The sequence below is a fragment of the Cobetia sp. 5-11-6-3 genome (assembly GCF_013374055.1).
GTDB classification, from domain to species: domain Bacteria; phylum Pseudomonadota; class Gammaproteobacteria; order Pseudomonadales; family Halomonadaceae; genus Cobetia; species Cobetia marina.
This window is the reverse complement of record NZ_BLWJ01000002.1, coordinates 403,182-460,852: the sequence shown is the minus strand read 5'-3', so window position 1 is coordinate 460,852 and position 57,671 is coordinate 403,182. Positions and strand designations below refer to the sequence as shown.

The 57,671-nt window shown below is 64.1% G+C and carries 40 protein-coding genes (2 of these 40 cut by a window edge); 16 read left to right on the top strand and 24 right to left on the bottom strand.

Going from position 1 to position 57,671, the window contains the following annotated elements; genetic code table 11:
• From HXS66_RS05795 to HXS66_RS05775, 5 genes are all read right to left on the bottom strand, one after another.
• Window positions 1-1,033: the 5' portion of an AI-2E family transporter gene (locus HXS66_RS05795; RefSeq protein WP_254696415.1), read on the bottom strand. 200 nt of this gene lie to the left of the window's left edge; only the first 1,033 of its 1,233 coding nucleotides appear in the window; it begins with the start codon at window positions 1,031-1,033; its stop codon lies beyond the left edge, outside the window.
• A gap of 376 nt (window positions 1,034-1,409) precedes the next feature.
• Complete coding sequence (locus HXS66_RS05790) at window positions 1,410-3,221, bottom strand: acyl-CoA dehydrogenase C-terminal domain-containing protein (RefSeq protein ID WP_176503056.1); 1,812 nt, start codon at window positions 3,219-3,221, stop codon at window positions 1,410-1,412.
• 323 nt (window positions 3,222-3,544) lie between these two features.
• The gene (locus HXS66_RS05785; protein WP_176503055.1) at window positions 3,545-4,309 is read right to left on the bottom strand and encodes an SDR family NAD(P)-dependent oxidoreductase; all 765 of its coding nucleotides are present in this window, start codon (window positions 4,307-4,309) and stop codon (window positions 3,545-3,547) included.
• Window positions 4,310-4,409: 100 nt separating this feature from the next.
• The gene (locus tag HXS66_RS05780) at window positions 4,410-6,068 is read right to left on the bottom strand and encodes an AMP-binding protein (RefSeq protein ID WP_176503054.1); all 1,659 of its coding nucleotides are present in this window, start codon (window positions 6,066-6,068) and stop codon (window positions 4,410-4,412) included.
• Between the two features lie 339 nt (window positions 6,069-6,407).
• Window positions 6,408-7,010: a TetR/AcrR family transcriptional regulator gene (locus tag HXS66_RS05775; RefSeq protein WP_176503053.1), complete on the bottom strand. Its 603-nt coding sequence runs from the start codon at window positions 7,008-7,010 to the stop codon at window positions 6,408-6,410.
• Between the two features lie 117 nt (window positions 7,011-7,127).
• On the opposite strand from HXS66_RS05775, the gene HXS66_RS05770 reads away from it, so the two are divergent.
• The gene (locus HXS66_RS05770) at window positions 7,128-8,348 is read left to right on the top strand and encodes an acetyl-CoA C-acyltransferase (RefSeq protein ID WP_176503052.1); all 1,221 of its coding nucleotides are present in this window, start codon (window positions 7,128-7,130) and stop codon (window positions 8,346-8,348) included.
• A 123-nt stretch (window positions 8,349-8,471) separates the two neighbouring features.
• Here the strand turns inward: HXS66_RS05770 and pstB are convergent, their stop codons facing one another.
• The 5 genes from pstB to HXS66_RS05745 all read right to left on the bottom strand — a co-directional run bounded on the left by pstB (window position 8,472) and on the right by HXS66_RS05745 (window position 14,314).
• On the bottom strand, window positions 8,472-9,275 hold the full coding sequence (pstB, locus tag HXS66_RS05765; RefSeq protein ID WP_077379425.1) for a phosphate ABC transporter ATP-binding protein PstB: 804 nt from the start codon (window positions 9,273-9,275) through the stop codon (window positions 8,472-8,474).
• A 113-nt stretch (window positions 9,276-9,388) separates the two neighbouring features.
• Complete coding sequence (gene pstA / locus HXS66_RS05760; RefSeq protein WP_077379289.1) at window positions 9,389-10,555, bottom strand: phosphate ABC transporter permease PstA; 1,167 nt, start codon at window positions 10,553-10,555, stop codon at window positions 9,389-9,391.
• Window positions 10,556-10,569: 14 nt separating this feature from the next.
• Window positions 10,570-11,826: a phosphate ABC transporter permease subunit PstC gene (pstC, locus tag HXS66_RS05755; RefSeq protein WP_077379287.1), complete on the bottom strand. Its 1,257-nt coding sequence runs from the start codon at window positions 11,824-11,826 to the stop codon at window positions 10,570-10,572.
• Window positions 11,827-11,955: 129 nt separating this feature from the next.
• Window positions 11,956-12,972: a substrate-binding domain-containing protein gene (locus tag HXS66_RS05750; RefSeq protein ID WP_176493611.1), complete on the bottom strand. Its 1,017-nt coding sequence runs from the start codon at window positions 12,970-12,972 to the stop codon at window positions 11,956-11,958.
• Window positions 12,973-13,096: 124 nt separating this feature from the next.
• Entirely contained in the window at window positions 13,097-14,314 is a 1,218-nt protein-coding gene (locus HXS66_RS05745) for a Bcr/CflA family multidrug efflux MFS transporter (RefSeq protein WP_077379283.1), read from the bottom strand.
• Between the two features lie 428 nt (window positions 14,315-14,742).
• Between HXS66_RS05745 and tal the strand changes: the two genes are divergently transcribed.
• Window positions 14,743-15,681 (top strand): transaldolase, encoded by a 939-nt coding sequence (gene tal, locus HXS66_RS05740; RefSeq protein ID WP_077379279.1) that lies wholly within the window; start codon window positions 14,743-14,745, stop codon window positions 15,679-15,681.
• 116 nt (window positions 15,682-15,797) lie between these two features.
• Here tal and HXS66_RS05735 read toward each other — a convergent pair whose 3' ends face one another.
• The 6 genes from HXS66_RS05735 to HXS66_RS05710 form a co-directional block, all read right to left on the bottom strand.
• The gene (locus tag HXS66_RS05735; protein WP_084209290.1) at window positions 15,798-16,352 is read right to left on the bottom strand and encodes an STAS domain-containing protein; all 555 of its coding nucleotides are present in this window, start codon (window positions 16,350-16,352) and stop codon (window positions 15,798-15,800) included.
• Window positions 16,345-17,496, bottom strand: coding sequence for a PP2C family protein-serine/threonine phosphatase (locus HXS66_RS05730; protein ID WP_084209291.1), 1,152 nt, complete (start codon window positions 17,494-17,496; stop codon window positions 16,345-16,347). The genes HXS66_RS05735 and HXS66_RS05730 overlap by 8 nt, the downstream gene beginning before the upstream one ends.
• Before the next feature lie 107 nt (window positions 17,497-17,603).
• Entirely contained in the window at window positions 17,604-18,359 is a 756-nt protein-coding gene (locus HXS66_RS05725) for a VacJ family lipoprotein (RefSeq protein ID WP_240499592.1), read from the bottom strand.
• Between the two features lie 142 nt (window positions 18,360-18,501).
• Entirely contained in the window at window positions 18,502-19,746 is a 1,245-nt protein-coding gene (locus tag HXS66_RS05720; RefSeq protein WP_176503051.1) for a beta-ketoacyl-ACP synthase III, read from the bottom strand.
• Between the two features lie 289 nt (window positions 19,747-20,035).
• Window positions 20,036-24,202 carry an ATP-dependent RNA helicase HrpA gene (gene hrpA / locus HXS66_RS05715; protein ID WP_176503050.1) on the bottom strand — a complete coding sequence of 1,389 codons (4,167 nt, stop codon included), beginning with the start codon at window positions 24,200-24,202 and terminating at the stop codon, window positions 20,036-20,038.
• 221 nt (window positions 24,203-24,423) lie between these two features.
• Entirely contained in the window at window positions 24,424-26,172 is a 1,749-nt protein-coding gene (locus tag HXS66_RS05710; RefSeq protein WP_176503049.1) for an AMP-binding protein, read from the bottom strand.
• Between the two features lie 470 nt (window positions 26,173-26,642).
• Between HXS66_RS05710 and cysK the strand changes: the two genes are divergently transcribed.
• The gene (gene cysK, locus HXS66_RS05705) at window positions 26,643-27,608 is read left to right on the top strand and encodes a cysteine synthase A (RefSeq protein ID WP_077379423.1); all 966 of its coding nucleotides are present in this window, start codon (window positions 26,643-26,645) and stop codon (window positions 27,606-27,608) included.
• A 120-nt stretch (window positions 27,609-27,728) separates the two neighbouring features.
• On the opposite strand, the gene HXS66_RS05700 is transcribed toward cysK, so the two are convergent.
• The 3 genes from HXS66_RS05700 to HXS66_RS05690 form a co-directional block, all read right to left on the bottom strand.
• Window positions 27,729-28,622 carry a class II glutamine amidotransferase gene (locus HXS66_RS05700; protein WP_176503048.1) on the bottom strand — a complete coding sequence of 298 codons (894 nt, stop codon included), beginning with the start codon at window positions 28,620-28,622 and terminating at the stop codon, window positions 27,729-27,731.
• On the bottom strand, window positions 28,615-30,489 hold the full coding sequence (locus tag HXS66_RS05695; protein ID WP_176503047.1) for a vWA domain-containing protein: 1,875 nt from the start codon (window positions 30,487-30,489) through the stop codon (window positions 28,615-28,617). Before HXS66_RS05695 ends, HXS66_RS05700 begins: the two co-directional genes overlap by 8 nt.
• Window positions 30,490-30,758: 269 nt before the next feature.
• On the bottom strand, window positions 30,759-31,277 hold the full coding sequence (locus HXS66_RS05690; RefSeq protein ID WP_084209296.1) for a hypothetical protein: 519 nt from the start codon (window positions 31,275-31,277) through the stop codon (window positions 30,759-30,761).
• Window positions 31,278-31,518: 241 nt separating this feature from the next.
• On the opposite strand from HXS66_RS05690, the gene HXS66_RS05685 reads away from it, so the two are divergent.
• Entirely contained in the window at window positions 31,519-33,693 is a 2,175-nt protein-coding gene (locus HXS66_RS05685) for a S9 family peptidase (RefSeq protein WP_176503046.1), read from the top strand.
• A gap of 125 nt (window positions 33,694-33,818) precedes the next feature.
• Here the strand turns inward: HXS66_RS05685 and HXS66_RS05680 are convergent, their stop codons facing one another.
• From HXS66_RS05680 to HXS66_RS05665, 4 genes are all read right to left on the bottom strand, one after another.
• Window positions 33,819-35,345 carry a catalase gene (locus tag HXS66_RS05680; RefSeq protein ID WP_176503045.1) on the bottom strand — a complete coding sequence of 509 codons (1,527 nt, stop codon included), beginning with the start codon at window positions 35,343-35,345 and terminating at the stop codon, window positions 33,819-33,821.
• A 450-nt stretch (window positions 35,346-35,795) separates the two neighbouring features.
• On the bottom strand, window positions 35,796-38,039 hold the full coding sequence (gene katE / locus HXS66_RS05675) for a catalase HPII (protein WP_176503044.1): 2,244 nt from the start codon (window positions 38,037-38,039) through the stop codon (window positions 35,796-35,798).
• Between the two features lie 259 nt (window positions 38,040-38,298).
• A complete protein-coding gene (locus HXS66_RS05670; protein ID WP_084209300.1) occupies window positions 38,299-38,544 on the bottom strand; it encodes a GlsB/YeaQ/YmgE family stress response membrane protein in 246 nt (81 codons plus the stop codon).
• Between the two features lie 99 nt (window positions 38,545-38,643).
• Window positions 38,644-39,270, bottom strand: coding sequence for a DUF924 family protein (locus HXS66_RS05665; RefSeq protein ID WP_176503043.1), 627 nt, complete (start codon window positions 39,268-39,270; stop codon window positions 38,644-38,646).
• Window positions 39,271-39,593: 323 nt separating this feature from the next.
• Here HXS66_RS05665 and HXS66_RS05660 point away from each other — a divergent pair, with 323 nt between their 5' ends.
• The 7 genes from HXS66_RS05660 to HXS66_RS05630 all read left to right on the top strand — a co-directional run bounded on the left by HXS66_RS05660 (window position 39,594) and on the right by HXS66_RS05630 (window position 50,489).
• Window positions 39,594-41,303, top strand: a complete 1,710-nt coding sequence (locus HXS66_RS05660; RefSeq protein WP_255303113.1) for an alkaline phosphatase — start codon at window positions 39,594-39,596, stop codon at window positions 41,301-41,303.
• Between the two features lie 392 nt (window positions 41,304-41,695).
• Window positions 41,696-43,291, top strand: a complete 1,596-nt coding sequence (locus HXS66_RS05655; RefSeq protein ID WP_176503042.1) for a solute:sodium symporter family transporter — start codon at window positions 41,696-41,698, stop codon at window positions 43,289-43,291.
• Between the two features lie 433 nt (window positions 43,292-43,724).
• On the top strand, window positions 43,725-45,317 hold the full coding sequence (locus tag HXS66_RS05650; protein WP_176503041.1) for a solute:sodium symporter family transporter: 1,593 nt from the start codon (window positions 43,725-43,727) through the stop codon (window positions 45,315-45,317).
• Window positions 45,318-45,475: 158 nt separating this feature from the next.
• A complete protein-coding gene (locus HXS66_RS05645; RefSeq protein ID WP_176503040.1) occupies window positions 45,476-46,312 on the top strand; it encodes a DUF2927 domain-containing protein in 837 nt (278 codons plus the stop codon).
• A 166-nt stretch (window positions 46,313-46,478) separates the two neighbouring features.
• Window positions 46,479-47,684, top strand: coding sequence for an MFS transporter (locus HXS66_RS05640; RefSeq protein WP_077379419.1), 1,206 nt, complete (start codon window positions 46,479-46,481; stop codon window positions 47,682-47,684).
• A gap of 115 nt (window positions 47,685-47,799) precedes the next feature.
• Window positions 47,800-49,287 carry a YcjX family protein gene (locus HXS66_RS05635; protein WP_255303112.1) on the top strand — a complete coding sequence of 496 codons (1,488 nt, stop codon included), beginning with the start codon at window positions 47,800-47,802 and terminating at the stop codon, window positions 49,285-49,287.
• Window positions 49,284-50,489, top strand: coding sequence for a TIGR01620 family protein (locus HXS66_RS05630; RefSeq protein WP_176503039.1), 1,206 nt, complete (start codon window positions 49,284-49,286; stop codon window positions 50,487-50,489). The genes HXS66_RS05635 and HXS66_RS05630 overlap by 4 nt, the downstream gene beginning before the upstream one ends.
• A gap of 100 nt (window positions 50,490-50,589) precedes the next feature.
• On the opposite strand, the gene HXS66_RS05625 is transcribed toward HXS66_RS05630, so the two are convergent.
• A complete protein-coding gene (locus HXS66_RS05625) occupies window positions 50,590-51,711 on the bottom strand; it encodes an oxidoreductase (RefSeq protein ID WP_240499595.1) in 1,122 nt (373 codons plus the stop codon).
• Between the two features lie 406 nt (window positions 51,712-52,117).
• Between HXS66_RS05625 and HXS66_RS05620 the strand changes: the two genes are divergently transcribed.
• From HXS66_RS05620 to HXS66_RS05600, 5 genes are all read left to right on the top strand, one after another.
• Window positions 52,118-52,783, top strand: coding sequence for an NAD(P)H-binding protein (locus HXS66_RS05620; RefSeq protein ID WP_077379241.1), 666 nt, complete (start codon window positions 52,118-52,120; stop codon window positions 52,781-52,783).
• Between the two features lie 172 nt (window positions 52,784-52,955).
• Window positions 52,956-54,902, top strand: a complete 1,947-nt coding sequence (locus HXS66_RS05615) for an exoribonuclease II (protein ID WP_136939002.1) — start codon at window positions 52,956-52,958, stop codon at window positions 54,900-54,902.
• Window positions 54,903-55,174: 272 nt separating this feature from the next.
• A complete protein-coding gene (locus HXS66_RS05610) occupies window positions 55,175-55,528 on the top strand; it encodes a hypothetical protein (RefSeq protein WP_077379237.1) in 354 nt (117 codons plus the stop codon).
• Between the two features lie 645 nt (window positions 55,529-56,173).
• Window positions 56,174-57,283 (top strand): glycosyltransferase family 1 protein, encoded by a 1,110-nt coding sequence (locus tag HXS66_RS05605; protein ID WP_077379411.1) that lies wholly within the window; start codon window positions 56,174-56,176, stop codon window positions 57,281-57,283.
• Window positions 57,276-57,671 carry the 5' end (the start) of a DUF2334 domain-containing protein gene (locus HXS66_RS05600; RefSeq protein ID WP_176503038.1) on the top strand. 420 nt of this gene lie beyond the right edge of the window, so the window shows 396 of its 816 coding nt (coding positions 1-396); the start codon lies at window positions 57,276-57,278; the stop codon falls past the right edge of the window. The genes HXS66_RS05605 and HXS66_RS05600 overlap by 8 nt, the downstream gene beginning before the upstream one ends.

Below are 57,671 nucleotides of genomic sequence, written 5' to 3'. Positions count from 1 at the left end.
CCAGCGTCCGCCCCATCACGCGCGGCTCGATCATGTTGCCGAGAATGAAATTGATCGCCAGGTAGCAGCCGCCCAGCATCAACGCCTTGACCGCCCCACCCTCCGGCATCACCAGCGTCAGCAATACTGCCGGCACCGCGGCCAGCGCCGACCCGATATTGGGAATGTAGTTGAGGCAGAAGGCCAGCGTGGCCCACAGGAAGGCGAACTCCACATCCAGTGCCAGACAGCTGATGCCGACCAGCGCACCGGTCACCAGACTGATCAACGTCTTGACCGCCAGATAACGTCGCAGCGTCAACGAGAACAGCGTAAAGCGGCGCAGGCTGACATGCGGGCTGCGCAGGGTGGTGATCAGCTTGTCACGCAGCGACAGGGCTTCGTACAACAGGAAGGTGGCCGTCAGCACGATGATGACACTGGAAGACAGCAGACCGCCCAGCCCGGTAAGCAGGTTGGGCACCCATTGCGTCAGCGATGCCGGATCCACCAGCTCACTGAAGCGCGCCGGCGCGATGGAGACGCCGTGGCCTGCCAGCCATTCCAGCATGCTCTGATACTGCTCCCGCAGACTTTCCTCCAGCTTGGGCATCTCATCGCTGAACAGGGTGAAGCGTGAGACCAGCAAGGCCGCCAGCGAGGAAAACAGGATGCAGACCGTCAGGATGACGATGGGCACCCCGAAACGCTGGCCGATGCCGTGTCGGGCCAGCCAGCGCACCGGCGCATCGCAGACCGCCGCGACAAACACCGCCATCAGCAGGGGGACCACCAGGTCTGCCGCCATCTTGAGGCCACCGATGATCACCACCAGCGCGGCCATGCCGACCAGCAGCGGATGGATCTCCAGTGCCTTGCGGACCTTGGGAACATGGCGAGAACGCCCGGAAAGCTCCAGCGCTTCCTGCTGACGCTCGTCTCGCGGCACCTGCATGCGTGCCACGGCCTCCTCGGCGGAAGTGCCCTCGCTGACACCGCTAGGCTCACCCACCATCATGTCATGCGCGTCGTCGCCGCCCTCACTGCTCGGCACTTCGGGCCTCGATGAGGCCTGCTCAGAGCGGGAGGACCGCCCTGACTCCTGCGCGGCCTCTTCAGGGGTATCGTTAGCCTGCATCCTGCGCCACCTATCCTGTCAGTTACTGCAAATTGAGTCCCGCATGTCATCTCCCGCGCACTGGGCGGGACAGGCTGTCACTGCGACTATCTTGGGCGTCTGACCGTCACAAGCCAAGCGCGGGACACAAAGAGAAGAGAATGTTCTGCAGACCGGCGCGACCCCGTGCAGGAATGACCCGCCACAAAAAAGGGGAGACCGAAGTCTCCCCGAGAAATCCGAGTCAGAGCGCACTGACTGGAGGCACATGATTGCCTGACAAACAGACCGAATTCAGCGTGTGGACGTGAGATCAGATCTCGAACCCGCTGCCGAAGCCCTCCACCGCAGGTGCCATCAGCGTCTCGCCGCCGGCACGAATCATCGCGGCATGCCCCTGGGTACGCGGCAGGATGCGCTGGAAGTAGAAGCGTGCGGTATCCAGCTTGGCCTGGTAGAAGGTCGCGTCTCCCGTGCCAGATGCCAGCGCTGCCCTGGCGGTCTCACCGGCACGCGCCCACAGGTAGCCCAGCGTGACGTAACCGGCATACATCAGATAATCGACACTGGCAGCACCGACCGCCTCGCGGTCCTGCATCGCCCCCATGCCCACCGCCATGGTCAGCTCACCCCATTCGCGGTTGAGCTCCGCAAGTGGCGAGGAAAATTCGCTGCCTTCGCTGGCCTGACAGAACTTGTGGATCTCCTTGGTGAAGACCTTGAGCGACTCGCCCTGGCTCATCAGGATCTTGCGTCCCAGCAGGTCCAGCGCCTGGATACCGGTGGTGCCTTCATAGAGCAGCGTGATGCGCGCATCGCGCACGAACTGCTCCATGCCCCACTCCTGGATGAAGCCGTGGCCACCGAACACCTGCACCCCATGGTTGGTCGCCTCGAAGCCGGTCTCGGTCAGGAAGGCCTTGACGATGGGCGTCAGCAGGCCCAACAGCGTGTCGGCACGAGTCTTCTCTTCGCTGTCCGACGCATTCTCGACAAGATCATTGAGCTGGGCGGCGTACATCACCAGCATGCGTCCGCCCTCGGCGATGGCCTTCTGGGTCAGCAGCATGCGCCGTACGTCCGGGTGCACGATGATCGGGTCGGCTGCCTTCTCCGGCGCCTTGGCCCCCGAGAGAGCTCGCATCTGCAGACGGTCCCGCGCATAGCTCAGCGCATTCTGGAAGCTGGCCTCGGCCAGCGCCACGCCCTGGATGCCCACGCCAAGCCGCGCGGCATTCATCATGGTGAACATGCAGGCCAGCCCCTTGTGCGGCGGGCCGACCAAGAAACCTGTGGCGGAGTCGAAGTTCATCACGCAGGTCGCGTTGCCGTGAATGCCCATCTTGTGCTCGATGGAGCCACAGCTGACACCGTTGCGCTCTCCGGCCTCGCCACTGGCATCCGGCAGGAACTTCGGCACCACGAACAGCGAGATGCCGCGTGAGCCTTCCGGCGCGTCCGGCAACTTGGCCAGCACCAGATGCACGATGTTCTCCGAGAGATCGTGTTCGCCGGCGGAGATGAAGATCTTGGTACCGCTGATGGCGTACCCCTTGCTGCCATCGGCGTCATCCAGTGGCACGGCGCGGGTCTTGATCAGCCCCAGATCCGTGCCACAGTGCGGTTCGGTCAGGCACATGGTGCCGGTCCAGCGGCCTTCGACCAGCTTGGTCAGATAGGTCTGCTTGAGCACCTCGCTGCCATGATGCTCAAGGGCGTTCATCGCGCCATGTGACAACCCCGGATACATGCCCCACGAGAGGTTGGCGGAGGCGACCATTTCCGAGAGCACCATCGCCAGAGACGGCGGCAGGCCCTGGCCACCGTGCTCCGGTGAGGCTGCCAGACTCGGCCAACCGCCCTCGACATACTGCTGATAGGCGGCCTTGAAGCCACGCGGCGCCTTCACCTCTCCCCCCTCGAAGGTACAGCCCTCGAGATCGCCCGACTGGTTGAGCGGCGTCAGCACCTCGTTGGCAAAGCGTGCCCCTTCCTCGAGAATCGCGCTGACGATGTCATCACTGGCATCTTCGCCACCCGGCAGGCGGGCGTAATGCGCGGGGTAGTCGAGCAGCTCATTCATCACGAAGCGAATATCGCGCAAGGGCGCCTGATAGTCCGGCATGCTGTACTCCTTGTGCCGTCGCGACGCGGCGGCGATGACCTGACACAGCCACTTCCGAGCATCTTCAAGCGGGAAATGGTGGCTATGCACATGAATGGGGGCGTGGCAGCGGGATCCTTTCGCGGGATCGACCCGACCACTATCAAACATTCGTTTGAAATTAGCGCCACCCCGATCGTCAGTCAAGCGATCGTTTGATCGTGGCCGTGAGACATTGGTGGCACGCGGACACAAAAAAGCCCGACCACTCATGTGGTCGAGCAATATCTCCCCCAGAGATTCCTTGCTTTCAGGTCGTCGTGCGTGATCGCGAGACGGCAGGCTCAGGCCATGCGGATGCTGCCGTCGAGACGGATCACTTCCCCATTGAGCATGCCGTTGGTGATGATGTGTTCGGCCAGGCGAGCGAATTCATCGGGCCGCCCCAGGCGCTTGGGAAACGGAACGGCCTCGCACAGCGCCTCGCGAGCAGGCTCCGGAATGCCTGCCATCATCGGTGTCTCGAACACGCCAGGGGCAATCGCCATCACACGAATGCCGTGACGCGCCAGTTCGCGTGCCATCGGCAGGGTCATGCCTGCCACCCCGGCCTTGGAAGCACTGTAGGCACATTGCCCTATCTGGCCATCGAAGGCCGCGACCGAAGCGGTGTTGAGAATGATGCCGCGCTCTCCGTCTTCCCCCCCGGCCACATTGCGCGCCATGCGGGCCGCCGCGAGACGCGCCACGTTGAAGGTACCGCTCAGATTGATGGCCAGGGTCTTCTCGAACCCTTCCAGCGGCGCCGGTGCCCCCTCGCGATCCACCAGCTTGGCGACGCTCACCACGCCCGCGCAGTGGATCACGCCATGAAGGGCTCCGAAGCTCTGCTCGGCGACATCCAGCGCCGCGCTCACGCTCTCGGAATCGGTGATATCGCAATGGCAGAAGCGTGCCGACGCACCGAGTGCCGCGGCATGCTCGCGTGCGGCCTCGGAGATGTCAGCCAGTACGACGCGTCCACCGGCGGCCACCAGACGGTCCGCTGTGGCAGCCCCCAGGCCGGAGGCGGCACCCGTGATCAGGAAGCAGTGCTCGGCAATCTTCATGCATGACTCTCCAGATGGCACCCGGCGCATCCGCTGCCGGGTCGTTCAATGACGATCATCCTGCGGCAGCCCGCAAGGGGCGAAGCGGCAGCCGCGGGTCTCACTCCTCGCGAGCTTCGGCGCGCAGCAGGAATCGCTGGATCTTGCCCGAGGGTGTCTTGGGCAGGCTGTCCACGAAGCTGATCTCGCGGGGATAGCTGTGGCCTGATAGCCGCTGGCGCACTTCGCTGCGTATTGCCTCGGCGAGGGCTTCATCCCCGACATGTCCGTCGCGCAGCACCACGTAGGCCTTGATGATCTCGCCGCGCAGGTCATCCGGCTTGCCGACCGCCGCGGACTCCGCGACGGCGGGATGGGCAAGGATGGCGTTCTCGACATCCGCTGGGCCGACCCGATAACCCGAGGTGGTGATGATGTCGTCGTCACGGCCGGCGAAGGTGAAGCGACCATCAGGCTCCGCGACGACCACATCCCCGGTCAGGTAATAGCCTTCGACACAGGGCTGTTTCTCCTGCCAGGTATAGCCGGAGAAGAAATAGGCAGGGGAATTGGCGATATCCACCGCCAGCACGCCCGGTTCACCGGGCGCAAGCTCCCGATATTCGGCGTCCAGCACGGCCAGGCGATAGCCGGGCAAGGGGAAGCCGACGCTGCCGATGACCACCTCATGCGCCAGAGCATGATGATTGCAGCAGACCATGCCGACTTCGGTCTGACCGTAGTGATCCATCACCGTGCAGCCAAGCTCACGGGCGACCCAGCCCACCACCTCGGTATTGAGCGGCTCGCCGGCCGAGCTCGCCACGCGCAGCGTCAGGCGCTCGAAGGCCCCCTCCCCGAGCCCGGAGGCCTTGAGCATTCGATAGGCCGTGGGCGCCGCCGCGAAGTTGTCGATGGCGTGGCGCTGCAGGAAGTCCAGCCCGCCCTGCGCGCTGAAGGGAGCTTGCATGAAGTAGGTGGTGGCACCCAGCAACAGAGGTGCCGTGATCCCGTAGTAAAGCCCGTAGGCCCAACCGGGGTCGGCCATGTTCCAGAAGCGCTCGCCGGGTCGCAGATCCACTGCCAGCCGCTGATAGAGCCAGAAGGCCGGCAGCGCATTGAGTGCCACCGCCACCCCCTTGGGCTTGCCGACCGTGCCGGAGGTGAACATCTGCAGGAAGGGCGCATCACTCGGCAATTGTACGGGCGGTTGCGCCAGGGGCTCGCTTTGCATCAGGGCCTGCCAGTCCAGATCCCCCTCATCCAGTGCCTCCCCCTCCCCGCGCACGCAGATGATCGGTGGATGGCTCGCAAGCGCCCTGAACTTGGCACGCTGACCGGACTCGGTGATCACGACACTGGTCTCGGCGCGTGACAGACGGTAGGCGAGCGCATCCGTTCCGAAGGCCGTGAACAGCGGCTGATAGATGGCGCCCAATCGCCAGGTGGCGGCCAGCGCGATCAGAAGCTCAGGCGTACGCGACAGCATGCAGGCCACGCGCTCGCCGGGTCCGACGCCCTGCGCAGCCAGCGCCGTGGCCATCCGAGCACTCTCGAGATCCAGTTCGGCGTAGCTGAGCGTGCGTACCTTGCCATGCTCATCCTCGTGGACCAGAGCGATGCGCTCGCCCTGCCCGGCGCGCAGGTGCCGACCGATGCAGGCGTCAAAGGCATTGCCCATGTGCCCTTGCCCGGATGACGTCAGGAGTTCATCGCGCAACGCGTCGATGTCGAAATGTTCCAGATACTCGCTCAGCGTCTGGCTGGCAGCGGGTTGCATGGCGGATGAATTCGCAGGTTCGTCAGATGTAGCGGCAGATGTAGCGACATATGCAGCAGAGGCGGCGCGTGACGTGCGGTTTGTTGTTGTATCGCTTGGCGTCATGGCGTGACTGGCTCCTGAGTGGCGCTCCGGGGCGGATCGAGATGGCTGGGCGTCAGTCATCTACAGTTAACGTAAACGTCAAGTTAGCGACAAGCCTGTCGTGCGGCAAGCATTGTGGCGCTCGACTGGCCGAAAGTTGCAGACGCCGTGTAACGGACGCCGTGTAGCAGACGCCGGGTAACGGACGCCGTGTAACGGACGCTGTGTAGCAGACGCCGTATAACGGACGCTCGCTCAGGGAAGACGACACAGGCTGTCGACCAGCGCCTCGGCCAGCTCATCCGGGGAACGCTCACCCTCGGGACGGTACCAGCGTACGCTCCAGTTGAGCGCCCCCAGCATGAACTGGCGCAGAAGCAGAGCGTCTCCCCTGAGTAGTCCCGCGGCGACGGCCACCTCGATGGCGTCGCGCCACAGGGCTTCATACTCGTCACGCAGATGCACGAGATGCTCCCGCGAGGCTTGCTCGAGGCGACGCCATTCGTAGAGCGCCACGACATGCGCATTGCGGTCCGTCAGCAGGGTTTCCAGATGCGCCCGCGCCAATGCCAGCAAGCGCTCTCGCGCCTGCTGATGCCGTGATGCGGGGGCTGAGCCGGCTTCCAGCCGCGCGAGATGCTCACGCGCGATGGCCAGTGCGCTGAACATGCCCTCCTCGATCACCGCGCACAGGATTTCCTGCTTGTCAGCGAAGTGATGGAACAGGCTGCCGGACTTGATGCCCATTTCCTGGGCCAACATGCGAACGGTGGTGCGATCGAAGCCCTCCTCCACGAACAGACGGGCGGCGATGCGTACCAGCTCCTTGCGACGGGGTGAGGCGGTGGCTACATTCATCGTATAACTAGCGCTTGCTTGGTTTATGGGATTGAATGGATCAAAGCACAGCCACGCAGTGATCACAACGCCGAACGCCACAGGTGATCTTCCAATAACAAGACACTGGAGACCGTCATGACGACCGCTTCCCGCACCACGCCAAGCCCCACCACCGCCGCTGACGACATCGTGATCCTGTCCGGGGCGCGCACGCCGATGGGCGGGTTGCAGGGCTCGCTTTCCAGCCTCAGCGCACCGCAGCTCGCCGCCGTGGCCATCAAGGCCGCCATCGAACGCTCAGGCCTGACACCCGCCGATATCGATGAGGGCATCTTCGGCTGCGTACTGCCGGCAGGCGTCAAGCAAGGCCCGGCACGTCAGGCCATGCGCCAGGCCGGAGTCCCGGACAACATCGGCGCGACCACCATCAACAAGCTGTGCGGTTCCGGCATGAAAGCTACCATGCTCGCGCACGACCTGATCCGTGCCGGCACCAACCGCATCATGCTGGCGGGTGGCATGGAATCGATGTCCAATGCCCCGCACCTGCTCACCCAGGCACGCGGCGGCTATCGCCTCGGACATGGAGAACTGAAGGACCACATGTTCTTCGATGGCCTGGAAGACGCCGAGACCGGCAAGCTGATGGGCGTGTTCGCCCAGGAAGTGGCCGATGCGCGTGGCTACGATCGTCAGCGCATGGATGACTTCGCCATCGAATCACTCAAGCGCGCCATGGCCGCCACCGAGGCCGGCGACATCGCCCCGGAAATCGCGCCGGTGACGGTCAAGAGTCGCAAGGGCGAGAGTCTCGTCGAGCAGGATGAACAACCCTTCCAGGCCAACCTCGACAAGATTCCCACGCTGCGTCCGGTATTTGCCAAGGACGGCACCATCACTGCCGCCAATGCCAGCTCCATCTCTGACGGTGCCTCGGCCCTGGTGCTGACCCGACGTGATGAAGCCGAGCATCGTGGCCTGGCCGTCAAGGCCCGCATCGTCGGTCACAGCACCCACTCCCAGCACCCCAGCGAATTCACGCTGGCCCCCATCGGGGCCATCGATTCGCTGATGAAGCGACTGGAGTGGACCACCGAGGATGTCGATCTGTTCGAGATCAACGAGGCCTTCGCCGTGGTGACACTGCTGGCGATGGATGCCCACGACATCCCGCACGACAAGGTCAATGTCTTCGGGGGAGCCTGCGCCCAGGGTCACCCGGTGGGCTCCACCGGATCACGCATCATCGTCACCCTGATCAATGCGCTGGAACGGCGCGGCAAGAAGCGCGGCATCGCGGCACTGTGCATCGGCGGCGGTGAGGCCACCGCGATCGCCGTCGAGCTGGAAGGCTGAGCCGGGAACGGGGGCTGAGACAACTTCGCGTTCCAGCACGTCTGACACGGCAGAAGGCCCGGATCCATGATCCGGGCCTTCTGCCATCTTCGGGAACCATTCGCGCCGAGATGGCGCCAGTCCTCAGCCGTAGCGACCGGTGATGTAGTCCTCGGCCTTCTTGGTGTGCGGATTGGAGAACATCGTCTTGGTGTCGTTGTACTCAATCAGCTCGCCCATGTGGAAGAAGGCGGTGTAATCGGCGACACGCGCCGCCTGCTGCATGTTGTGGGTCACGGTCACGATGGAGAACTGGGTCTTCAGCTTGTCCATCAGGTCTTCGATGGTCGCGGTGGAAATCGGGTCCAGCGCCGAGGTCGGCTCATCCATCAGGATGACGTCCGGCTTGACCGCGATCGCACGCGCGATGCACAGGCGCTGCTGCTGACCACCGGACAGCGAGGTGCCCGGCTGATCCAGAATGTCCTTCACCTCTTCCCACAGGCCGGCATCACGCAGCGCGCTCTCGACCAGATCATCCTTGTCGGCACGACGGCTGACCAGGTCGTGCATGGTCGGCGCATAGGCGATGTTGTCATAGATGGACTTGGGGAACGGGTTCGGCTTCTGGAACACCATGCCGACACGGCGACGCAGTGCCACTTCATCCATGTTGCGGGCATTGACGTCACGCCCGTCCATCTCGACCAGACCCTCGATGCGCACGCTGCGGATCAGGTCATTCATGCGATTCAGGCAGCGCAGGAAGGTCGACTTGCCGCACCCGGACGGCCCGATCAACGCGGTGACATTCTTCTGGAAGATGTCGATGTTGATGTTCTTCAGCGCCTGCTTCTCGCCGTACCACAGGTTGAGGTCTTCCACACGGATGGCCAGCTCATGATTGGCCTCTTCGTTGGTCACGATCGGTGTGCCGGGGCGTGCCATGGCGACAGGCTTGGCGGGGGTGGCGACGGTGCTGTTCATGTCTCGTATTCCTTGTTCAGTCGTGGGTCTGGTCATGTCGTGCGTCCCGCCTCGGCGGGACGTGATCCACCGACCTACCAGCGACGCTCGAATTTCTTGCGCAGCATGACGGCTGCGGCGTTGAGGAAGATCAGCACTGACAGCAGCACCAGGATGCCCGCCGCAGTCCGCTCGACGTAGGCCTGTTCCGGCTCACCTGCCCAGGTGAAGATCTGGGCCGGCAGCACGGTGGCCGCCTGGGTGATGGAGGTCGGTGCATCCGGAATGAAGGCCACCATGCCGACGATGATCAAGGGAGCGGTTTCCCCCATCGCCTGCGCCAGACCGATGATGGAACCCGTCAGGATACCCGGCAATGACAGCGGCAGAACGTGATCCCGCACGACCTGCCAGCGCGAGCAACCAACGCCGAAGGCTGCCTGACGAATGGTGTCGGGTACGCTGCGCAGCGCGGAGCGGGTGGTGATGATGATCACCGGCAGCGTCATCAGCCCCAGCGTCAGACCACCGACCAGCGGGGACGAGCGCGGCATGCCGAAGAAGTTGATGAAGATCGCCAGGCCCAGCAGACCGAACAGGATCGACGGCACCGCCGCCAGATTGTTGATGTTGATCTCGATCGCCTGGGTGAGGCGATTGTCCGGCGCGAACTCCTCCAGGTAGACCGCGGTCAGCACGCCGACCGGGAAGGCGAAGGCCAGAGTGACCAGCAACGTCAGGATCGTGCCCATCGCCGCCGACCAGATACCGGCATATTCCGGCATCTTGGAATCACCGGTGGTGAAGAAGTTGATGTTGAACTTGAGCTCGGCCGTGCCGTTCTCGACCATGCGATCCAGTACGGCGATCTGCTTGGGCTTGAGATGCGCCTTGTGGCCCTTGAGGTACTGATCCACCCGGTCGTCCGCGATCACCCAGGTCTCGAGGGTCTGGCCCAGCAGCTCCGGGTTGGCCTTCATCTCGCGTGGCAGCTGACGCAGCCAGCCGCGGCTGACCAGCTCACGCACATCCTCTTCCACCGCCGCGAGCGGAATCTCGCGTGACTGCTCGCTGTAGGTGACCGGCACCTTGAGCTCCGCCTGCTGGAAGGCCGGATAGCCGCGCATCAGCATGTCGCCGATGAACACCACCAGGAAGGTTGCCGCCAGGGCCAGCGCCGCCATGGACATGTACTTCAGGCGCTGAGTGCGGCGATGACGGCCCTTGAGCTGGGCCGAGATATCGTCGAAGGAATGGCTCATGTCTTGTCTCGGCCTCACAGATTGTTGGCGCTGTACTTCTCACGGAAGCGGCGGATGAGAACCACCGAGACCATGTTCAGCAGCAAGGTGACGACGAACAGCACCAGACCCAGCGCGAAGGCGGACAATGTCTCGGCACTCGCGAATTCCTGGTCTCCCGTCAGCGCGGCAACGATACGCACCGTCACGGTGGTCATGTCTTCCAGCGGATTGGCGGTCAGATTCGGACGCATGCCCGCCGCCATCACCACGATCATCGTCTCGCCCAGCGCACGCGACATGGCCAGCAGTGACGCCGAGATGATTCCCGGCAGCGCGGCCGGCAGGATGACATTGCGGATGGTCTCGCCCTGGGTCATGCCCAGCGCCAGAGACCCCTGACGCATGGTGTCCGGCACGGAGGTGATGACGTCATCCGACAGTGAGGAGATGAAGGGGATGATCATGATGCCCATGACCAGTCCCGGCGCCAGAGCATTGTTGTAGGACGCCTCGATACCCAGCGGCGAGAAGATGTCGACGATCAGCGGTGCCACGGTGATGGCGGCGAAGAAGCCATAGACGACGGTCGGGATGCCGGCGAGCACTTCCAGCACCGGCTTGGCCACGGTACGCACGCGCTCCGGGGCGAATTCCGACATGTAGACCGCTGCCAGCAGGCCGATGGGAATGGCCACCAGCATGGCGATCAGGGTGATCATGAAGGTACCGGCGAACAGCGGAACCGCCCCGAAGTTGGCGGTGCTCTCGACGCCCTCGCCACGGCCGGCTGCCAGCTGGAAGCTGTTGCCCGGGTCCCAGGTGGTGCCGGTGATGAAGGTCCAGAAGCTTTCCATCTGGAAGAAGCGGATGGCTTCGAAGATGATGGAAGCCAGAATGCCGAACGTCGTGACGATGGAGATCATCGCCGCCCCGATCAGCACATAACGAATCAATGTCTCGATCGCATTGCGCGCGTGAAAATCAGGCTTCACCAGCGCCAGACCGATGAGCATGCCGACACCTGCGACGACGAGGCTGGCAGCCAGCAGCTCGGCGCCCTCGATGGATACCCCGGCCGTGGCGATCGCCAGTACGGCGGCCAGTCCGACCAGCAGTGCCGGGCCGGCACAGGAGATGGCGGTGAACCAACCGTATTGATCCGGCTGGGCGTACATTTCTGCCCCGCTGGCACGCACCTTCTGCGCCTTGCCTCGGCCGACGAAGAAGGCAATCAGGCCAGACAGCGCCACGATGCCAATGAAGAAGAGAAAGATCTGCTGAGTCTGCATCTTTCGAGTCCCGGAGTCGCGTTATCCGCAAAGTGAAGGCAACTTGCCTGTCCGATATCCCTGCGGACCGTCATGCAAACGGGCCGGCTGCCAATGGCAACCGGCCGCGTCGTGGGTCAGCTGCGTCAGTTACTTCTTGAGGTCAGCCAGGGTCAGCTTGGTGCGGTTCTTCACCTGCTCACGCAGGGCTTCACGCTCCTCCTTGGGCAAGGGAATCAGGCCGATGCCCTTCAGGTAGCCCAGCTCACCGATCATCTTCTCGCTCATGAACAGGTCGTTGTAGGCCTGCTGCGCCGGCACGTCATCCTTGTGCTGGTTCTTCACGTAGTAGAACAGCGAGCGGGACACCGGGTACTCACCGGAGGAGATGGCATCGGCTTCCGGCAGGACGCCATCGATGGAGGCACCGACGACCTTGTCGGCGTTCTCTTCCAGGAAGGAGTAGCCGAAGATACCGAAGGCATCGGTGTTCTCGACCAGTTTCTGGATGATCAGGTTGTCGTTCTCACCCGCCGCGATGTAGTGGCCGTCCTGACGGATGTTGGTGTAACCCTCACCGCCGTAGCCTTCCATCTCTTCGGTGGAGACTTCCATCACCAGCTCTTCGAAGGCATCACGCGTACCGGACGTGGAAGGCGGACCATAGACGGTGATCTTGCGATCCGGCAGGGAGGAATCGATCTCGGACCACTTGGTGTAGGGGTTGTCGACCAGCTTGCCATCGACCGGCACCTGAGCGGCGACCGCCAGGGTGATCTGCTCACGCGTCAGGTTGATGTCGCCATCACCGACCGCCTGAGCGAAGGCGATGCCATCGAAGCCGATCATCGCTTCGGTGATGTCGGTCACGCCATTCTCTTCACAGCGCTCGAACTCGGACGTCTTCATGCGGCGGGAAGCGTTGGTGATGTCCGGCGTGCTGTCCCCGACCCCTTCACAGAACAGCTTCATGCCGCCACCGGAACCGGTGGACTCGATGACCGGCGTCGGGAAGTCGCTGGTGGCACCCAGCTCTTCCGCCACATAGCTGGAGAACGGATAGACCGTGGAAGAGCCGACGATGCGCAGCTGTTCACGGGCTTCTGCTGCACCGACGGATGCGGCGAGAACAGCGACTGCGAGACCTGACTTGAGGAACGCCTTCATGCCTGAAACTCCTTGCGAAAAGAATGAGCCTTGAGGTTGGCTTCTTGTCTACGAGGAGCACTTTGCCAAGCATTCATGACAACCGTGTGACAGTCATCGCGAGTCGCCGTGTGATCAATGACCCTCAGTCCGAGGGGGCGGCATGACGCGCCAGGGCGCGACGCCCCGCCAGCACGCGCAGCAGGATATTGCTGACCAGCGCCGTGCCCAGCATGCCGAGGATCATCGGCCACAGGCTGTCCAGCGCCAGCCCTGCGATCAGCATGCCGATCAAGGCACCACTGGCGAATTGCAGGCTGCCGATCAGGGCGTTGGCGGTGGCGCTGATACGGGGGAAGTACTCGAGCGCGGAAGAAATCGCATTGGGAGCGACCATGCCGTTGGCCCCGACGAAGAGCATCAGCAAGGGTGCCATCAGCGCCAGATGATCCAGCCCCAGCGCCAATGCCAGCACCAGCAGACAGGCCGCGAGCAGCTGGATACCGATCCCGATGCGCAGCAGCCGTGGAGGCGACATGCGTGACAGCAGGCGCACGTTGAGGCGATTGGCGGTGAACATGAACAGGATGTTGGCCCCGAACAGCGCCGGGTACCAGGAGGCGGTGACACCGAAGTGCTCCATGTAGACATACGGGGAGGCGGTGATGAAGGCGAACATGCCACCGAAGCCCATCGCCTGGGTAATGGCATAGCCCATCGCCGGGCCATGACGCATCACGCTGACATAATCGCGAGCGACCTGCGCGATGCTGGCCGGAGGCTCATCCGCTTCGCGATGGCGGCGTGTCTCCGGCAGCCGGAAAGGTAGCACGACCAGCAGGAAGGCGGCATAGGCGGCCAGGAAGGCGAAGATCAGCCACCAGCCCGCCAAGCCCAGCAGCAGACTGCCGATCGCCGGGGCGATCAGCGGTGCCAGCATCATGATCACCGCGACGGTCGAGAGCACCTTGGCCGCCTCGCGCCCGCTGAAGCAGTCACGCACGATCGCCGAGGAATTCACCACCGAGGCCCCGCCGCCCAGCGCCTGCACGAATCGCAACGCATAGAGGCCTTCGAGACTGTCGACCTGGGTGATCGCCAGACTCGCCAGCAGGAAGACGAAGATCCCGGAGAGCAACACCGGCTTGCGGCCGATGCGGTCCGACAGCGGCCCGAAGATCAACTGCCCCAGCGAGAAGCCGAGCAGGAAGATCGACAGTGACAGCTCCGTATGATGGACGCTGGTGTCGAGCGCTTCCGCCATGGCCGGCAATGCCGGCAGATAGGCATCGATGGCCAAGGGGGCCAGTGCGGTGTTGGCAGCGACCAGCAAGGCCAGCTGACGGGTTTGACGCTTGTCCACATCCCCTCCCGAGAGTTTCACGATAACGGCGCGATCATGCGCCTGCTGAAGAATCCTTCACGATGCGGCACGTCATGGACCCAGGTGCCGGCATCGGCCCGCTCACCGGCTCCCTCACCTTCCTTGGGTCCCCGACACCTCGGTGCCAGCCTGTCGCAGGCATGAGCGGACACGTCTGCCGGTAGACCGCGACAGTGGGCGCGCCGCCATACAATTGATACAGTTGAGGTAACGAACGTGAAGAAGTTGTCACATCCATGTGATCATGTTCACACCGACAGCGACGACATCCCCGCGGTACGGCCGATGGAGTATCATCGTCGAGGCTCTGGCCATGTCGTTCCCGCTTCGTAGCCCAGACCTTCACGTCTTCCCTTTTCATGAAGGTCGTCATCGGACGACCCGCGCTCAGTACAGGAAACTCTTGCATGGCACAGGACAAGCTCTCCCAACTCAAGGACATGACCACCGTTGTCGCCGACACCGGTGACCTCGAGGCGATTCGTCGCTTCGCGCCCACAGATGCTACCACCAACCCGTCGCTGATCCTGCAGGCCGCCCAGGACCCGTCGCGTCGCGAGCGCCTGACCGAGGTCGCGCGCAAGGCCACCGACATCGACGATGCCGTGGACGCCGTGGCCGTGGATATCGGCACCGAGATCGCCGGTCTGGTACCGGGCTATGTCTCCACCGAAGTCAGCGCCCGCCTGTCCTTCGATGCCGACGAGACCATCCGTCGCGCGCATCGCATCATCGAGCGCTACGCCGCCAATGGCGTCGGTCAGGAGCGCATCCTGATCAAGACCGCCTCCACCTGGGAAGGCATTCGTGCCGCCGAGAAGCTCGAGCGTGAAGGCATCCGTACCAACCTGACGCTGCTGTTCAGCTTCGCCCAGGCCCAGGCCTGCGCCGATGCCGGCGTGACGCTGATCTCGCCCTTCGTCGGCCGTATCCTCGACTGGCACAAGGCCAACCAGCCGGATGCCGATTTCAGCGGCGACAACGACCCGGGCGTGAAGTCCGTCAAGGCCATCTACGAGCACTACAAGGGTCACGGCTACAAGACCATCGTGATGGGCGCCAGCTTCCGCAACACCGGGGAAATCGAAGCCCTGGCCGGTTGCGACCGCCTGACCATCTCTCCGGCGCTGCTGGGTGAGCTGGCCGAAAGCACGGGCCCGCTGGCGCGTCGTCTGCAGGCCGCCGATGCCGAGCGCAACGTGCCGGAAGTGCTGACCGAGTCCAACTTCCGCTGGGACATGAACGAAGATGCCATGGCCACCGAGAAGCTGGGCGAAGGCATCCGCAAGTTCATGGCGGATCAGCGCAAGCTCGAGTCACTGCTGGCCGAACTGCGCAGCCACTGAGCATGACGTCGAGAACACGCCCTTGTCGAGCAAGGGCGTGTTTCTGGCGCAGCAACGAAGAGCGCCTGCCGTGAATCACGGCAGGCGCTCTTGCGTTCAGGCGACACCCCGCATCGTCAATGCGGCTGGCGCTGCTCCTCGCTCTCCAGAAGCTCGATCAAGGGCTGGAACTGCAGGCGATTGTGGCCATTGAGACACATCAACAGACGATGCGCCTCGAGAATACGGCCGCGCAGTGCCTGCTCCTGACTCGCCGAGGCCTCTGCCCCACCCTCGACCGGCACCTCCGCCGTGGCGTCATCACAGCCCGAGCTGTCCAGCTCGGCCTGCTCCGCCTCCGCCAGCTGACTGGCATCCACGACACTGGCCACCTCATCGAACCCCATGACCTTGAGCATGGTCATCACATCAGGGTGAGCCGCTACCACCTGGGCCGGCAGGATCAGACGATCCCGCACGGCCAGTGCCAGCTTGGCCAGAAAGCCCAGTGCAGTGGAGTCAATGTTGGTGGCTTCGCGCAGATCGATGATCACGCTTTCCAGACCATCGACCGCTGCCACGCGTTGAACCTGCTGGTCCAGCGTGGCACACAGTGTCAGGCGTACGTCACCCGACAGCTTGAGCACGAACAGGCCGTCATCGAACACGGCCTGGATACGTCCTTCATCCATCATGGAATCCTGTCAGCGTCATCAGGGTAAGGTCATCCGGCAGCTCACCATCCAGTGCCAGACCGCGGCGCAATCCCTGCACATCCTCACTGCTCAGTATCCGTTGATGCAGTGCTTGAGTTCGTTCCTCCAGCGCCTCGCCCGGCAGGCACTCCAGCACACCATCACTGGCCAGCCACAGGCGGAAACGCGCGGGAAGCGCCACACGATACGCCGGATAGCGGGTGCCTGGGAAGAGGCCTACCGGGCGCCCGCTGCCTTCCAGTACCTGAATCCCACCCTCCGGAGTCACCAGGACCGGCATCGGCAGCTGGGCCCCCAGGGTGTAATGCAGCGTGGCCGCTTCACGGTCAATCACACCGCACAGCACGGTCGCGTGCTTGCCGATGCCACTGTCCAGCAGCTCACGGTTGAGCAACGCCAACCATTCAGGACCGAAGGTTTCCGGCGTATGTTCCTCCCAGTGGCGAATCGCACGCGCGAACAATAGCTTGAGCAGCACCGTCACGAAGGCCGAAGACGCCCCATGCCCGGAGACATCGGCGAAATAGAACAGACTGAAACGCTCATCGATCGCCTGATACTCGAGAAAATCTCCCGACAGATACAACGAGGGCGACAGGCAATAGTCATAGCGGATGCCATTGATTCTCTGCCCACTTTCCGGCAACAAGCGTTGCTGGATCTGCCCACCGGCCAGCTGGTCCTGACGCAGCATCGCCAGATGCGTCTCGAGATGCTCATTGAGCTCCTCGAGGCGCGCCCGGGCCTTGGCGTGTTCATGCGCGAGCTGGTGATGCTCCGCCGCCCGCTTGAGCAGACTGCGCAACACCGAGCCATGCTCACGCGGGGCGATCAGATAATCCACCAGCCCCGCCTCCACCGCGGGCAACAGGCATTCATCGCCACGACTCTCGGCCACGACCACCGTGGGCAGGCACTCGGCGAGACGCGCCCACTCCTGACTGGCCACGGCCTCGACATGCGCCACCACCACCGCGACCCCACTGGGCAGCGTTGCAATGCTGTCACAGGCCGCCACTGCGCAACGCTCATCCGTCAACAGCGTCGCCAGCGCATCACGCCGCGAACCGACCAGATCGATCAGACCGATCAACAGACGCTTGCCTTGCTCATCCGCCATGCCAACCTCTCATGCCCGTCCCGTGCCGCAATCCACTGCCAGACCCTGGCGCCTCGCCATCGCGCTATCCGCGTGCCTCGACGTGCCGCCAGGACACTCGGCAGCCCTTACTGGCTGTCATCTTCCGGTGCAAAGGCACCATCGAGATCCGCATCATCGAAACTGTCGCTGGCGAAGGGATCATCCCCGAGCTTGCCATCGTTGATCTCGAAGTTGCGACGCTGCAGATAGGCATCGCGGATGAAGCTGTAGCGATCTCCCTGAATCAACTTCTCCTGCTCGAGCAGACCGGCACGGGTATCGACGAGATCCAGTGCTTTCAGGCCATAGCGCACCTTGTCTTCCTCGAGGTAGTTGATCGGATCATTGAAGTAATCCACCGGCATGCCGGCAGTGTCACGCAGCGTGCTCGGACCGAACAGCGGCAACATGAGGTAAGGCCCCTGGCCGGCGCCCCACACGGCAAGTGTCTGACCGAAATCTTCCTCGTCGACCGTCCAGCCAAGCTCGCTGGCCGGATCGAACAGCCCGCCGATACCGACGGTGGAATTGAGCAGCAGGCGCCCCGTGGAAATCCCGGCATTCGCCCACTTCCACTGCAGCACCGAGTTGAACATGGTGCGCACTTCCCCGAGGTTGGAGAAGAAGTTGCCCACGCCATCCTGAACCAGCTCCGGCGTCACGTAATCGTAGCCCTGAGCCACCGGCTTGAGCGCATAGCGATCCAGGGTGTCATTGAAGGTGTAGACGTTGCGGTTGAAGCCCTCCCACGGGTCCTGGGGATTCGGCTCGCTGTCACCTGTACTGGCACAACCGGCCAGCAGAGACATGGCCAGCAGTGCCGGCAGGGAAGTCTTGATCATGTGCATCGCATCACCTGTAAGTCTGTTGGAATCCTGCAGCGGTCCTTGCCACATCCATGGCTGTCAGGTCCGGTCTTCTTTATACGTTCCGCTCACGCCAGGAGCCAGTGCGCCATCCGCTCAAGCACGCCATCAGCGCGTATCATCCACAGCGTTTCAGCAGCACGCTTCCCGCACTGTAGCCGGCGCCGAAGGAGCAAAGCACACCCAGGCTGCCAGCGGGCAGATCCGCATGATGCAGATGGAAGGCGATCACCGACCCCGCCGAGCTGGTATTGGCATAGCGGTCGAGAATGATCGGCGCTTCCTCGCTCGACGGATCACGCCCCAGCACGCGACGAGCGATCATGTCGTTCATGTGGCGATTGGCCTGGTGCAGCCACATGCGATCAAGATCACCGCCATCGGCCTCGAGCTCGCCCAGATGCGTGGTGATCAGCTCGGCCACCATCGGGCAGACTTCGCGGAAGACGCGCCGACCTTCCTGGATGAACAGCTTGTCATCGGCCTGTTCACGGTGCGTGGCGCTGTCCAGCGTCGTGGCAGATGCCACATCATCCTCAAGCACCGCGGTGCGATTGAGGAAGCCGAAATTGTTGCGTATCGCGTTGGAGAAACGGGTCACCAGTCGCGTACCGAGCACCTCGAAGCCATCGGTGCGCGTGGCGACATCCGCCGCTTCCAGCACCACGGCCGTGCAGGCATCGCCGAAGATGAAGTGACTGTCGCGATCACGGAAATTCAGATGCGCACTGCAGATCTCGGGATTGACCATCAACACCCGCTGCGCGCTGCCACTGCGGATGGCGTTGGCCGCGGTCTCGATCCCGAAGGTGGCGGAGCTGCACGCCACGTTCATGTCGAAGGCATAGCCACCGGCCTCGAGCGCCGCCTGCAGCTCCACCGCCACGGCCGGATAGGGGCGCTCGAGATTGGAGCAGGCCACGATGACCAGATCAAGTTCCTCGGCCTTCACGCCCGCCGCGGCCAGCGCCTCACGCGCGGCCGCCACGCCCATCTCGCACTGCACAGAGGGTTGAGCATTGTCGCGCGCAGGCAGCCGCGGGCGCATGCGCTCAGGGTCGAGAATGCCCTCGGCATCCAGCACGTAGCGGCTGTGGATACCCGAGGCCTTGACGATGAATTCAGCGCTGGACTCGGTACGCGGCTCGCGCTCGCCCCGAGCGATGGCCTCGGCATTGGCGGCGTTGTCCGCCGCCACCCAGGCATTGAAGGAGGCGACCAGCGCCTCGTTGCTGACGGCATGTTCCGGCGTGTAGAGGCCGGTGCCGGTGATCAGCACGCGGTGATTGCCAGTGGCGTCCAGCTGGCGCTCCGCCGTGGTGGCGCGAGGGTCGGCAGCGTGCTGATTGTCGTTGTTGGGCATGCATCCACTCCTGACAGTGGCCTCTCGTCGGAGACCACCGATTGATCGGGTGACGTCGCGGCTGACATCCCATGCGGCGAATGCCGAGCCTCTAGGTCCGCGCCGGCAGCGAGACAGCGTCACCCCCTTGTCTTCAGTGTACGCTGTCTCGCGCCAGGCGGACGCCTGAACCTGGCATCCGTCCCGTGATAACAGCCGTCTCTTAAACAGCTTTCTCTGTATGCAGCTTGAGCCATACGCGAGCATCACGCCTCCACGCAGCAGTCACGCAAGCGGATGGCGGCTCGACTCAGCGCCGCGCCATCAATTCCTGCCAGCGCTTCTCCAGCCGCTTGGGGGAGACGGTCTCCAGCGTGCCGAGCTGCTGGGCGAACAATGAGACGCGCAGCTCCTGCAACCACCAGCCGAACTCCTCCAGCTCCGCATCGGGCAGGCCCTGCTCGCGGGCCTTGCTCAGGCGGGCATCAAGGCGTGTCTCGAAGCTCTTGACCGCCTCCATGTCACGTTGATCACGCATGCGCTCACGCGGGGCCTTGTCGAGGCGGATCAGCATCGCCTCCACATAGCGTGGCAGCTGATGCAGCCAGGCACCCGCCTCCTGGAGGAAGCCCGGGTGCACCAGGCGGGCCTGCTGGGCCTTGAGGTCTGCCACCACCAGCGCCATCGAGAAGTCGATCTTGCCCTTGAGGCGCTTGGAAAGCTCAAGATGCTGCGTGAGCGCGGCCTCCAACGGCTTGATCAGTGCTTCGGCGTGGGGCACCAGCTCGGCCCGCTTGTCATCCAGACGCGCCTGCAACTCACCGCGCGAACGCGGCAGCGGCTCGACGGCCATCACCTGCTCGAAGACGCTGTAGAGGAAGTCATCCGCCAGCTGGCGACGCGTGCCGACCTTGGCGAACAGCAGCGCGCAGCGCTCCAGTGCCTTGAACTCCCGGTCCAGATAGCGCACTTGATCCGGCAGGCGCGCCATCGCCAGACGCGTGATGCCATCACGATGCGCGGCGGCGGCCTTGGCCGGATGATCGAACAGCTCCACGCTCAGCTGCTGCTCGCTTGAGGCGGCAGCATTCGCGGGCGAGTGACTTGACGGTGCACTGTTTCTGCCGGTCTTGCGTGCCAGCTTGCGTTCCTTGGCACTCATGCCGCCCTCAGCGGGCACCGACGGCTTCACCACCAGCGCCGGATAGGCCTCGACCCGAATGCCTGCCTGGGTTGTGCTGTGGGAGGTCGCGATCGGCGCCTCCGGCAGGTCTTCCAGCACTTCACTGTCGGCATCGCGGCTGCGACTGGCCATGGCGCGTGCCGCGGCGGCCGCCGAGTCCTTGAAACGCGCCTCGAGCACTTCAAGATCACGCCCCTCCCCCAGCACCTTGCCGTCCTGATCGACGATGCGCAGGTTCATGTTCAGGTGCGGCTCCAGCGTCTCCGGCGCCCAGGCATCCGACGGCAGGCGCAGGCCAGTCTTGACGCGCATGAACTCGGCCAGCGCGTCGGTCAGCGGCACGTCGTCCGGGGTCAACGCCTCAAGCGCGGCATCGACCCAGTTGGGAATCGGCACCACCTGCTTGCGATACTGCTTGGGCAGCGATTTCATCAGGCCGATGGCCTTGTCCCGCAGCAGCCCCGGCACCAGCCACTCGATGCGATAGCGCGGCAGCTGGGAGAGCATCGCCGCCGGGACCGTCATGGTCACGCCGTCATCCACCGCGCCGGGTGCGAAGTGATAGCTCAGCGGATAGGCGACACCATTGTGATGCAGCTGCTCGGGATAGCGTGCAGCGGTGACTTCCTCGGCATCGCGCGCCATCAGATCATCGAGATCCAGATGCAGGACATTCGGATTGTCGCGCTCGGCATCCTTGCGCCACTTGTCGAAGCCGCGCCCGTTGTAGATGCCTTCCGGAATCCGCTCGGCATAGAAGGCGAACAGCGTCTCCTCATCGACGAGAATGTCACGCCGGCGCGCACGATCCTCAAGCTCCCCGACTTCCTCCATCAGGCCACGATTGTGGGCGAAGAATGGCGCGCGGGTCTGGAATTCACCCTCGACCAGCGCCCGGCGGATGAACAGCTCGCGGGATTCCTGTGGCGCCAGCGGGCCGTAATGCACCTTGCGCGCGGTGACGATGGGCAGGCCGAACAGCGTGACCTGCTCACTGGCGACCACCTGGGCACGCTTCATCTCCCAGTGCGGCTCGCTGTAGCTGCGCTTGACCAGATGCTCGGCCAGCGGCTCGACCCACTCGGGCTTGATCGCCGCGACCTGTCGCGCGTATAGCCTGGTGGTCTCGACCATTTCGGCCGCCATCACCCACTTGGGCGACTTCTTGGCCACACCGGAGCCCGGATGCACGAAGAAGCGTCGGTTGCGCGCCCCGAGATACTCGCGATTTTCCTGCTTGAGGCCGAGATTGGAGAGCAGCCCGGTCAACAGCGCACGATGCAGGGCTTCATGATCAATGGCCACCGACGGACGACGGCCCTGGCCCGGAGACGCCAGTACCCGCGCGGTGACCTCGGCCTGTGCCTCGGCGTCGCGCTCGTGCTGGCTGCTGGTCATCTCCAGCCCGAGATCCCGCGTCAGCTGCTTGAGCTGACGGAAGGTGTCATGCCACTCGCGCAGACGCAGATAGTTGAGGAAGCGCGCCTTGCACCAGCGACGCAGCGGGTTGGCGCCCAGGGCATCACGCGCCAGCTCGAAGCCTTCCCACAGATTCAGCCAGCTGACGAAATCGGAGCTGTCATCGTCCCACTCGTGGTGAATCTGATCCGCCTGCTGGCGCTTGTCGGCGGGACGCTCGCGCGGGTCCTGGATTGACAGTGCACTGACGATGATCAGCACTTCACGCAGACAGCCGCGCGAGGCGCCTTCCAGCACCATGCGCGCCAGACGCGGGTCGATGGGCAGACGTGCCAGGGTGCGACCATCACGACTCAGGCGGTTGTGCTCATCCACCGCGCCCAGTTCGCGCAGCAGGCGGAAACCATCGGTGACGAAGCGCGAATCCGGCGCATCGACGAAGGGAAACTTCTCGATGTCGCCCAGCTTGAGCGACAGCATCGACAGAATGACCGAGGCCAGATTGGTGCGCTGAATTTCCGGCTCGGTGTATTCCGGGCGCGCGAGGAAATCCTCCTCGCTGTAGAGACGGATGCACAGGCCTTCGGCGATACGCCCGCAGCGGCCCTTGCGCTGATTGGCGCTGGCCTGACTGATCGGTTCCACCGGCAGTCGCTGGATCTTGGAGCGATAGCTGTAACGACTGATGCGCACCAGCCCCGGGTCGATCACGTAGCGGATGCCCGGCACGGTCAGCGAGGTCTCGGCGACGTTGGTGGCCAGCACGATGCGCCGGCCACGATGCGGCTGGAAGACGCGATTCTGCTCTTCGTTCGAGAGCCGCGCGTACAGCGGCAATACCTCGGTATCGCGCAGCTGGGCGCGACGCAGGGTATCCGCGGTGGCGCGGATCTCGCGCTCGCCGGGCAGGAAGATCAGCACGTCACGCGGGCCCTGCATCCAGCCCTTCTCGCGCTCGATCAGCGACAGCTCTTCCACCGCGCGCAGGATACCTTCCTGCAGGCTGAGGTCTTCCTCATCCTCGGCATCGCGCACCAGCGGCAGGTACTGGGTCTCGACCGGGAAGTTGCGCCCGCTGACCGAGACGATGGGCGCCGGCGTGCCATCCTGGGCCGCGAAGTGCTGACTGAAGCGCTCCACGTCGATGGTCGCCGAGGTGATGATGATCTTGAGGTCCGGACGACGCGCGGTGAGGCGCTTGAGATAGCCGAGCAGGAAGTCGATGTTCAGACTGCGCTCGTGGGCCTCATCGATGATGATCGCCTCGTAGCGGCTCAGGTCCGGATCATGCTGGGTTTCCGCCAGCAGGATACCGTCGGTCATCAGCTTGATCAGCGTCGACGGGCCAGTGGTGTCGTTGAAGCGCACCTGATAGCCGACCGTCTCGCCGAGGGTCGTCTCGAGCTCCTCGGCCAGACGCGCCGCCACCGAGCGCGCCGCCAGCCGGCGTGGCTGGGTGTGGCCGATCAGACCATTGCGCCCCAGTCCCATCTCCAGACACAGCTTGGGCAGCTGGGTGGTCTTGCCCGAGCCGGTCTCACCGGCGACCACCACGATCTGATGCTCGGCGAGCGCGGCGAGGATGTCCTCGCGACGCTCCACCACCGGCAGCTCCGGCGGATAGTTGAGTGCGGCCGGTGTCTGCCAGCGCGCCAGCGCCGTCTCGCGCGCGGCACGCTGGGCGATGCTCGCCTCGAGGCGGCTCTCGATATCGTTGATGGCACGATCGACCGGCTTGCCTTCCTTGAGACGCCGACGCAGGCCAGCCAGGCGCTTGCCCAGCTCGCGCTGATCACGGCTCAGGGCGCGTTCGAGGCGAGCCGCAAGGGCTTCAAGACGCGCATGTTCGGACGGTGCGGTAGCGGTGTCGCTCAAGGACTGCCTCTTCTCAACCAGCGACCACACGCCACGCGCGCAGCCGGATACTCTCGGGAACTCAGCCTCTCGCCCGACTGCACAGGGCAGCGAGCCACGAGACCTGAATGACGAAACGGCCCGCCAACGAGTGACGGGCCGTCCATTGTAGCCCCGCGCGTAGCCACGCCCAACCTTGGTGGCCGCCCGCTCATGCCGGCGGCCCGTCTCAACGCCGGGATTCAGGTCTCGCGCACCGGGGTATTGCCTCCATCGTCGTCGCTGTCACGCAGTTCACGGCGCAGCACCTTGCCCACGTTGGTCTTGGGCAGCTCATCGCGGAATTCGACGAAACGCGGCACCTTGTAGCCGGTCAGCTGCTCCTTGCACCAGCTGCGCAGGCTGTCGCGGTCGAGATCCGGGTTGCTGGACACGACGAACAGCTTGATCGCCTCACCGCTCTGCTCGTCCGGCACGCCGACCGCCGCGGCCTCGACGATATCCGGATGCCCGCTGACCACGTCCTCGATCTCGTTGGGGAACACATTGAAGCCGGAGACGATGATCATGTCCTTCTTGCGATCGACGATGCGCACGAAGCCATCCGGCTGGATGACCGCGATATCGCCGGTGCGGATGAAGCCCTCGTCATCCATCGCCTCACGCGTGGCGTCATCACGCTGCCAATAGCCCTTCATCACCTGGGGACCGCGCACGCACAGCTCACCCGGCGCGTCACGCCCCAGCGTCACGCCCTCGGCATCCACCACCTTGAGTTCGGTGCCGGGCACCGGCTTGCCGATGGTCCCCAGCTGCAGCTCACGCGGGGGGTTGAAGCTGACGATGGGCGAGGTCTCGGTCATGCCGTAGCCCTCGGCGATCGGGCAGCCGGTGACGGCTTCCCAGCGTTCAGCCGCGCTGCGCGTCAGGGCCATGCCGCCGGAGATGGTCAGCTTGAGGCTCGAGAAGTCCAGCGCCTTGAAATCATCGCGCTGGCACAGCGCCGAGAACAGCGTATTGAGGCCGACGAAGGCGGTGAACGGTGTCCTGGCCAGCGTCTTGATGAAGCCATCGATGTCACGGGGATTGGTGATCAGCACGCTGTGGTTGCCGCTCTCCATGCTGTAGAGGCAATTCACCGTGAAGGTATAGATGTGATAGACCGGCAGCGGCGCGATCAGCACCTCCTGGCCTTCATTGAGCACATCACTGATCACACCGCGCGCCTGCAGCATGTTGGCCACCAGATTGCGGTGGGTCAGCATGGTGCCCTTGGCGACCCCGGTGGTCCCGCCGGTGTACTGGAGTGCCGCGATGTCGTCAGCCTCTCGCGTGACACGCGTGTGCGAGAGCCCCGCGCCGCGCTTGAGCACGCTGCGCAGCGAGTGGGCGTCGGGCAGATGGTACTTCGGCACCATCTTCTTGACGTAGCGTACGGCCAGGTTGATCAACGGGCGCTTGGGGAAATCATGCAGGTCACCGATCTCGGTGATGATGACCTCCTCGATGGACGTGCGCTTGAGCACCTTCTCGAGCTTGTCCGCCATGTTGGCCAGAATCACGATGGCGCGTGCGCCGGAGTCATGGAACTGGTGCTGCATCTCACGCTCGGTGTAGAGCGGGTTGGTGTTGACCACCACCAGACCGGCGCGCAGCGCCCCGAACACGGCCACCGGGAACTGCAGCAGGTTCGGCAGCTGGATGGCGATGCGATCCCCGGGCTCAAGGCCGGTCTCATGCTCAAGCCAGGCGGCGAAGTCGCGCGACAGGCGATCCACATCGGCGTAGCTCAGCGTCTTGTCCATGCAGCTGAAGGCCGGACGCTCGGCATAATTGGCGCAGCTGGCCTCGAAGACCTCCAGAATCGAGGGGTACTCCTCGAGACCGGACAACGGCTCACCGCTGAGAATCAGGGAATCGGCGGCCTCTGCCGAGCCTGACTGGTGCGGATCATGGGCTGCCGCAGGGGCGGCAGGATTGGCATCACGCATGGCACTTGGCTCCATGGCATCGTTCGTCTGGTGCATTCCCCGAGAGGCGGTGGAGACCGCTGGCGGCTGCTTGACGACAGCCCTCGCGAGTGATCGCAACACTTGTTGTTATCGGGACGTGGTGTCCGCAGCTGGACGGACACGCAGGAAATGACGGGGGATGCCGAGATGGCACTCCACCCCACCCTCTCATGCTGTCAGGCTACCTTAACCAGCCGTCTCGAGATTGTAAAACGATCGATTGAAACCATCGTTCACATTGCGGAAATCGACTGCTGTCGGCCATGACGGCATGCATCACATGGGGCCCTGACGACGCTGACATGTCGTTATGCTCTCAAGGCCTTTGAATCGCGACGCGCTACCTCTTACTCTGAAGCCCATCCACACAGAACGCCAGTGGCAGCCGCATGCCCGGCGTCTGTTTCTCGTCACTCATGTCACTGTTCATCGATCAGAGAGATTTCCCCATGGCAAAGATCTACCAGGACAACTCACAGGCCATCGGCAATACACCGCTGGTCAAGATCAACCGCCTCAGCCGCCACCCGCGCCTGTACGCCAAGGTGGAAGCCCGCAACCCGGCCTTCTCCGTCAAATGCCGGATCGGTGCCAGCATGGTGTGGGATGCGGAAGCGCGCGGTGAGCTCAAGCCGGGCATGGAGATCGTCGAGCCGACCTCCGGCAATACCGGTATCGCGCTGGCCTTCGTCGGTGCGGCGCGTGGCTACCCCGTCACCCTGACCATGCCGTCCTCCATGAGCATGGAGCGCCGCAAGGTGCTGAAGTCACTGGGTGCCAATCTGGTGCTGACCGACCCCGCCAAGGGCATGCAGGGCGCCATCGACAAGGCCTGCGAACTCAAGAAGGCCGAGCCGGAGCGCTACTTCCTGCCGCAGCAGTTCTCCAATCCGGCCAACCCGCGCATCCATGAGGAAACCACCGGCCCTGAGCTCTGGGATGCGCTGGACGGCGACATGGACGTGCTGGTCGCGGGGGTCGGCACCGGCGGTACCATCAGCGGTATCGCACGCTACTTCAAGACGGTGCGTGGCCAGACGCTGGAAGCCGTGGCGGTAGAGCCGGCGGAATCGGCCATCATTGCCCAGCGCCTCAAGGGCGAGCCCATCACCCCGGCACCGCACAAGATCCAGGGGATCGGTGCCAACTTCATCCCCGATAACCTGGATCTGACGCTGATCGACCGCGTCGAGTCGGTGGTCAGCGAAGACGCCATGGCCATGGCGCGTCGCATCATGCAGGAAGAGGGCATCATGTGCGGCATCTCCTGTGGTGCGGCGATGACCGCGGCACTGCGCCTCGCCGAAGACCCGGCCTACGCCGACAAGTCCATCGTCGTCATCCTGCCGGACAGTGGCGAACGCTACCTGTCCTCGCCGATGTTCGCCGGCATGTTCGACGATGTCGAAGGCTGAATCTGATGCCTGCCGCTGACCGCAAACGTCAGTGAAGACCGGGAAGCCAGACACACGAAGGGCCGCGATTGCGGCCCTTCGTGTGTCTGGCGATCGAACGACTTTTCTAGCGCTCAGGCATCAGCAACTCAGGTCCGAGGCCAGCCAGTCCGGCTTGCGACGCGCGGTGGCGGTGCGATCGACCGCCCCGCTCTCAGTCTGCTCCTGCCCCTGCTCTTCCTGACTCAGCGGCAACTCACCGCCAAGACTGGCGACCAGCTCACCTTCCCGAAACACGACCAGCTGCCCGGGCAGCAGCCGCTGCCATTGCTCGTTGTCGGTCAGCGGGTCGGTGGCGATCACCGACACCACATCCGCATCGGTGGTGTGTTGCTGGAAGTCGACGCTCATCTCGAAATCGGTGAGGCTCGCCTGCCCGAAGGGCGCTCGGCGCGTGATGTGCGCAAGCTTGGTGGAGCAGTAGGCGTAGAGATGCACGCCATCGGAGAGCAGCAGATTGAAGACCCCCAGCGCGCGCAGACGCTCGCATTGGGCATGCAGGTGACGCCACAGGTCCTCACAGCGAGAGGGCGGTTCCGGGAAGGCACGGCGGATCTCGCCGAGCAGGAAACAGGCGGCGTGCTCGCTGTCCGTGCTGCCCACGGGGCGATAGTACGGCAAGGGAAGCGTCTGCCAGTCCGCCAGCTGCCCATTGTGGGCATAGCACCACTGGCGCCCCCACAGCTCCCGCGTGAACGGGTGGGTATTGGCCAACGTCACCTGGCCGACATTGGCCTGGCGGATGTGACTGATCACCATCTGTGACTTGATGGGATAGTCGAGAATCATCCGCGCGATGGGCGAATCCACTGAAGGGTGCGGGTCACGGAATTCGCGATAGCCACCCTCTTCATAGAAGGCGATACCCCAGCCATCGCGGTGCGGGCCGGTGCCACCCCCGCGTTGCAGAAAGCCCGCGAAGCTGAAGCAGATATCGGTCGGAACATTGGCACTCATGCCAAGCAGCTCACACATGGGGTTCCTCCCGTCGGGTCGGTTTGCGTGTCATGCGGCGCACCAGCAGGATCAGCATCAGCAGGCCGAATGCGCCGGCCACGGCATAGGCGATCATGCGGCTCCGGACAGAGCCGGCTTCCTGGCGCGCGAAGTCGGAAGCGCCCTCGAACCACTGGCCGATCAACGCCGGTACCTTGTCGATGGGCAGACGGCCCTTCATCAACAGGGCGTTGAGGTCTTCCGGCGCATCTTCCCCGGCCTGATCCAGCCCCTCGATCTCACCGAAGCGCTCCCCTTCGATGGGTGTGCGATCCAGATTGGCCGCCCGACGCGCCGCGTCCGCATTGAGGGTATAGGGCGCGAGGTCCAGCACCGGCGGAGCTCCGTCGAGCGCGAGACGCGCGCTGATCTGCACATCCGCCTGGACATCCGAGTCCAGGGGCGGCAGGTCGATGCGCCATTGCCGCTCGCCATCCTCCGCCACGCTCAGGGCCTCCCCATGCAGCGTCGCGACCAGACGCGTGTTGGCGGTATTGAGCAGCGGATGACGCGCACTGACTTCCAGCGCGTCAGGCGACTTGCCGGTACGCGGGTCAGCGCCGACGGGCTCGACCAGCAGCGGGTCCACCACGCTGGTACGCTGACTGAGCTGGCGCGCGAAGGAGGCATTGTCGCGATAGCCCATCACGGTCAGGGTCAGGCGGGCGCCACCGAGCTGGTCGGGGGCCGGCATGTCGACATGGAAGTCGGCGCCGTCACGCTCAAGGCCTCGCTGCTGCGCGGTGGTGACATCCTCCGCCGCGCCTTCTCCCTCCTGCACATCCTGCTCCGGCACCAGACGTGCATTGCCATCCAGCGTCGCCAGGAAGTCCTCATCATTGACGGCGCGCGCGCCATCGACCAGCGATGCGGTCAGCGAGTAGTCGAAACCACGATAGAGCGTGGCAGGCAGGGGCCGTGATACCAATGCCAGTTCCGAGACGATCGTGATGCGGCTATCGGCCCCCACCTCACCCTCGAGCTGCCACTTGCCGGTCTGGGGATCCGTCACGGTGATCAGGTCATAACGCGGCTGGTGCTCCCAGCGCACCCCTTCCGGCAGTGACGCCTGGTCGGCGAGACGGTAACGCTGGCCCTGCGGCGAAATCAGCACCGGCGAGCGATCATCGGGGCCGTGGAAGACCAGGGCGGTGAATTCCTGCACGCTGTCATCGATCACGAAGCGCTTGTCGTTCAGCGGTACCTGCTCACCGGGCACGATGCGATCCAGCGCCGCGAGGAAGGCACGCAACAGGTCTTCCGGGCTCTCGGCGACCGTCGCCAGGCCGCCGGTACCGTCCGCGATCTGCTGAAGCAGATCCACATCGGCATTGCGCGACAGCGCCACCGTATGCACCGTGATGTCGTGGGCGGCAAGCTGCGGCGTCAGCTCATCCGTGATGCGCTGACGCGAGGCGCTGTCCGCGGCGGCCTTGCGGGTGCTCGGCTCACGCAGGTCGACCATGCCATCGGAGAGCAGGATGATCTGACGCGGTGCATCACCACCCACGCCGGCATCATTTCCCTGAGCAGCGGCGCGCAGGCCCGCCTCCAGATCCGTGTACTGCTCGTAGTCGTCGAGACGGCTCTCGAGTCCGCGGGCAGACCGCTTCCAGCCGGCATCCACCGCCCCCAGCGCCAGCAGTGACTGCACCTGCTCACCGAAGCCCCATACCCCGGCATGCGAGCGCTCCGGCAACAGCGTCACCAGCAGATCCAGCGCACTGGCGCGCAGATTGGCCGGGTCGTTGTGCTTCATGCTGCCCGAGACATCGATGGCCATGCGCAGATCCGGTGTCTTGCCCGGCGCTGCCGCCTCGCTGGGCGACACTTCGCTGGGCGACACCTCTGCGCCTTCCTGTCTCCCGCTCGCTGAAGCCGCGACCTTGGGGGCAGAGGCTGACTCTTCGGCCCATGCCGCGGTGGCCCCCAGCCCTGAGAAAGCGCTCAGCAGCGAGATGGTCAGACCGGCCAGCCCCCGGCGCCACGCGCGGGGATCTGACGGGCGCCGGCGGGCGCGCCGAACGACGGGACGAGCGAGAGACGACGAGGCATTCACATCACGAGCCATTGCAGATCCTTGTTCCACCCATGGGCAAGCCCGGGCAGCGTTGATCAGAGAGAAGGTTCCTGACGATCCCGCGCGGCGCGCGAGCGTGTGGCGCCACCGGCGGACGTGTCACGACGCTCGGCACGCAGGCCCTCCCCGTGCAGGTCGTCGTTCTCTTCTTCGTCGGCACTTGACGCGCGACGCTGACGCGAGCGGGCCATTTCACGCCGACGCTGCTCACGGCCACGTCCCAGCCACCAGATGCCGAGACCGGCCGCGACGCCCGCTCCGATGCCCAGTACCAGCATGGCAAAGGCCGAGGCCATGCCGCTGCCATCCTTCTGGATCAGGCTCACCGCGAAGGCCACGATGGCTGGCGCCGTACCACCATAGGAATCTTCCGGCACGCTGGCCGTCACGTGAAAACCGGTCGGCACCGCGATCATGCCGGCCACCGCTCCCACCACGATCCAGCGTATGAAGCGCGGCAAGGCGCGAACCGCCAGATAACCGGTCACCAAGACCACTGCCGCCAGGCCAAGATAGATCAGCCACATCTGCGGCAGAGAATCCGAAATCAACATGCCCTTCACTCCTGTCAGAACTTCCTGGCGAGACCTGTGTCAGGTCTTCGATATAAGGCCAGCCATCACATCCTCCCCACTCAGGGGGCCGCTCACCGCATGACGTCAGACACGGCTCATCGCCAACCAGGGACGCGACATGCCGCTCGCGGCAAGGGCTTGCGAACGCTGTGGGACAGGCTCAATGTTACACTCCAAGCCCGCCCGACACACTCGGGCACACGACATTCAAGAGGTAGCCATGTCCGACAGCCCCGTCCAGCGTCATTATCGTGCCGAAGACCCCCACTGGCACTGGCTTGAAGCGCGCGACACACCAGAGGTAAAGGCCTTTCTCGAGGCCGCCAATGCCGAGAGCGATACCTGGTTCACGCCACTCGAGTCACTGACTGACGCCCTCTACACCGGACATCTGGCCCGTCGCGAACTCGCCGTTTCCAGTCTGCCGGAAGCCCTCGACCATCACGTCTACTGGAGCGAGACCGCCGCTGACGCGGAGTATCCCGTCTGGTGGCGCCATCCGCTGGAGGCGGACCCCACGGATCGCTCGCGCCATGAATGTCTGCTGGACCTGCAGGCCCTGTCGCGCCATCACGATTTCGTCGAACTGGGCGACATGGCCATTTCGCCCGATGAGCAACGACTGGCATGGACTCTGGACACCAGCGGCGACGAGGTGTTCAGCCTGCGGCTTGCAACACTGAGCGCGGTTGACCGCGACGCGCGCACGCCAGTGCGTGGCGAGGCCCGGCCTGGCGAGGCCCAGCCTGGCCGGGCCCGGCCTGCAGGGCAGGACGATGAATGTCTGCTGGAGGATATCGGGCCGGACCTGGTGTGGGCCGAGGACGGTCAGCACCTGCTGTTCACGCGCTATGACAGCACCCAGCGCCCCTTCGAGATCTGGTGTCTGGACATCGAGAGCCGTGCCGAGACGCTGCTCTACCGTGAGGAAGACAGCGAATTCTGGGTCGGCATGGGCAAGACCCGTTCACGGGACTGGCTGGTACTGGAAACCGCGTCCAAGGACACCAGTGAATCCTGGCTGCTGCCGGCCGCGGCACCACTGGGCGAGATGACGCTGGTGCGCGCACGCGAGACAGGCGTCGAATATGGCATCGATCACCGCCCCGGCCACTTCTATGTGCTGCACAACAAGGAGGCGCCGCATTTCCAGCTGGATATCGCCGCCGAGCATGCCCCCGGCGACTGGCAGCCGCTGATCACCACTCGCGACGACGTGACGCTGGAAGGCGTGGAGGCGTTTTCCTGGGGCCTGATGGTCGATGAACGCGATCACCGTCAGGCCCAGGCCTGGCTGCGCGTGATCGAATTCGAGGGCACGGCGCCTACGCAAACGATCTGCCGCGACGAACGCCTGGCGATGCCGGAGCAACCCCTGAGCCAGGGGCTGGGCGACTGCCCGCACTTCGACGCTCGCCGCCTGCGCATCCGTGAGGAAAGCTTCACCACGCCGCCGAGCTGGATCGAGCTGGATCTTGACACGGGTGAGCGCACCTTGCTCAAGCGCCAGACCGTGCATGGCGATCTCGCGCCAGAGCAGTTGATCAGCCGTCGTCTGTGGGCCACCTCCGACGATGGCGAGCAGGTGCCCGTCTCGGTGGTGATGCGCCGTGACCTGTGTGATGGCGAGGGTATCCCCCACGCCCCGCTGCCGGTACTGCTCTATGGCTATGGTGCCTACGGCGAGACACTGGACCCCTGGTTCTCCATCGCGCGGCTGGAGCTTCTCAGCCGTGGCGTCGCCTTTGCCGTCGCCCACGTGCGCGGCGGTGGGGATCGTGGCGAGCCCTGGTATCTGGCCGGCAAGCTGGAGCACAAGGAAAACAGCTTCAATGACTTCCTCGCCGCGCGGGATGCGCTGGTCGAGCAAGGCGTCGGGGCCGCGGAGCGCATTGCCGCCTACGGTGCCAGCGCCGGTGGCCTGCTGGTCGGAGCCAGCCTCAACAAGCGCCCCGAGGCCTTCTGCGCCGCGGTGCTCGATGTGCCCTTCGTGGACGTGCTGCGCACCATGGAAAATCCGGAGCTGCCGCTGACCACCGCGGAATACACCGAATGGGGCAACCCGCACGAGAGCGAGGCGCGGCGTCGCATCCGCGCCTATTCCCCGCTGGACAACCTGAGCGCCGCCCCCTACCCGCCGCTGTTCCTGCAGGGCAGCTGGCACGATACCCGCGTGCCCTACTGGGAACCGGCCAAGCTGTATGCCCGCCTGCGCCAGATGGACTGCACGCCGCATCCGGTGCTGCTGCGCACCGACATGAGTTCCGGTCATGGCGGTGCCTCGGGACGCTTCAAGGCCTGGCGTGACAACGCCCGGCAGGATGCCTTCCTGCTGTGGGCACTGGGCGTGTGCGAGAAAGCAGGCAGCGAAACGACCGCCCGCAGCAACGGCTGACGCTCGCACGGCGCTCTGCGACTCGCCTACGACAAGGCCCCCGCCGGGTAACCGGCGGGGGCCTTGAGGTTTTCGTCAGTTCAAAGGGTCATGACTGACCTGACGAAGGATGCAACATGACTGACTCAGCGCGGATCGAGTCTGGCCAGCTTGGTCGCGACACGCTCGCCGTAGTCGGCATCCGCCTGGCGGAAGTGCGCGATCATCTTGTACTGCACGACGTGGCTGACACCCACCATGGTGCCGGCGATGACGTCCGTGATGCGCGACTTCTGACCTTCATCGAACAGGCGGTAGAGATTGCCGGCCTGGCTGTAGTTATCCTCATCGCTGTTGTCGTGATAGCCCATCCAGGCGTTCTGCTCCAGCGGCATCGGCGGCTCGGCAACAGTGGCGTCCGGCACCGGGGCGCCGTGATCGGCACGCTCGTTGGGGTAGAAGTTGGTGCGCGAGTACTGGCCACCTTCCTTCGTCTCTCCCGGCACACCCTGACCGACCTGGCCGCCCAGCGGACCGCCACCGTGACCGGTGACCGGGCACATGCCCGCCATCACGCCATCACGCTGGTAGTGGTTGACCGGGCAGACCGGACGGTTGACCGGCAGCTGCTCGGCGTTGGCACCGACGCGATAGCGGTGTGCATCGGCGTAGGCCCACAGACGTGCCTGCAGCACGCGGTCCGGGGAGGCGCCGATACCCGGCACGAAGTTGGACGGTGAGAAGACGGACTGCTCGACTTCCGCGAAGTAGTTCTCCGGGTTGCGATTGAGTTCCATCTTGCCGACTTCCATCAGCGGGAAGTCACCGTGCGGCCACACCTTGGTCAGATCGAAGGGGTTGATGTGGTAGTCGCGCGCCTGCTGCTCAGTCATCACCTGGAGGTTGACGGTCCAGCTCGGACGCTCGCCACGCTCGAGGCGGGTGAACATGTCGTGCTGGTGGAAGTCCGGTGCGACCTGTGCCGCTTCGTCATCGGTCAGTGTCTCGTGGCCCTGGTCGGTCTTGAAGTGCCACTTGACCCAGACACGCTCGCCCTTGTCGTTCCACAGGCTCAGCGTATGCGAGCTGTAGCCGTTCATGGTGGTCAACGACTTCGGGATACCGCGGTCGGACATCAGGATGGTGACCTGATGCAGCGCCTGCGGATGGTTGGCCCAGAACTCCCAGCGGTTCTGCCAGTCGACCATGTTGGTGCGCGGGTCTTTCTTCTGGGTGTGGATGAAGTCAGGGAACTTGGATGGCTCGCGGATGAAGAACACCGGCGTGTTGTTGCCGACCATGTCCCAGTTGCCTTCCTCGGTGTAGAACTTCAGGGAGAAGCCGCGCACGTCACGAGTGTTGTCGCCGCTGTCCTGACCACCGGCCACGGTGGAGAAACGTGCCAGCATCGGGGTCTGCTTGCCGACGCCCTGCAGGAAGCGGGCAATGGTCAGGTCAGACAGGTCACGGGTCAGGGTGAAGGTGCCGTAGGCGGCAACGCCGCGGGCGTGGACGACACGCTCCGGAATGCGCTCACGGTTGAAGTGCGCCAGCTTCTCGAAAAGACGCCAGTTGTCGAAGGTCAGTGAGCCATTCGGGCCCGCTGTCTGGCTGATGTCATCGTGAGGCACCGGGGCGCCGTTACCAGTGGTATAGCGTGGAGTCTGGGACATGTTGACGTTCTCCTGTCAGGTAGAAAAAAGCGCTATCAAACTCGACTGGCAAGGCCAGATGCTGCTGATGTCACATTTTCATGCGCTGCTTGATGTGAAAGCCTGCAGCCCATTGTCGAATCGGGTCGGGGCCGATGCCTGCCCGGCATGTGCTGGCTTGTGGCCCCTTGATGCCTGCTTACCTTACGCACCTGGTGCTTCTAGCGATAATCAATTACCAGCATGCCTTCGATAATCAGCCCCTATCACCGAGCCTATCAGCCACTCTCAGCGGCGTGAACCGCAGGACGGCACTCAACCCAACGGCATCACCAACCTTGTTTACACCTTTCACCGCCACCCCATCTTCACGCCCACAAATGACCGCATCATGACCATGAAAAAGCCCCCTGACCTTCAAAGGTCAGGGGGCTTGGTGGCTCACATCATGCCTTTTGGGGCGTCAGCGCCTCATGCTGGCATCTGATTGGCACGCGCATCACGCGACCACACACGGTGAGCCAACAGGGCATCACGCAGTGGCAGGCTAGCGGCGAGCACATCATCCACCAGGATGACGCCCTCCTCGACCGGCACGCGCGCGGCGGCCAGCAATTCCTTGCCTTCACTGATCGCCACGATGGGCTTGAGGTGCTTGTAAGCCTCCTGCACGTAGTAGAGGCCGAGCCCTGATGCGGCCAGTGCCTTGACGCTGCCCTCGCCACCGGCCACGACCACGCCATCCACCGCCACGGACGGCAGACCATTGAGCATCGCGTCCGGCGCCAGCATGCTGCCATCGCTGGCCTTGATCGGTGCCATGCTCGGCGCGATCAGCAGCCCTTCGGCGCCTTCATCGCTGAGCTGCTTCTGGATGGAGCGCACATCTTCCATCGTCACGCCATCGGCCGCCAGAATCGCCACCTTGCGGGTCGCGATGCTGTCGGGCATGCGCGCCATCAGGCTCAGCGCCGGGTCGCTCTCGATCTGACTGGTGCCCAGCTCCCCTTTCGGCGCCGGCTGGGTGGTGGGCGCCTCGATACCGTGGTTCTCACCGACACGACGCGCCAGCTCCAGATCGATGTTGGGCAGGATCTCGGTGATCACCCGCTCTCGGATCCACGGGCGTTCGACCTTGGAGAGCTCGAAGGTGTAGGCCGCGATGATGTGCTCCTTCTCCACCTCGGTCTGGCTGTTCCAGAACAGGGTGGCCTGGGAGTAGTGATCCCCGAAGGAGGCACTGCGCGCACGCACCTTGTGCGCCTCGAAGCGCTCATGATGTGGCTCGTAGCCGCCATGTTCATCCGCAGGCGGCGTCTCGGAGGGCCAGCCACCATCGATGGAGTTCGGCTCGTAGGACGCCTGCCCGGTGTTGATGGTCTGACGATGCTGGGCATCGCGCTGGTTGTTGTGGAACGGACACACCGGCTGATTGATGGGGATCTCGTGGAAGTTCGGTCCACCAAGACGCAGCATCTGGGTATCCAGATAGGAGAACAGACGCCCCTGCAGCAGCGGGTCATTGGAGAAGTCGATACCCGGCACGATGTTGGCCGGATTGAAGGCCACCTGCTCGGTCTCGGCGAAGTAGTTGTCCGGATTGCGATCCAGCACCATCTTGCCGATCGGCACCACCGGCACCAGCGATTCGGGGATCAGCTTGGTCGGGTCGAGGATGTCGAAATCGAAGCTGTGTTCATCCTTCTCTTCCACCACCTGGATGCCCAGTTCCCACTCCAGCGGCGCACCGTTCTTGATGTCATCCCACATCATGCGGCGATTGAAGTCCGGGTCACGTCCCCACAGCTTCTGGGCTTCATCCCAGATCAGCGAGCAGGTACCCGCCACCGGCTTCCAGTGGAACTTGACGAAGCGCGACACGCCTTCACGGTCGATCAGACGGAAGGTATGCACGCCGAAGCCTTCCATGTTGCGGTAATGGCGCGGGAAGGCACGATCCGACATGGTCCACAGCACGGTGTGGGTGGTTTCCGGCATCAGCGACACGAAATCCCAGAAGGTGTCGTGGGCCGACTGCCCCTGGGGAATCTCGTTGTGCGGCTCCGGTTTCACCGCGTGCACGAAGTCCGGAAACTTCATGGCATCCTGGATGAAGAACACCGGGATGTCGTTGCCGACCAGATCCCAGTTGCCTTCATCGGTATAGAACTTGGTCGCGAAGCCGCGCACGTCACGGACGGTGTCATTGGAGCCGCGCGAGCCCTGTACGGTGGAGAAACGCACGAACACCGGTGTCTTCTTGGACGGATCACGGAACACGCCGGCCTTGGAGTACCTGGCGGCATTGTCGTACGCCTGAAAATACCCGTGCGCGGCCGCGCCACGCGCGTGGACGATACGCTCCGGAATACGCTCGTTGTCGAAGTGGTTCATCTTCTCGCGGAAGATGAAATCTTCCATCAGGGTCGGACCGCGTTCCCCCGCCTTCAGCGAGTTGTGGTTGTCCGCGATGCGCAATCCCTGGTTGGTACGCAGGTCATGCCCCTCGGCATCCGCGCGATAGGTCTCCAGCGCCTCGTCCTTGGCCTTGCCATCCCCGGCATTGGGCTGGGTGTCATGTGGCCCGTTGCGATTGGGATGGGTATAGGGGTTCTCCGCGTCTGCCGAGCGGTTCTGGCCCTCGTGGTACGGGCACTTGGCGCTGTCGGCATTTGACTGGGGGGAGGATGCTGAATCGTGCTCATTGCTCGCCATGCTCAAACGCTCCTGTTTTCGCTAGATCTGCAACGCGCCATCCGGGATGGCGTCGAAGTTGATTCGGCCTTGCGATGTCCTGTCAGGCTGCCTTGCCACGGTCACGAGGACCGTCTGGATGTCAGGGGCAACCGATGACAGGCGACTTCCATGCGGCGGGTGTCTCGAATGAATCCCTTAGGACACCCACGTGGGACTTGATGCACCTGCGACCTGAACTGCTGTGGAACGCCTGACGATGTTCGCCGGCGCCGCGTCGTCAGGCCTTGGACTTGACCTTCGAGACGATCCACAGCAATACCACCGCCCCCACGATCGAGACGACCAGCGAGCCGATGATGCCGGTGGAGGCCAGCCCCAGCAGCTTGAAGATGACGCTGCCCAGCAGGCCACCGACCACACCGACGACGATGTTGCCGAGAATGCCGAAGCTGCCGCCACGCATGATGTTGCCTGCGATCCAGCCAGCCAGACCACCGATGATCAATCCAAGAATGATACCCATCTGCTGTCTCCTTTCTTGCGGATGAAGTGGCGCTGTGCGCCCGATGAACATGTCTTGGAGACGATCTCGCGAAATTAAAAGGGTCAGATTTCCCGATTGTCAGAACGAGGAGCCGGGCTGGCGAAGAAATGCCTCCTCCTGTGGCGTGGAAACACGGCCGAGAATCGCGTTGCGGTGCGGGTAACGGCCGAATCTACGCACGATGTCCGCATGCCGTCGCTCGAAGCGCAGCGTGTCCTCGAGCCCTGGGCGTGCAAACAGCGCTTCAGCGTGTTCATGGACACGCAACGACTCGCTGTGCATCCACGGCATGATGACGAAGGGTTGCCAGGCCAGCGGGAGGCGTTCGAGATCCCCCAGCGCCACGGCCTGCTGGGAGAGCGCGAGTGCCAGGCTGTCGCCACTGAAGGCACGCGGGGTATCGCGATGGATATTGCGCGCGAACTGGTCCAGCACCAGGATTTCCGCCAGCCGACCACCGGGAGTGGTGCGCCACTCCCACAGTTCACAGACCAGTGCCTGCTCGAGCAGCTCCGCGAACCGTTCACGCAGCTGAGCATCGAGGGCCTCGCTCTTGCGAAACCAGTCCTTGGGCGTCAGTCGAGTGAACCAATGTTCGAGCACCGACCGTGCCTGGGGATGGCTATCCGCGATCAGCCTGTCGGCATCCGATGGCACGGGGGTGGACGATGGAGGTGTCGGGTTGGAGGGGCGTGAGGGACTCATGAAAGGTGTCCTGATCCGGGAGTGGCATGAAGTGACAGCAAGTCGCAAAGGGAAGAGGTAAACAGAGAAAGAGAGCGAGAAAGAGAGAGAGCGGCCACAAGGCAAAGAGAATCCGCAACACAGCAACACCGCAACACCGCAAGGGGGCTCTGACGGCCGGACGTCGCGCTGCCGGTTCACGGGACTGCATGGCGATCATGGTTCTGACACCTGATCGTCATCTTGAGCATGGAAAGTAGCCTCTCCCGTGAGCCCTGTCAGCCACCGCGGCACCTTTGCCGCCGCTGCCATCCTGATGCCAGACCGTAACAAGGAAGCCCTTCATGTCCCGCCGTCTGTCTGATCTGCTACCTTCCCGCTCCTCGCGCACGACACCTGCCTCGCCCACCTCGCAGGACGACGCGAACGCGAGCCCCGGTGACTCGCATGCCGCACGCGCCGGCGCACCTTCGCGAATGGACCGCCGACGCCTGCTGAGCCGAGGCCTTCAGGGTGCCGGCGTGGGCCTGCTGGCAAGCTCAGGCCTGCTGGGCGCCCCGGCCATCGTGATGGCCGAGGGCCGTCGCCCGAGCATGCCCTCTGGCGTGATGAGCGGCGACGTGACCGCCAGCCGCGCCATGCTGTGGAGTCAGACCGACAAGCCGGCCCGCATGCTGATCGAGCTGGCCGACAACATCGAGATGCGTGGCGCCTTCCAGATGCGCGGCCCCGTGGCCTTGCCGGCCGACGGCCTGACCAGCAAGCTGGATCTGACCCGCATCAACACCCGCGCCAACGCCAGCGGCGAAGTCTTCTACCGGGTACGCTATGCGGCACTGGATGACCACCGCGCCATCAGTGAGGCGACCACCGGGCGTCTGGTATTGCCGCCCGGCGTTCAGACACCGCGCGCGCTGCGCTTCGTGTGGTCCGGTGACACCGTCGGCCAGGGCTGGGGGATCAACCCGGATTTCGGTGGCCTGCGCCTCTACGAGACGATGCGCCAGGTCAAGCCGGACTTCTTCCTGCATTCCGGCGACACCATCTACGCCGATGGCCCGCTCGAGGAGAGCGTCACTCAGCACGATGGCAGCCTGTGGCGCAACATCGTCACACCGGCCAAGTCCAAGGTCGCCGAGACCCTGGACGAGTATCGTGGTCAGTACGCCTACAACCTGATGGATGAGAACCTGCGTCGCTTCAATGCCGAGGTGCCGATGTTCGCCCAGTGGGATGACCACGAGACCACCAACAACTGGTATCCGGGCGAGATTCTCGAGGATGACCGCTACACCGAGAAGAATCTCGACGTGCTGTCCGCCAATGCGCGTCGTGCCTTCCTCGAGAACATGCCGCTGCGGACCGGTCCAGCCGCGCCGGAACGCATCCACCGCAACTTCAGCTTCGGCCCGGGGCTCGAGATGTTCATGCTCGACATGCGCAGCTTCCGCGGCCCCAATTCCGCCAATCGCCAGTCCGGGCGTGGCCCCGAGACCGACTTCCTGGGGCGCGATCAGCTGGCATGGCTCAAGCAGTCGCTCAAGGCCAGCACCGCCACCTGGAAGATCATCGCCTCCGACATGCCCATCGGCCTGCTGGTGCGTGACGGCGACAATTTCGAGAACGGTGCCAATGGCGATGGTGAGGCGCTGGGACGCGAACAGGAAGTCGCGGAGCTGCTGAAGTTCGTGCGCGATCACGACATCCAGAACCTGGTGTGGCTGACGGCGGATGTCCATTACACCGCCGCGCACCACTACTCGCCCGAGCGCGCCGTCTTCAAGGAGTTCACGCCGTTCTGGGAATTCGTCAGCGGGCCGATCCATGCCGGCACCTACGGCCCTGGCGAGCTGGACAATACCTTCGGGCCAAGACTGGAATTCGTGAAGGCACCGCCTGAGGGACGAGCCAACATGTCGCCCAGCGAGGGCTTCCAGTTCTTCGGCCAGGTGGATCTCGATCCCGAAAGCGAAGCACTGACCGTCACGCTCAAGGATATCCACGGCGCCTCGCTCTATCAGAAGGTGCTGACGCCTGAGTCGCGAATGGGCTGATCTTGCCGCGACACACGCGGTTCACGCCCTACCCCGAATGCCCCGTGCACGACAGGATCCCGAGGGCGGATTCTCGAGTGCACGGGGCATTCGCCTGTCTGGGCCGCCTGTCGGGTGCCGCCTTCCCCAGAGCCACTCGAGAAGACCCTGCGCCGGAAGAGGACATCCGGTCACGCTGCTATGTCTGCACGCTTCAGACAATTGGGAAAAAATGTCAGACAAATTGTCAATGGAGAGGTGGGCGCATTTCTCTGACACTGATCGGCACGCTGGTTGTCGATCACTGACCGCCCGCCTCGAGGTACCGCGCGCCAACGGTGAGGCAGGCCAATCGGGTGATGGCAACTGAGCAGGCAGGCCTCCGAGCCCTGTTGTTCAACAAGGATAACGCCATGAATGCCCTCACCCTGAGCTCCTTCGTGTTCTTCACGGGGCTGGTCGCCGTGATCACCTGGTGGCTGACCCGTCGTGACGACCATCGCCATTCCACCGGCTACTTTCTCGCCGGCCGCAGTCTGACCTTCCCGATCATCGCAGGCTCCCTGCTGATGACCAATCTCTCCACCGAGCAGATGGTGGGCCTGAACGGGGCCGCCTTCACCGATGGCCTCTCCGTGATGGCCTGGGAGGTGGTGGCCGTGGTCTCGCTGGTCGCGATGGCCATGTTCTTTCTGCCACGCTTCCTCAAGAGCGGCATCACTACCCTGCCGGAGCTGCTGGCACTGCGTTTCGATCGCACCACCCAGCTGCTGGCCAACCTGATCTTCATGCTGGCCTACGCCATCATCCTGCTGCCCAGCATCCTCTATTCCGGCGCCCTCGGCCTGATGGGCGTGCTGGATTTGCACGCCCTGACCGGCATCGATTCCCAGATGGTGCTGTTGACCGGTACCGTGATCGCCGTCGGCATCGCAGGGGCCATCTATGCCCTCTTCGGCGGTCTGCGCTCCATCGCCATCTCCGACACCCTGAACGGTATCGGGCTGCTGATCGGCGGCATGATCATCGTCTACTACGGGCTGGATCGGATCAGTGATGGCAACGGTATTCTCGCCGGGTGGGAGACACTCAAGGAGACCCACCCGGAGAAGCTCAATTCGCTGGGCGGTGATGACCAGTCAGTGCCGGTCTCGACCCTGTTCACCGGGGTGCTGCTGCTCAACATGTTCTACTGGTGTACCAACCAGCAGATCATCCAGCGTACCTTCGCCGCCAAGACATTGGCCGAAGGCCAGAAGGGGGTGCTGCTGACCGGCGCGCTCAAGCTGCTGGGCCCGCTGTACCTGGTACTGCCGGGCATCATCGCCTTCCAGCTCTACGCCGGTGATGGCATCAAGGCTGACGCCGCCTACGGTCGCCTGGTCTTCGACGTATTGCCTGCCCCGCTGACCGGCTTCTTCGCCGCGGCGATGGTCGGCGCGATCCTGTCGTCCTTCAACTCGGCGCTCAACTCCACCGCCACGCTGTTCAGTCTCGATGTCTACAAGGCACGCCTCAAGCCGGATGCCAGCGATGAAGAGGTGGTCAAGGCGTCCAAATGGGCGGGCTGGATCATGGCAGCCGCCGCGATGACCATCGCGCCGCTGCTGGCGACTCAGGAAAGCCTGTTCGTCTATATCCAGAAGGTGAACTCCATCTACTACATCCCGCTGCTGGCGGTGATCGTGGTCGGACTTCTCTCCAGGCGCGTGCCGGCCATCGCCGCCAATCTGGCGCTGGTGCTGGGCTGTGCGGTCATCGGCCTGTTCTACTTCGTGCCGGTGCTTTCCGAGCTGGTCGACAAGGTGCACAACTTCCACTTCATCGCCATCGTGCTGGTGCTGTTGATCGCCCTGATGCTGGTGATCGGCAAGCTGGCACCGCGTGCCGAGCCCTGGATCCAGCAGGATGTCGGTGCCATCGACATGACGCCCTGGGCCGGCACGCGCATCGCCAGCATCATTCTTCTCATACTGGTGATGATCATCTATCTGACCTTCGCCGGCTGAGCACTGCATGACCTGACGGTGTCCCCCTGGCCGCCTGCGCCCCGTTCTCCTCGCCGAGACGGGGCGCTTGCGTTGCGCGGCAGGCCTCGCGTCACGGGTCTTACAAGGCGGGGCTCACAAGGCGGGTCTCACAAGGCGGCCTTACAAGGCGGGCCTGGCACACGTTTCCCCTGCCCGCCATCACGCCGACAGGGGCGAGCCAAGCCCCGAAACCAACGTATGTTCTACAAATGGCGGATAGCAGGAACTCGGGAGATACCTACACTGTCGCCAGACTTGCCGCGAATGTTACCGGTGAGTCTCGTCACGGACGATGACACAGCTCGCTGTGTGCATTGCATCGATACTGCTGGACTGATCGCCGAATCGCCGCGCGGACCGAGTGCCCGTGAGCCAGACGTCGCGCCAGCCAGCATCAAGGAACCCTCCTCCCATGCACGCCCTTACCCTTGTTTCTTTCGTGTTCTTTACCGGCCTGGTCGCCGCCTTGACCTGGTGGTGGACACATCGCGATGACACCTCGCATTCCACCGGCTATTTTCTCGCCGGACGCAGTCTGACCTTCCCGCTGATCGCGGGCTCGCTGCTGATGACCAACCTGTCCACCGAACAGATGGTCGGTCTGAATGGCGCCGCCTTCACCGATGGTCTGTCGGTGATGGCCTGGGAGGTCATGGCGGTGCTGGCGATGGTGGTGATGGCGCTGTTCTTCCTGCCACGCTTCCTCAAGAGCGGCATCACCACCCTGCCGGAACTGCTGGCGCTGCGTTACGGGCGCAGCACCGAGCTGATCACCAACCTCATCTTCCTGTTCGCCTATGCGGTGATCCTGCTGCCGATCATCCTGTACTCCGGTGCCATCGGCCTGCAGGGCATGCTGGACCTGCCCTCGCTGACCGGTATCAGCTCGCCCAATGCGCTGCTGTGGATGACCATCTGGGTGGTCGGCATCATCGGTGCCATCTATGCGCTGTTCGGTGGCATGCGCTCCATCGCCATCTCCGACACCCTGAACGGCGTAGGACTGTTGATCGGCGGCATGCTGATCGTCTGGTTCGGTCTCGATGCCGTGAGCGACGGCCAGGGCGTGATGGCTGGCTGGGACACGCTGACCGCCGCCAATCCCGAGAAATTCAATTCCATGGGCAGTGAAGACCAGTCGGTGCCCTTCTCGACCCTGTTCACCGGCGTGATGATCATCAACTTCTTCTACTGGTGTACCAATCAGCAGATCATCCAGCGCACCTTCGCCGCCAAGACCCTCGCCGAGGGCCAGAAAGGCGTGCTGATGACCGGCGCGCTCAAGCTGCTGGGCCCGCTGTATCTGGTGATTCCCGGCATCATCGCCTATCACCTCTACGCCTCTTCCGGCGTCAAGGCCGACAGCGCCTACGGCCAGCTGGTGTTCGACGTGCTGCCCGCACCGCTGACCGGCTTCTTCGCCGCCGCGATGGTCGGGGCGATCCTGTCGTCCTTCAACTCGGCGCTGAACGCCACCACCACGCTGTTCTCCACCGGCATCTACAAGGCGCACCTGCGCCGTGATGCCAGCGACGAGGAAGTGGTCAAGGTCTCCAAGGGCTTCGGCTGGGTGCTTGCGATCGCTTCCATGACCCTCGCGCCGCTGCTGGCCGGTCAGGAGAGCCTGTTCGGTTACCTGCAGAAGATGAATGCCATCTACTTCATCCCGATCTTCGCCGTGGTGCTGATGGGGCTGCTGACGCGTCGCGTGCCGACCATCGCCGCCAACCTGGCACTGCTGATCGGTTGCAGCGTGATCGGGGTGGTCTACTTCGTGCCGGCCTTCTCCGGCGTGCTCGACGTGATCCACGAGTTCCACTTCGTCGGTCTGGTGTTCGTGCTGCTGATCGCGATGATGCTGATCATCGGCAAGCTGGCACCGCGCAACGAGCCGTGGATCCAGCAGGATGTCGGCGCCATCGACATGACCCCCTGGAAAGGTGCCAAGGTCTGTGCGCTGCTGCTGGTCGTGCTGGTGATCGCCATCTATCTGGCCTTCATCTGACCCGCGCCGTTTGCTGACTCGCCCCTGCGAGCAGCACATCCGCCATGACACGAATGCCCCGCCCTGTCTCCCCGGACAGCCGGGGCATTCGTGCATTTGTGCATTTGCTGCACCGCTTTCAGGCATGCTGGACGAGTCGCTCATCACCGAGGTCTCCCATGTCCCGCTGTCGCCTGCGTAGCCGTCGTCCGCGCCTCAAGGTGCTGTCACTGTCGATCTCCCTGCTCGCCTCACTGATGTCGGTGCCTGTCAGCCAGGCCGCCGAGCGCTGGCAGCGCGCCGATGTGCTGACGGACAGCTTTCTGGAGGTGGCGCTCAAGCGTGAATACCAGCCCGGCAGCAGCGCCTCGCTCACCCGCTGGCAGTTGCCGATCACGGTCTGGCTCGATTCGCAGCTGGGTGACGCCCGCCTGCAACGCCAATTGAGCCAGGTCCAGTTTCGTCATCTCTCCGCCATCACCGGCCAGCCGCTGAGTTTCGTGTCCTCCGCCAGAGAGGCCAACCTGCGCATCGCCTTCATCGCCCGAGACCACATGACCCGCGAGGCCGCCGCCTACGTCGGCAAGCAGCAGGCCGCCACCCCGGGCATGCGCAAGGCACTGCGTGAAGGCGTATGCCTGACACTGTTCAAGACCGGGGCCGACCAGGCCATCGCCAGTGGGCTGATCCTGATTCCGGTCGACTACGCCCGCCAGAAGGCACGCCTGGTGGACTGCGTCGTCGAGGAAAGCGCCCAGCTGATGGGGCTGCCCAATGATTCGGATAAAGTCTTCCCCTCCGTCTTCAGTGACGTCACGGTGGATACCTGGCTGAGCCCGCTGGATTACGTGCTGCTCAAGATGCTCTATGCCCCGGAACTTTCCCCCGGCATGTCAGCCGATGAGGTCCGCGCCGCGCTGCCTGCGGTCATACAGCGACTTGCCGAGCAGGGCGAGCTGTCACACGCTGTCCGTCGGGTGCGCAAGGGTAGCCTGCGGGAATGGGCGGGAGAGTAGGCATGCAAGTCATCACGCGCTCCGCCCCGGACTCCTCGATGCCTGACGGAGGATTGGAACGCCTGAGCGGAGCACAGGCATAATCAGGACAGGCGCACCAGGCGCCGCAATCCGTCGGAGCTGCGTCATCATGTCATCCTCATCCTCCACTGCCGGTCGGGCCCGCCTGCCGCTGGCCGTCACGCTGTTGTCGCTGTGCCAGGCCTTGCTGGTCAGCGGCAACATCCTGTTGATCGCGGTCTCGCCGCTGATCGGTGCCCAGCTTGCCTCGAGCAGCTGGTCGACCGCGCCGGTCGCGACCCAATGGCTGGGCCTGATGTGCGCCACCATCCCTGCCTCGCTGATCACCGCACGCCTCGGACGACGCCGCGGCTTCGTGCTCGGCAATCTGTGCGGGCTGGCAGGCGCGGGGCTGGCCGTGCTGGCGCTGCACCTGCAGCATTTCGGGCTGTTCCTGTTCTCCACCTGGCTGGTGGGCATCGGGATCGGCTTCGGCCAGCTGTATCGCTTCGCCGCCATGGAAGCCGCGCCCCCGGAGCAGCGGGAGCGCGCCATCGGGCTGGTAATGGGTGGCGGCGTGCTGGCAGCCTTCTTCGGCCCCTGGCTTGCCCGCACCAGTCATGCACTGGCCGACACGCCCTTCCTGGGCAGCTTTCTCGGGCTGGGAGCGCTGTATCTGGTGGCGTTGCTACTGTTGGCCTTCATTCGGCTGCCCAGCGAAGGCAGCGCCCAGTCGGACGGCGATGATGAACCCGAACCCGCGCGCCCGTTGGGCGTGATCCTGCGCCAACCGACCTTCCTGCTGGCCGTGCTCAGCGCGATGGTCGGCTATGGGGTGATGAACCTGGCGATGACGGCCACGCCACTGGCCATGGCCCATGCCGGACACGGCTTCGATCACGTCGCCACCACCATCCAGTGGCATGTGGTCGCGATGTTCCTGCCCTCCTTCTTCACCGGACGCCTGACCGCACGTTTCGGCACCGGCACCATGATCATCACCGGCTGCGCCTTCCTGCTGGCGAGCCTTGGCACCGCGCAGCTGCTGGCCGCCGGCTATCTGACCGGCACCCAGGGCTTCTTCCTCGGCCTCATCCTGCTCGGCATCGGCTGGAACTTCACCTTCCTGCCCGCCACCACACTGCTGACCCGCTGTCATCGCCCCAACGAGAAGGCCCGCACCCAGGCCGCCAACGAGTTCCTCGTCTTCACCACCGGGGCAGTGACGGCGCTGCTGGCCGGCCCTCTGGTCAGTACGCTGGGCTGGGCGCTACTCAACCTGCTGCTGATCCCCGCCTGCCTGCTGCCCATCGCCCTTCTGGCGTGGCGTCAGCTTGCCTTGCGCGCCGATCGCCCGCAGATAGAGGGATGATGGCGAGCCGTGCGGCGCACACTGACAAGTCCCGGCCATCACCCAGCTCATCATCAGCTGCCAGGACGCCATCACGTCGCGCCGCCGCCTCGCCCCCACTGACAGGGAATGCCTGATGTTCAACACCATGACCCGCAACGCCCGCCAGCTTGCCCGCGAGGTGGGCCGCGAAGCCCATGACCTGCTGGAGCGCGGCCTCGATCGTCAGCTGCGTCTTGCCGTCACCGGTCTGTCCGGTGCCGGCAAGACGGCCTTTCTCGTCTCGCTGATCGAGCAGCTGCGCCACGCAGGACTCGGCGCGCGTCTGGAGCTGTTGCCTGCCGCTCGCGATGGCCGTCTGCTCGGGGCAGAGCGTGTCAGTCAGCCGGACCTTTCCATCCCGCGCTTTCCGCTGGAAGCCGGCTTGCGCTCGCTTTCCGGCCAGCATTCGCCCCATGGCCCCGAATGGCCGACGCCGACCCGCAGCATCAGCGAGCTGCGTCTCAAGATCGGCTTTCGCCCCACCTCACGCGCCGCGCGCATGCTCGACAGCCAGCGCGCCACCCTGACACTGGACCTGATCGACTATCCCGGCGAATGGCTGCTGGACCTGCCGATGCTGGAACAGGACTTCACCGCCTGGAGCAGCGAATGCGAGACGCAGCTGGCCGATGGGCGCGGCGACTGGGCGCATGACTGGATGGCGGCCATCGAGGGCCTGACACCGGACAGCGAAGTGGATGAAGACCGCCTCGCCGAGATCGCGAGCCTGTATACCGACTATCTGCACGCCGCACGCCGCAAGGGGGGCTTCGTCGACCTGACACCGGGCCGCTTCCTGCTGCCCGGCGAGCTGGACGAAGCGCCGGTGCTGCAGTTCTTCCCGCTGCCGGGGCTCGGCGACTGGACAGCCGACGCCTTGGCCGCCTTGCCGGAAACCAGCCTGTACCGCACCCTGGCGCGGCGCTTCGATCACTACCGCCGCCGCGTGGTACGTCCCTTCTATCACGACCACTTCCGGCGCTTTGACCGCCAGATCGTGCTGATCGACGTGCTAGGTGCGCTGAATGCCGGCCCGGCGCCGTTCCGCGATCTGAGCCGTGCGCTGGACAAGCTGTTCGACAGCTTCGCCTATGGCCGCCGTCACCTGCTGGCGCGCCTGATGGACCGTCGCATCGACCGCCTGGCCATCGCCGCCACCAAGGCCGACCACGTCACCCCCGAGCAGCATGGCGCGATGCGCGACCTGCTCGAGCAGCTGCTGGCGGGCCCGCTCAAACGCCTGCGCTATCGCGACGTGCCGCTCAAGGCCTTCACCATCGCCGCCATCCGCGCCAGCGAGGCGCGCGAGGTGGTCGAGAACGGTCAGCGTCATCCGGCGCTGGCGGGACACCTGCTCGGCGAGCACGAAGGGTCGAGCGACTCAGGCACGCAGGGTGCTGGCCGCGAGTCCGTGCTGCTGTTCCCGGGCGAGGTGCCCTCACGGTTGCCCGACCCGAATTTCTGGGCCGAAAGCCGCTTCGACTTCCCCCACTTCGCGCCGCCGCAGGTCGACGGCAAGGCACCACCTCACATTCGCATGGACGCCGTGCTCGACTGGCTGCTGGGAGACCACCTGAAATGACCACCGAATCCCGCCACCCGCGCCCGGGCAAACGCTTCACGAGTCCCGATCCTGCCGGCTCGGCGCAGGCCGATGCCACCTCGACGGCTTACGCCGAGCGCCCCACCGAGAGCGCGGCAGAGGCTCTGCGCGGCGCGCGCCACTTCTCGCCGGAGATGGAAAGCCAGCCACTGGCCGCGGCCGAACCAGCACCCGCCACACCGGGACTCGATGCAACGCTGAGCGCCAGGCCACGCCATCGTGGCCTCAAATGGCTGCTGCTCGGCACCCTGACACTCGGTGGTGTCGAGGCCGGCCATGCGCTGTATCAGGCGGCCATGGGCGGTGACCTGATCGCCGGGGCCTGGGGCCTGCTGGGGCTTGGTGCCATCGGGCTCGGCGCCCGCGCGCTGGGCAAGGAGCTCTTCCGACTGCGTCATCTGCGCAAGCACGTCGCGCTGCGTGCCGAGCTGGAAGAACATCAGCAGGATGATTTTGGCCAGGAGAGCTTTGGTCAAGGAGGCTTTGGTCACGGAGGCTTTGGCCAGCGCGGTGATGCGCCGCTCACGACTGGCGAGGACTCGAACAAGGCAGGCGGCAAGGCCGACAGCCAGCAGGAAGACCTGCTTGAGCAGCTGCGCCGTCAGATGAAGCTCGGCGATGATGATGCCGGCGTGCGCGCCTGGCGCGCTGCCTGCGAAGCGCATCACTCTCCGTCGGAGCGCCGCGAGCTGTTCGCCTTCCATGTGCTGGGGCCGCGGGACCGTGAGGCGCGGCGCCTGATCTCGCGCATGAGCGGCGAGACGGCGGTGATGGTGGCGGTCTCGCCATTGACCTGGGTCGACATGAGCCTGGTGGCCTGGCGCGGACTGCGCATGATGGAGCGCCTGTCGCGCCTCTACGGACTGGAGCTGGGCTACGCCAGCCGTCTGCGCCTGTTCAAGGAGGTGCTGGCGTCGATGGCCTTCGCCGGCGCCAGTGAACTGGCCGCCGAGGCCAGCATGGATCTGCTGTCGATGAATCTGGCCGGCCGCCTCTCCACCAAGGCCGGACAGGGGCTGGGCAGTGGCCTGATGAACGCACGCCTGGGCCTGCGTGCCATGCGCCTGCTGCGCCCCATCCCCTTCCATGCCGAGGAGGTACCGCGCATCGGCGAGCTGCGCGCGGAGCTATTCTCGCGCATGCGCAAGGCCGACAAGGGCGAGGACGACGCCAACGCCTGAGCGCATCGCAGGCTGATCCTTGTCACTCTCTTGAAAGCAGAACGCGCGCCCCGAGTCATCGGGGCGCGCGTTTTCGTGAGTCATCTCACCGCCAACAGCCTCAGCCTTCGCTGGCGATCCCCGCTTCCAGCCACTTCATCACGCGCAGCGCCTCGTCGGCGGGCGTCGGGTTGGCACTGCCGGAACGGATGCAGTCGCGCAGCCGCGCATACCAGGCCGGGTAGTCGCCATCGCGGCCCTGGTGGATACCGGCGACCAGCACCTGCTCCCCATCGCCGGCCTCCCTTGCCGTCTCCAGCACCGTGAGCATGCCCGGGCGCGGGTCGCGCCCCCATTGCTGCGCGAGCCGCTCGGCCTCGTCACGGGCCGGGAAGCTGCCGGCCTTGAGACATGCCTCCTGAGGATCGAGACCGAACGTCACGTAACTGCCGCGCGTGCCGTGGACAGCGAAACGTGCCGTCGGTGCGGCCGCCAAGGCACTGGCGTGCAGCTCGACCACCAGCGAGGGATAGATGGCATGTGAGGCATAGCTCAATACGGCATGGAAGAAATCATCGGTGACGGCTCCCTCGCGCTGGGTGCGACGTGTCAGCTGGATGCTGGCAGGCTCGCCGAACAGGCACAGCGCCTGATCCAGCAGGTGTGGCCCGAGGTCGTACCACAGGCCGCTGCCGGGCAGGGCCTGCTCACGCCAGCGGTCCGGCACGCTGGGGCGGAAGCGGTCGAAATGGGACTCCATGTGGGCGATGCGGCCCAGGGTACCGCCCTCGATCAGCTCGACCAGCGTCAGAAAATCGGCATCGAAGCGACGATTGTGGAACACCGCCAGCACCCGCTCTGCCTGCTCCGCCTCTCGGGCCAGCGCCTCACCCTCGGCCAGCGTGACGGTGAAGGGCTTGTCGACCACCACATGCTTGCCGGCCGCCAGCGCCGCACTCGCCAGGGGGTAGTGGGTCTCGTTGGGCGTGGCGATGATGACGAGATCGATGTCCTGACGCGCCAGCAGTGCCTCGGGAGTGGCTTCCACCTCGAGCTCGGGACGTTCGGCCTTGACCACCTCGGGACGCGAGGTCGAGAGCGCGACCAGCGCCAGGCCTTGCGTCGCCTCGATCAGTGGCGCATGGAAGGTACGTACCGCCATGCCATAACCGATCAGGCCGACGCGAATGGCGTTGCCTTGTGTCTGGGAGGGCGCGGCATCGGAATTCATCGTGGCGCTCATCGGACGTCCTTGTCTTTCATGCTGTCGTGGAGACCGAGAGCCGTGGGCTCTCGGGTGTTGTAGCGCCATCCTAGCAGGCTGCACGTCACGGCATAGCCCCGGCATGCGCCTTTAATACCGCAGTATTTATAAGCTAAGACTCATGTAGGTGTGTCGGCGCTCACATCAGTCATGCGCGGCTTGCGAGTGCCGGCCTCGCGTGCGTGTGATCGGCTCTGTCCACTCCCCCCATCACATCTCTCATGGCCTGACCTCCTGTCAGGCTCCCGACGGCAGGACCACTTGAAGTTCACTCCGGCCGACCGCAGGAAAGACGGTATCCCGCCGAGTCATCGCTTGAGGATCGCTCTCTCGAGATGATGGCTCGGCCTGCTGCATTCGTTCCCCCGAACAAGGAGTCGCCAACATGCGCAAGACGCTCATCATCGGTGCCAATGGCAAGATCGGTCGTCAACTCTGCGAGAAGGCCCAGGCCGCCGGCGAACCCATCGTCGCCATGATCCGCTCGACGGACCAGCAGGGCTGGTTCCATGAACGCGGCATTCCGACCGTCATGGGAGACCTGGAAGGCGAGATGCGCCAGGCGTTCTATGGCTGTGACCAGGCAGTGTTCGTCGCGGGGTCCGGCCCGCATACCGGCCCTGACAAGACATTGACCATCGACCTGCACGGTGCCATGCGCACTGCGGAACTGGCCGCGGAATTCGGCCTCTCGCGGGTGATCCAGGTCAGCTCGATCCGCTCCGAGACCCCGCTGGCAGGCCCGGCGGCCATGCGCCCCTACTTCGCGGCCAAGAAGGCGGCGGATCTCTGCCTGGCCGAGAGCGGACTGCGCCACGTCATCGTCAAACCGGGCCGCCTCACCGAGGAAGCCGGCAACGGCAAGCTGACCCAGGACGCGGAGAAGTCCGACGAGATGCAGGTCTCACGCGCCAACGTGGCGGAATTCCTGCTGGGCGTGATGCAGGCGCGCGAGATCGGAGGTCGCCATCGCAAGGCACCGGTCTTCACGCTGTTCGATGGTGATCAATCGGTCTCCAGCCTGCTGCAGGACGCTGCTGCCACGGTCTGAAGCCGCATCTGGCGCAAGCGACGCACCGCCACCGGCGGCGTCATCGCCACTCGTTCGGCCAGCTGCCGACGCCCGCACGTAGCCCGTGCGGGCGTCGGAGTCTCTGGCCGCTTTCCCCCCATGCGTCATGTCCGTATAGTGAGCCACTGACCCCGCCAACAGAACTTCCGAAATGCTGCAGAACAATTCGCTGCTGGCGCAGCTGAAAGATCAAATCCGCCAGGAAATTCCCCGTGTCACGGGGGTGATCAAAGGCACCGACAAGGGCTTCGGCTTCCTCGAGTGCGAGGATGGCGAGTCGTATTTCGTGCCGCCGCCCGCCATGAAGCAGGTGCTGCACGGTGATACCGTCGAAGCGACCGTCAAGGTCGAAGGCGAGAAGAAATCCGTACAGCCGGAAGTGCTGATCGAGACGGGTGTCGACCGCTTCGTCGCTCGTGTCGGCAAGCGTGACGGTCGCCTCAACGTGATGCCGGATCACCCGTCCATCAACACGCGCATGAAAGCGCGCGTGAAGCGCGGCATCAATGAGGAAAGCCTCAATGATGGCGACTGGGTCGTGGCTCGTCTGCTGCGTCACCCGATGCGCAAGGATGACCGCAGCTTCTTCGCCCAGATCGAGGAAGTCATCGCCGAGGTGGACAACCCGCGCGTGCCGTGGCGTGTCACCCTGGCGCGTCACGCGCTGGAACAGGCCTCTCCGGAGGGCGGCAACGACTGGCCGCTGCTGGAGGAAGGTCTGACCCGCGAAGACATGACTCACGTACCCTTCTTCACCATCGATGGTGAGAAGACCCGTGACATGGATGACGCCCTGCACATCGTCGAGCGCCCGGAAGGCGGCTGGACCCTGAGCATCGCCATCGCTGACCCGACCGCCTATGTGCCGGAAGGCAGCCGCGTGGACGAAGAGGCGCGCACGCGCTCCTTCACCGTCTACCTGCCGAGCCAGAACGTCACCATGCTGCCGGAAATCCTGGCCGATGACCTGTGCTCGCTGAAGGAAGGTGAAGACCGTCCGACGCTGATGTGCATCGTCGACATCGACACCGACGGCGTGATCGGTGAGCCGAAGTTCTTCGCGGCCACCATGCGCTCGCATCACCGCCTGACCTACGACAACGTCTCTGACTGGATCGAAGGCCAGGAAGGCAGCTGGAAGCCGGAAACCGAGGAACTGGCCGAAGGCCTGCGTCAGCTGGAAGCCTTCACTCAGGCGCGTATCGCCTGGCGTGCACGCAACTCCCAGATCTTCCGCGAGCGTCCGGACTTCGAATTCGAGCTGGATGAGGAAGGCAACGTGCTCAACGTGCGTGCCGACCATCGCCGCATCAGCAATCGCATGATCGAAGAATCCATGATCACCGCGAACCTGAGCTGCGCACGTCTGCTCTCCAAGCACATCGGTCACGGCATCTTCAACGTGCACCAGGGCTTTGCACCGGAGAAGTACGACGACACCATCGAATTCCTGGCCACCCAGGAGATCACCGCGACGCCGGAACAGCTGGGCAGCCTGGAAGGCTATCGCCTGCTGCGCCAGGAGCTGGACAGCCGCGAGGATACCTGGCTGGACGTGCGCATGCGTCGCTTCCAGGGCTACACCGTGATGTCTGCCCAGCCGGGCCCGCATTTCGGTCTGGGTCTCGAGGCCTATGCCACCTGGACTTCCCCGATCCGCAAGTACGGCGACATGGTCAACCATCGCCTGATCAAGCGCGTGATTCTGGGTCAGGATGCTCCGGCCGAAGCCACCGAGCAGCTGACCGAACACCTCAGTGAACGTCGTCGTCTCAACCGCATGGCTGAGCGCGACGTCAAGGACTGGCTCTACGTGCGTTACCTGACCAAGGCCGCCGAAGAGCAGCAGGTCTTCACTGGCGAGATCATCGACATCCGCCGCGGTGGCATGCGTGTGCGCCTGGAAGAGAATGGCGCCAGCGTCTTCATTCCGGCACCGCTGATCCACACTGATCGCAAGAAGGTCGCGATCGATGACAAGGAAGGCCGTGTGCGCATCGAAGACGAGCTGCGTTACTCACTGGGCGACATCATCAAGGTCTCCTTGACCGAAGCCCGTGAAGAACGTCGTTCACTGGTGGGTCGTCCGGCCGAATAAGCCGCGACCTGCTCACCGCCGTCTGACAGGATGGCGGTACCCCACGCCCCGGAGCGCTCTGCGCCCGGGGCGTTTTCGTTGCTGCAACGTAACGTATTCATAGCGTGATCGTATCGTGATAAATTGTAATTTTATGAAACAGAAAATCACGTTACACTCATTTCATCGAGACACGAGGCATCCACACTCCTCGCGCCAACGTTGATTGAGTCAAGTACCGAGTCAGTCATTGCCATCTGTCCATGCTGCCACTTTCCGTGAGAGGACCTCCCATGAAATTCCATCGCTCGCCTGCTGCCTCACAGCGTCATGCTGCAGAACACGCCGCCATCGTGCGCCAGCCGGCCATGGTCCTGGCACGTGTTACCGATCAGCCGTCAGATGGCCACTCGCGTGACGCGGTCACGCCACAGCGACAGCGTGAGATCCAGCAGGAGGCGATGGAGCATGTGGCCATGCTGCTGGAGCGGGACCGCCGCCGGACACGCAATCGCCTGCTGCTCGCAGCCGGCATGCTGCTGAGCCTCGTGTTGCTCGCCAGTCAACGTCCCGCCGAGCCCGAAGCCGCCTTCTCCCAAGAGCTGGGCCAGACGATGTCCTTCCTGTCCGCTCAATCGTTCTCATGAGTCCTGAGGCATTCCCAGGCGTAGTCCGCGTCTGAGAAGGCCTCGGGAATCCATCCGCGTATCCCCCTGAATTCCTGTAGTGCACGCAACTTTCCCATCCGGCTGCCCGGGTGGGATTTTTTTTGCCATGGCATGGCCAGGTGTCCCGTCGCTTCTCCCTTTTCACTCTCTCCCTTTTTCACTCTCTCCCTTGATCACTTTCTTCCAGTATCACATCCTTCCCGCATCAGTCCCCTGAGTCCCCTACCCGCATCACTCCCCTGAATCACTCCCCCCGCATCACGTTCTGTCTGCACCGCGGCTCACCAACGCCGCAACCATGTTGTGCCCGCGAGCGCATTCGCTGCTGGGCCAGCATGACGCCTCCTCGGCTGGCATCGCACAAAATCCTCCGGCCGCTGTCACATGGGTCACGCCATCCGTGGCGTAGGGTTGGCGTGTCACTCTTGAGTGCAGGGGGTAGCCAGCGACCGGAAAGCAGAGCCAGTTGCGCAACATGACTTCCGCGTTCCCAAAAGCCTACTTGAAGCCCACCCCTCTCCCCCCCAGATCAATAGCAGACTCAGACTGGGCACAAGAATTGACCTTTCGGCGCTGTCTGCCAGAAAACACAACGGAATCAAATAGATGCTCCACGTTGCAGACATGACGATGTTTCATGCGCCGTCCAGCGGCGGCGTGAGAACCTATCTGGAAGCCAAGCGACGACGCCTACGAAGCCGACCAGGCATTCGTCACAGCCTGCTGGTTCCCGGAGAGTCCTCCAGTGTCAGCGATGACCTCTATCACGTCCCGGCACCCCCGATACCCTTCGGCAATGGCTACCGCTTCCCGCTGAGGCGTGGAGGCTGGGTCAGCACCCTGCTGGCACTGCAGCCGGACGTGATCGAGGCGGGTGACCCCTACGTCACCGCCTGGGCGGCATTGGATGCAGGCCGCAAGCTGGATGTCCCGGTGATCGGCTTCTATCACTCGGATCTGCCACGTCTGATCACCAACCGTCTCGGCGAGTGGTCGGGGGCCAATGTCGATCGCTATGTGCAGCGCCTCTATCGCCATTTCGATCGCGTGCTGGCACCCAGTGACGTGATGGCGAGGCGACTGGATCGACTCGGGGTACGCAATGTCCACATCCAGCCACTGGGCGTCGATCTGAACACCTTCCACCCCGATTGCCGGGATCAGGACCTGCGACGTGAACTTGGCCTGGCGGATCACGTGCGACTGCTGGCCTTCGCCGGCCGCGGTTCACGCGAGAAGAATCTTGACGAGCTGCTGGAAGTCGCCCGTCTGCTTGGCCCGAATTACCATCTGCTGTTGATCGGCTCCGGGATGCCTCGCCACCTGCCGGACAATGTCAGTGTCACCGGCCATTTCTGCAGCAGCGCGGAGGTGGCAAGACTGGTCGCCTCCGTCGATGTGCTGTTGCATGCCGGCACACAGGAGACCTTCGGTCTGGTCGTGCTGGAAGCCATGGCCTGCGGCACGCCAGTGGTGGCCGCTCGCGCCGGTGCGCTGGCGGAAAATGTTCCGCTGGGCTGTGGCCAGCTGTGTGATCCCCATGCACCGCATGCCATGGCGCGTGCCGTCCAGGACATCTTCGCCAATGACCCGGCGGCCCTGGGGCGCCAGGCGCGTCGTCATGTGGAGAAGCACCATGACTGGGACCGCGTGGTGGATGGACTGCTCGATCACTATCGCGCCGTCACCGGCACTCAGCTGCAACCGATACTGGAAGAGGTGACACATGGGTGAGTCTCCAGCCGCCAGAAAGCATTTTCTGCTGGTCCTCCATGACATCGCTCCCGAGACCTGGCAGGACTATCGCGACTTCGTCAATCAGATGGATGAGCTGTGTCAGGAGCGACTTGGCCATCCCTGCCCGATCACCTGGCTGGTGGTGCCGGACTTCCACCATCGCAACCCTCTCGAGAGTGCTCCCGAGTTCATTGCCCTGCTGGAGGCCCGCAGACAGCAGGGCGATGAGCTGGCGCTGCATGGTTTTCATCATTGCGATGATGCGCCGCCGCCCCGCACGCCACGTGATTACGTGATGCGCCGCGTACTGACCTGGGAAGGCGAGTTCTACCCCCTCGATGAGAGCGAAGCCAGACGGCGTCTTCAGGAAGGCGCTGCCCTGTTC

Bases quoted from the DNA above. Each gene is read 5' to 3' on its own strand.
- HXS66_RS05790 (WP_176503056.1), bottom strand. From the start codon at position 3,221: ATGCCGGACTATCAGGCGCCCTTGCGCGATATTCGCTTCGTGATGAAT.
- HXS66_RS05785 (WP_176503055.1), bottom strand. From the start codon at position 4,309: ATGAAGATTGCCGAGCACTGCTTCCTGATCACGGGTGCCGCCTCCGGC.
- HXS66_RS05780 (WP_176503054.1), bottom strand. From the start codon at position 6,068: ATGCAACCCGCTGCCAGCCAGACGCTGAGCGAGTATCTGGAACATTTC.
- HXS66_RS05775 (WP_176503053.1), bottom strand. From the start codon at position 7,010: ATGAATGTAGCCACCGCCTCACCCCGTCGCAAGGAGCTGGTACGCATC.
- HXS66_RS05770 (WP_176503052.1), top strand. From the start codon at position 7,128: ATGACGACCGCTTCCCGCACCACGCCAAGCCCCACCACCGCCGCTGAC.
- pstB (WP_077379425.1), bottom strand. From the start codon at position 9,275: ATGGCACGCCCCGGCACACCGATCGTGACCAACGAAGAGGCCAATCAT.
- pstA (WP_077379289.1), bottom strand. From the start codon at position 10,555: ATGAGCCATTCCTTCGACGATATCTCGGCCCAGCTCAAGGGCCGTCAT.
- pstC (WP_077379287.1), bottom strand. From the start codon at position 11,826: ATGCAGACTCAGCAGATCTTTCTCTTCTTCATTGGCATCGTGGCGCTG.
- HXS66_RS05750 (WP_176493611.1), bottom strand. From the start codon at position 12,972: ATGAAGGCGTTCCTCAAGTCAGGTCTCGCAGTCGCTGTTCTCGCCGCA.
- tal (WP_077379279.1), top strand. From the start codon at position 14,743: ATGGCACAGGACAAGCTCTCCCAACTCAAGGACATGACCACCGTTGTC.
- HXS66_RS05735 (WP_084209290.1), bottom strand. From the start codon at position 16,352: ATGGATGAAGGACGTATCCAGGCCGTGTTCGATGACGGCCTGTTCGTG.
- HXS66_RS05730 (WP_084209291.1), bottom strand. From the start codon at position 17,496: ATGGCGGATGAGCAAGGCAAGCGTCTGTTGATCGGTCTGATCGATCTG.
- HXS66_RS05725 (WP_240499592.1), bottom strand. From the start codon at position 18,359: ATGATCAAGACTTCCCTGCCGGCACTGCTGGCCATGTCTCTGCTGGCC.
- HXS66_RS05720 (WP_176503051.1), bottom strand. From the start codon at position 19,746: ATGCCCAACAACGACAATCAGCACGCTGCCGACCCTCGCGCCACCACG.
- HXS66_RS05710 (WP_176503049.1), bottom strand. From the start codon at position 26,172: ATGCGTGATGCCAATCCTGCCGCCCCTGCGGCAGCCCATGATCCGCAC.
- cysK (WP_077379423.1), top strand. From the start codon at position 26,643: ATGGCAAAGATCTACCAGGACAACTCACAGGCCATCGGCAATACACCG.
- HXS66_RS05700 (WP_176503048.1), bottom strand. From the start codon at position 28,622: ATGTGTGAGCTGCTTGGCATGAGTGCCAATGTTCCGACCGATATCTGC.
- HXS66_RS05690 (WP_084209296.1), bottom strand. From the start codon at position 31,277: ATGTTGATTTCGGATTCTCTGCCGCAGATGTGGCTGATCTATCTTGGC.
- HXS66_RS05685 (WP_176503046.1), top strand. From the start codon at position 31,519: ATGTCCGACAGCCCCGTCCAGCGTCATTATCGTGCCGAAGACCCCCAC.
- HXS66_RS05680 (WP_176503045.1), bottom strand. From the start codon at position 35,345: ATGTCCCAGACTCCACGCTATACCACTGGTAACGGCGCCCCGGTGCCT.
- katE (WP_176503044.1), bottom strand. From the start codon at position 38,039: ATGGCGAGCAATGAGCACGATTCAGCATCCTCCCCCCAGTCAAATGCC.
- HXS66_RS05670 (WP_084209300.1), bottom strand. From the start codon at position 38,544: ATGGGTATCATTCTTGGATTGATCATCGGTGGTCTGGCTGGCTGGATC.
- HXS66_RS05665 (WP_176503043.1), bottom strand. From the start codon at position 39,270: ATGAGTCCCTCACGCCCCTCCAACCCGACACCTCCATCGTCCACCCCC.
- HXS66_RS05660 (WP_255303113.1), top strand. From the start codon at position 39,594: ATGTCCCGCCGTCTGTCTGATCTGCTACCTTCCCGCTCCTCGCGCACG.
- HXS66_RS05655 (WP_176503042.1), top strand. From the start codon at position 41,696: ATGAATGCCCTCACCCTGAGCTCCTTCGTGTTCTTCACGGGGCTGGTC.
- HXS66_RS05650 (WP_176503041.1), top strand. From the start codon at position 43,725: ATGCACGCCCTTACCCTTGTTTCTTTCGTGTTCTTTACCGGCCTGGTC.
- HXS66_RS05645 (WP_176503040.1), top strand. From the start codon at position 45,476: ATGTCCCGCTGTCGCCTGCGTAGCCGTCGTCCGCGCCTCAAGGTGCTG.
- HXS66_RS05635 (WP_255303112.1), top strand. From the start codon at position 47,800: ATGTTCAACACCATGACCCGCAACGCCCGCCAGCTTGCCCGCGAGGTG.
- HXS66_RS05630 (WP_176503039.1), top strand. From the start codon at position 49,284: ATGACCACCGAATCCCGCCACCCGCGCCCGGGCAAACGCTTCACGAGT.
- HXS66_RS05625 (WP_240499595.1), bottom strand. From the start codon at position 51,711: ATGAGCGCCACGATGAATTCCGATGCCGCGCCCTCCCAGACACAAGGC.
- HXS66_RS05620 (WP_077379241.1), top strand. From the start codon at position 52,118: ATGCGCAAGACGCTCATCATCGGTGCCAATGGCAAGATCGGTCGTCAA.
- HXS66_RS05615 (WP_136939002.1), top strand. From the start codon at position 52,956: ATGCTGCAGAACAATTCGCTGCTGGCGCAGCTGAAAGATCAAATCCGC.
- HXS66_RS05610 (WP_077379237.1), top strand. From the start codon at position 55,175: ATGAAATTCCATCGCTCGCCTGCTGCCTCACAGCGTCATGCTGCAGAA.
- HXS66_RS05605 (WP_077379411.1), top strand. From the start codon at position 56,174: ATGACGATGTTTCATGCGCCGTCCAGCGGCGGCGTGAGAACCTATCTG.